Below are 44055 nucleotides of genomic sequence, written 5' to 3' on the forward strand. Positions count from 1 at the left end.
CGCGGTATTCCTGGATCGACTTGGCCTTCGGATCGGTGTCCTTGAGGTTTTCGCCGTCATACACGCGCATCTTGGAGTAGATGTTGGAGTTTTCCGGCTCTTTCAGGCGCGAGAGTACGGTGAACTGGGCAAGCATCTTCAGGGTGTCAGGCGCGCAGTGAGCCTTGGCCAGGGAGCTGTTGAACAAGAGCTTGTCGTAGATCTTCACTTCGTCGCTGACCCGCAGGCAGTACGGCACTTTGACGATGTAGATCCGGTCGATGAAGGCTTCGTTGTTCTTGTTGTTGCGGAAGGTGTGCCATTCCGATTCGTTGGAGTGGGCCAACAGGATCCCGGTAAACGGAATTGCCCCCAGACCTTCGGTACTGTTGTAGTTGCCTTCCTGAGTGGCGGTCAGCAGTGGGTGCAGCACCTTGATCGGTGCCTTGAACATTTCGACGAATTCCATCAGGCCCTGGTTGGCCCGGCACAGTGCGCCCGAGTAGCTGTAGGCGTCGGCGTCGTTCTGCGGGAATTCTTCGAGTTTGCGGATATCGACCTTGCCCACCAGGGCCGAGATGTCCTGGTTGTTTTCATCTCCCGGCTCGGTTTTGGCCACGGCGATCTGGTTGAGGATCGACGGATAGAGCTTCACCACACGGAACTGGCTGATGTCGCCGCCGAATTCGGCCAGGCGTTTGGTAGCCCATGGCGACATGATGGTGTTGAGGTAGCGCCGTGGAATGCCGAAGTCTTCCTCGAGGATCGCGCCATCTTCGGTGGCGTTGAACAGACCCAGAGGCGACTCGAATACCGGCGAGCCCTTGATCGCGTAGAAGGGCACTTTTTCGATCAGTTGTTTCAGCTTTTCGGCCAGGGACGATTTACCGCCACCCACAGGGCCGAGCAGATAAAGAATCTGTTTCTTCTCTTCCAGGCCCTGAGCGGCATGGCGGAAATACGACACGATCTGGTCAATGCATTCCTCCATCCCGTGGAAGTCTTCGAAGGCCGGATAGCGGCGGATCACCTTGTTGGAAAAGATCCGTGACAGCCTCGAGTTGGCCGAGGTGTCGAGTAACTCCGGCTCACCGATGGCCAGTAACAGACGCTCGGCGGCGGAGGCGTAGGCGCTGCGGTCGCTTTTGCACAACTCAAGATACTCTTGCAGCGAGAGTTCTTCCTGGCGTGTGGACTCGAAGCGTTGTTGGAAGTGGCTAAAGATACTCATGACGTCACCTCGCTCGATACGTGGAGCCGACGCCGGATCATTCAGTCGATGCTGGCAGCGACCGAATATGCAGTCGCTGTTTACCCCCCAGAACTCTTTCGAAGCTGACTACCCCGAAAGCTACTCCCGATGACCCGCGCGCCGGTGTACCGGCTCTCCCCTGTTTTGGATGGCCTGCGCTTAAGGATAGTTGGGAATTCGGGAGGTAAAGGCGAGATACGTAATTAGTTGTGGCAGACCGTTCGTCTGCCACCGCGCGAGCCCGCGGGGGCCGGGGCTTGCGCGTTACAAAAATATTATTCGGAAGTGCCTTGCGCCGTTTCTGAAGGATAAGTCGTACGCCACAGCTCAAAACCGCCATCCATGCTGTAGACGTCGGAGAAGCCCTGACTAATGAGGTACGCAGCGGCGCTCTGACTGGAATTGCCGTGGTAGCAGACCACCACCGTCGGTGCGTCGAGGTCGGCGCCCTGGATGAAGGCGTGCAGCGAATGGTTATCCAGATGCTTCGAGCCGGCGATGTGCAGCGCGGCAAAGGTCGCTGGGTCGCGAACATCGACCACTACCGCGCCTTGTTCGCGCAGGGCCTGGGCCTGTTCCGGGGGGATACGTTTGAATTCGCTCATGGCGGGCTCCTGTGGCTCGGCTGAAAGCGCAGTCTAGCGCGGGGCGCTGGCTGACGATGGTTCGGGGATGAGTGTGGCGACTGGCGGCAGGGCAAGGCCATGCTCGTCGCATTTGCAAGACAGGCGTTCACCGCTGTCGACATTCATGAGGGTCAGGGCGCCACCCCAGACACAACCGGTGTCGAGGGCCGAGATGCCCGGCTCATTGCATCGGCCTTCCAGAGCGGCCCAGTGGCCGAAGATGATCTTCAGGCCCTTGGTCTTGCGCTCTTTGTGCTGAAACCAGGGCTTGTAGCCCGGTGGCGCATTGTCGAGGCCTTCCTTGCTTTTGAGGTCAAGCTTGCCCTCGGCGGTACAAAACCGCATGCGGGTGAAATAGTTGGTGATCACCCGCAGGCGTGTCACACCTTTGAGGTCGTTGTCCCATTTCGCCGGATCGTTGCCGTACATGCCATCGAGGTAGGGCGGCAACAGGTTGTCATCGCGCAATGCCGTCTCGACTTCGGCGGCATACTTCAAGGCCTTGCGCAGTGACCACTGGGGCGGAATGCCAGCATGCACCAGGGCGACATCGCGCTGTTCGTCGTAGTGCATGAGCTTTTGCTGACGCAGCCATTCCAGCAGTTCCGCAGAATCGGGCGCTGCGAGAATCTCGAGCAGGGTGTCGGACTTCTTCAAGCGTTCGATGTTTTTCCCGGCAGCCAGCAAGTGCAGGTCGTGGTTGCCAAGCACGCATACCAGCGATTCGCGGATGCTATAGAGGAAGCGCAAGGTGTCCAGCGACTGCGGGCCACGGTTGACCAGATCGCCGACCAGCCACAAACGATCCCGTGTCGGGTCGAAGGCGACTTGCTTGAGCAGACATTGCAATGCCTGAAGGCAGCCTTGCAGATCGCCGACGGCGTACGTTGCCATTAGTGCAGGGCTCCGGGCACCGCCAGACGGAATGGGGCGATGATGGCGTCGAAGTGTTTGCCGTCATCGGCAACCATTTCATAAGTGCCCTGCATGGTACCGACTTTGGAGGTCATGACCGTACCGCTGCTGTAGGTGTGGCTCTCGCCCACCTCGATCAACGGTTGCTGGCCAACAACGCCCGCGCCGCGAACCTCTTCGACATGCCCGTCACCGTCGGTAATCACCCAGTGCCGTGACAACAGTTTGGCCGGTAGCTCGCCATTGTTGTGCACGGTGATGGTGTAGGCGAAGGCAAAGCGGTTTTGCTCGGGTTGCGATTGTTCTGCCAGATAGCGGGTGACGACGCTGACGTCGACCTGGTAACGAGGATCGGACATGCAAGAGGCCTTAAACGAAGCGGAACGCGGGGCGTAGCTGATGGATATCAGTCTAGGCCAAGTATCGGGTAGTAAACCAGACATGAAGGCTGGTGTCCTACCCGATAACGCTCATTGCCTGTCAGTCGGCGGCGGGCGTCTGTAGGACTTGTTCGCTGAGCTTGTCGGCCAGGCGCACGAAGGCTGCCAGATCGAGCTGTTCGGGGCGCAGACTGCCATCAACGCCGGCGGCTTCGATTTCGGCGTTGCTCAGCAGCAGCTTGAGGGTGTTGCGCAGGGTCTTGCGGCGCTGGTTAAAGGCTTCGCGCACGACACGCTCCAACAGCTTGTGATCCTTGGCCGGGTGCGGCAGCACCGCGTGAGGTACCAGGCGCACGATAGCCGAATCGACTTTGGGCGGCGGATTGAACGCGCCCGGGCCAACGTTGAACAGATGCTCAACCCGGCAGTGATACTGAACCATGATCGACAAGCGGCCCCAGTCACCACCACCAGGGCCTGCTGCCAGGCGCTCGACCACTTCTTTTTGCAGCATGAAGTGCATGTCGCGAATCAGGCTGGCGTTATGCAGCAGGTGAAAAATCAGCGGCGTAGAGATGTTGTACGGCAGGTTACCGACCACCCGAAGGCTGTTCGGCGCAGCGTTCAGGCTGTTGAAGTCGAACTTCAGTGCGTCGCCCTGATGCAGATTGAAGTTGCTCTTGCCGGCGAATTGCTGGTTGAGGATCGGGATCAGATCCTTGTCCAGTTCCACCACGTCCAGCTGGGCACCGCTGTTAAGCAGGCCTTCAGTCAGCGCGCCCTGGCCAGGGCCGATTTCCAGTAAGTGGTCTTCAGGCTTGGCACGAATGGCGCGCAGGATGCGGTCGATAACGCCAGCATCGTGCAGAAAGTTCTGGCCGAAGCGCTTGCGCGCCCGGTGTTGGTAATGCTCGGTCATAAACGGGTCTCGGCCATCTGGTAGGCGGTTTCCAGGGCGACTTGCAGGCTGCCGGTATCGATTTTGCCGCTGCCGGCCAGATCCAGGGCGGTGCCGTGGTCGACCGATGTACGGATGATCGGCAAGCCGAGGGTCACGTTGACTGCCGCGCCGAAGCCTTTGTACTTCAGCACGGGCAGGCCCTGGTCGTGGTACATCGCCAGCACTGCATCGCAGTGCTCCAGATACTTGGGGGTAAACAGAGTGTCGGCGGGCAGGGGGCCACGAAGGTCCATTCCTTCGCCGCGCAGGCGCTCTAATGTAGGTTCGATGATGTCGATTTCTTCATGGCCCAGGTGTCCGCCTTCGCCGGCATGGGGGTTGAGCCCACAGACGAGGATGCGTGGCCGGGCAATGCCGAATTTTTCTTGTAGATCGGCGTGCAGGATTCGCGTGACCCGTTCCAGACGCTCCGGCGTGATCGCATCGGCAATCTCGCGAAGAGGCAGGTGAGTGGTGACCAGCGCCACGCGCAATCCGCGAGTGGCTAGCATCATCACCACTTGGGCGGTATGGGTCAGGTCGGCGAGAAATTCTGTGTGCCCGGAAAAGGCGATCCCGGATTCATTGATCACGCCCTTGTGCACAGGGGCCGTGATCATGCCGGCAAAATGCCCATCCAGGCAGCCTTGGCCAGCTCGGGTCAGGGTTTCCAAGACGAAAGCCGCATTGGCCTTGTCCAGTTGTCCGGCGGTGACCTTGGCGTTCAGCGGTGTATCCCAGACATACAGGCTGTTGGCTGGCGCGGGTACATCCGGCCAACTGTCCGGGTTTACCGGCAGCAAATCTACAACCACACCCAGCTGCACGGCCCGCTCAAGGAGCAGGTCGCGGCTGGTAATGGCAATCAGGGGATGTGGCTGGGCTTGCGAGGCGAGCAGCAGGCACAGGTCGGGACCTATGCCTGCCGGTTCGCCGGGTGTCAGCGCGAAACGTTTGGGTTTCACTGCGCTGCCTGGTCTGCACCAGGGAGTTTGATCTCTACGTACGCTTCGTCACGGATCTGACGCAGCCAGGTTTGCAGCTCTTCGTCATATTTGCGGTTACGCAATACGGTCATTGCTTGCTGCTCGCGGGCCTGGGTGGTGCTGTCAGTGGCGCGACGGCCAAGGACTTCCAGAACGTGCCAGCCATATTGGGTCTGGAACGGCTTGGACAGCTGACCTTGCGGGGTCTTGGCCATCACTTCGCGGAACTCGGGAACCAGTGCATTCGGGTCGATCCAGTTCAGGTCGCCACCGTTGAGGGCGGAACCCGGATCTTCCGAGAAGCTTTTCGCCAGTTCGCCGAAATCTTCGCCCGCTTCGATACGGGTGTAGAGCGACTCAGCCAGCGCCTTGGTTTTTGCTTCGTCGCGGATCGGGCTAGGTTTGACCAGGATGTGACGTACGTGCACTTCATCACGTACCTGGGTCTCACCGCCACGCTTGTCGAGGATCTTCAGGATGATGAAGCCGCCCGGTGTGCGCATTGGCTGGGTAATGTCGCCGACAGCCATGGTGCTCAGCATGCGATCGAACGGAGGTGGCAATTGACCGGCTTTACGCCAGCCCATGTCACCACCTTCCAGTGCGGTTTCGCTGGCGGATTTGGCAATTGCCAACTGACCGAAGTCAGCGCCTTGCTTGAGCTGCTGGTAAACCGCATCTGCCTGTTTGGCTGCATTCTGAATCGCGTCGGAGTTGGCGCTTTCCGGCGTAGGAATCAGGATGTTGGCCAGGCGGAATTCTTCGGACAGCTGCATTTTGCCAAGGTCGGAAGCGAGGAAGTTCTTCACTTCCTGTTCGGAAACCTGGATACGCTCGGCCACACGACGCTGACGCACACGGCTGATAACCATCTCGCGGCGAATCTGGTCGCGGGCGTCGTCGTAAGACAGACCGTCGCGAGTCAGAGCGGCGCGAAATTGTTCAATCGACATGTTATTGCGCTGGGCAATAGTGCCGACAGCCTGGTTCAGCTCTTCATCGGTAATGCGGATGCCGGAGCGTTCGCCGATCTGCAGTTGCAGGTTTTCGACGATCAGGCGCTCGAGCACTTGCTGATCCAGCACGCCGGCCGGCGGTACGGCAGAACCGCGCTTGGCGATGGTTTGCTGAACTTCATGAACGCGTTGGTCCAGTTGGCTCTGCATGACCACGTCGTTATCGACAATGGCCACCACTTTATCGATGGACTGCACCGCGGCGTTCGCCGCGGTACCCAGGAACAGCGCGCCCAGCATCAGCGGGCGCAGACAATCAGAAAGCTTGGTCTTCACGTTCACGATAACCTTGGATGCCTTTGTCGAGGAAGCTCTCTACTTTGGCGCCGGTGAGGCCGCCGAGTCCCTTCAGAACAATTTGTAGGAAGATGCCGTGGTCGCCTTTTTCGTTTTCCGGGGCGTTCTGACTGAATTCGTCATAGCTGACCCAGTAACGGTTGATCAGGCGCAGTTTCCAGCAGCAGTTGTCGTACTCGAAACCACCGAAAGCTTCCAGGGTACGGTTACGGTTGTAGTCATACTGCCAGCGGCTGATGGCGTTCCATTGCGGCACGATCGGCCAGATCACCGAGAAATCGTGCTGCTCAATCTTGTAGTAGTCCTTCACGTAGCCAGGAGTGCCCGGAGTACCGTAGTCACCGCCGCCCACCGACCATTTACCGGTGTTCTGGTCGTAACGGACCTGGTCATTACGATAGCGATAGCCGGCGTTGATGACCTTGTTCGGGTTGTCTTCAGGCTGGTAGTGGAACATCGCGCTGCCGGAGCGAGGACTGCGGCTGTCCGGGTCCCAGTTGTAATCGGCCGTGGTGCGCCAATCGCGGTTCCAGCGATATTCGTATTCCAGCGCATAAGGCGAGACATTAGCCTGCGCATCGTCGCGGGTTTTTGCATCGATGCCCGGCAACTGTACTTCACGATCCTTGAAGTACACGGCCTGGCCGACGCTGATGCGTTGACGTTCGAAGCCATTGTCTTCGATCCAGCGGTTGGTTACGCCCAGAGACAATTTGTTCTCGTCGCCGACGCGGTCGGAGCCGGAGAAACGGTTGTCACGGAACAGCGACGCGTAGCTGAAGGTGTATTCGCTGGTGTCGAAGACCGGAATGTCTTCCTGATCCGTTTCAGGAACGTACAGGTAGAACAGGCGCGGTTCGAGGGTCTGGCGATAGTTCTTGCCGAACCATTGGGTGTTGCGATCGAAGTACAGGCCGCTGTCGATGCTTGCAATCGGCACGCCACGGTTCTGGCTGCTGCTGAAGGTACCGTTGAGCTTTTGCTGCTCTGCGGTTTGCGCGTCAATCTGGCTTTTGCCGGTACCGTCCAGATCCAGTTGGTACTGGGTGTACTGGTACTTGAGCGATGGCTTCACGAAGCCATAAGTCCAGTCCAACGGCAGGCTCACACCCGGTTTTAGATTCAAGCGGTCGCCGTTGGCACGTGCCAGTCCCGTAACGTTGTTATCAAGACGCGGTTCGACGGTGCCATCTTCGTTTACGAAGTTACCGTCCTTCAAATCACGGTCGAAGCGTACGATTTCTGTATCGTAGTCGAAGTCCAGGCCGCCAGGATGAGTCGGCAACTGACCAATGAAAGTGATCTGCGGCAAGCGGTCATACGGGGTAATGTTCGAAACGCTCGCGAGCTGAAAAGCCTGTGCATTCACGCGAGCGGCGTAGCTGTCTCCTCGATAGGTGACCGACCCTTGCTGATTCACGTAGTCGCTGGTGCTTTCCACGCCAATCTGGTCAGTCTGCAGATCCTGGAAGTAATACGGATCGCTGATCTTGGTGTAATCGACTTGTGTCAGAACACGCGAGTCGAGACCGCCCTTGTGCTGCCAGTTATACATGTAGCGGTTTTTCTGGTAGTCGGTCTGCTTGCTGCGATCGGTGTCTTCGTCGTTGAGGTACGCGGCGCCGAACTGACCTTCGCTGGACGGGGTCAGGTAACGGAATTCGCCTTCCATCAACAGCCCGTGCTTGCTCATGTAGCGCGGGTACAACGTGGCATCGTAGTTCGGTGCCAGGTTGAAGTAATACGGTGTGACCAGCATGAAGCCGGTATCGCTGCCGGTGCCAATGGTCGGCGGCAGGAAACCGGACTGGCGACGGTCGTCGATCGGGAAATAGATGTACGGCGTGTACAGGACCGGAATGTCTTTGACCCGCAGCGTCACATTGGTCGCGGTACCGAAACCGGTGGCCGGGTTCAAGGTGATGTTGTTGCCCTTGAGCTGCCAGGCATTGCTGTCCGGCTCGCACGTGGTGTACGTACCATCCTTGAGGCGGATGATCGCGTTCTCGGCACGTTTGGCGTACAGCGCATTACCGCGGATACGGGATTTGTGCATCACGTATTCGGCGTTGTCGACCTTGGCTTCACCGGTGTCGAGCTGCACGTCGGCGTGGTCGCCCACGATCAGTGCGCCGTTGTCGCGAACACGGACGTTGCCGCTCAGTTCGCCACGGCTCTCGGCCTGGTAGAGGTTCGCTTCGTCGGCTTCGACCTGCATGCTGCCCTGACGCATGACCACGTCACCCGCCAGGGTTGCGATCTGCTCATCCTGCTTATAGCGAGAGGCTTTGGCGCCGAGAAAGGTCGGAGCGTCACTTTTATTCGTCTTGTCATTCATGCCAGGACGAATCGGTTCGATATAGGAACCAGCGCAGTAAGGTCCGGTTTCGGCCAATTGCGCTGCAGTGAGCTTCTCGCGCGGAACCCAATCGAGGTGACTGTAGTCTTCGCTACGCGACTTCAGGCCGCGGCCTTTGGATTCGGTTACCAGCACAGTCTTGGCGCCGGTGTCTTGACTGGAACCGCTGTCGGCCGGAGTCTCGCCGCTCGTGCTGACCGCCGCACTGCCGTCATGGACGGGGCGAGGTGGTAGCGCAGCTGCTGGAGATTTTGGCGCACAATTCCAGGCACCCGAAGCAGAGACTGAGCAGTCATACTGTTCCGCGGCGACCACGAACGAAGTGGCTAGAGGTTGCAGGGCCAGCAGACTGCCGGTAACCAACAACGGAAATTTTTTACGAAACGCGGGGGATTTCAATGCCATCTTATTAGTCCGGGCTTCCTGCGTGCCATCTGCCCGCGGTGTGGGCCGCACGCCTCTCGATGGTCTGAAAAAGATGCTGGATAATAAAGCATGACCCGCTTGACGGCTAGCGCCGTCGGAGACCCTTGCAATGCCTGACCAAGATGTACGTTTGCAACACCTGAAAGTTTGGCTCGATGAGCAATTGGCTGTCCTCTTTGCAGAACAGGGTTGGGGTGCCGTACCCCCGGCCACGTTGACCGCGGCTAGTAGCGATGCGAGTTTTCGACGTTACTTCCGCTGGGAAGGCGAGGGCAGAAGTTTCGTCGTGATGGACGCGCCACCGCCCCAGGAAAACTGTAAACCCTTCGTGGATATCGCTTTTTTGCTGGCGAAATCCGGAATAAATGTTCCGAAAATTTATGCCGAAGACCTCGAACGTGGTTTTCTTTTGCTCAATGACCTGGGCAACAAGACTTACCTGGACGTGATCGACAGCGAAAATGCCGACGATTTGTTCAAGGATGCCCTGCAAGCGCTGCTGGCTTTTCAGCAGTTGCCGATGGTTGCACCACTGCCAAGTTATGACGTGGCGCTACTGCGCCGCGAGCTGGAATTGTTCCCCGAGTGGTACGTGAAGCGCGAGTTGGGTATCGAGTTCGACTCGGCGCAGCAAATGCTCTGGCAGAACGTGACCGAGCTATTGATCGACAGCGCACTGGCCCAGCCTAAAGTGCTGGTGCACCGCGATTACATGCCGCGCAACCTGATGCTCAGCGAGCCAAATCCCGGCGTGCTGGATTTTCAGGACGCCGTCTATGGTCCCGTGACCTACGACGTGACCTGCCTGTTCAAGGATGCGTTCCTCAGCTGGCCCGAGGAGCGTGTGCGCGGTTGGCTGGAAGCGTACTGGCAGCAAGCGGGCGATCTCGGGATCCCGGTTCAGCCCGACTTCGAAGATTTCCTGCGTGCCAGCGACCTGATGGGTGTGCAGCGGCACCTGAAAGTGATCGGCATCTTTGCCCGAATCTGCCACCGCGACGGCAAGCCGCGCTATCTCGGCGATGTGCCACGCTTCTTCGCTTATATAGACGCCGTGATCGCCCGCCGCCCTGAACTGGCCGAGCTGGATGTGTTGCTGCTGAGTCTGCGTGCTGGAGCGAATGCATGAAGGCAATGATTCTGGCAGCAGGCAAAGGCGAGCGCATGCGCCCGCTGACCTTGACCACGCCGAAACCGCTGGTTCGCGCGGGCGGTATTCCGTTGATCGAGTATCACTTGAAAGCCTTGGCGGTGGCGGGGTTTACCGAGGTGGTGATCAACCATGCCTGGCTCGGCCAGCTGATCGAAAACTACCTGGGTGATGGCTCGCAATACGGCGTACGTATTCAGTACTCGCCGGAAGGTGAGCCACTGGAAACCGGAGGCGGGATTTTCCGCGCGCTGCCGTTGCTGGGTGACGAGGCCTTTATGGTGGTCAACGGTGACATCTGGACCGACTACGACTTCAGCGTGTTGCACCAACCCATCACCGGGCTGGCGCATTTGGTGTTGGCGGACAACCCGGCCCATCACCCGACCGGTGATTTCAGTCTGATCGACGGGCAAGTACGCGACGATCAACCGGACACTGCAACCCTGACCTACAGCGGCATCGCGGTCCTGCACCCGCAGCTGTTCGACGGTTGCTCCGCCGGAGCCTTCAAGCTTGCACCGCTGCTGCGCAAGGCCATGGCCGATGGACAAGTCACCGGCGAGCACTTGAATGGACATTGGGTGGATGTTGGCACTCACGAGCGTCTGGCTGAAGTCGAAACTTTGTTAGAAGCGAGACGCTGACATGTTGTGGCCAGGGACTCTGATTGGAGCCGGAGCGGGCTTTTACATCGCCAGCATTCCGGGGGCCATGCTTGGCGCCTTGTTGGGGCAGGTGCTGGATCGGCACTTGCACATACAGAGCTGGGCGCACTTGCGAGAAAGGCTCGGTGGCCGCTCGGTGCTGCGCAACGATGAACTGCTGTTTGTGTTGTTGGGGCGGCTGGCCAAGTGCGATGGACGGGTGGTGGAAGGCCACATCCAGCAGGCCCGTCAGGAAATGCGTTCGCTGGACATGACCGAGTCGGCCCAACGTCGGGCCATTGCCGCGTTCAATCGCGGCAAGTTGGGAGATGACCGGTTGCGCGGTTACCTGCGTCGCTTGAGTCATCAACCTCATGCCGCCGAAGGCGTCTTGCGCGCCTGTTGGCGGATGATCTGGGCGGATGGCCGCGCCGGTAGCGCTGAGCGAGAGCTGATCAGGCAGTGGGGTAAATGGCTGGGCTGGTCGTCACAACAGGTGCAGGCTCTGGCGGCCGATTACGAGCAGCACAAGTTTGCACAGGCCAGCAGCGCGCTGACCTATCAAGATGCCCTGCGGCTTTTGGGCGTTTCGGCGACCAGTGAGCCGGCGCAGATCAAGCGCGCTTATCGACGCCTGCTGAGTCGCCATCACCCGGACAAGATTGCCGGCAGCGGTGCGACGGCGTTGCAAGTTCGCGAAGCCACTGACAAGACCCGCGAACTGCATAGCGCCTACACATTGATTCGTGAGCGGCGGGATTTTCGCTAGTGACCCGGAAGATTTTGCTTTTGCTTAATTCGCGTTCTGTGGACTCAACCAGCCCCGCACCCGACGGAACAGTTGCTCTTGCTCTGCCTTGGAATTACCCGGCAAAGCCTTGAGCGAAACCTGACTGAATCCCGAAGTCTTCAAGCGTTTGCTGGCTTGCAAGCGTTCCAGCGCCAGGTTGCGATCCAGCGGCTTGTCCATATAGAAGATGTCTGCGGTGGGCAGCTTCAGGGTCGGTGTCAGTTCGACCAGCTCTGGTTTGGCTTTCGCCGGCATCTGAGCGGCGACCATCACAAACTTCTCCACTTGCGAGGGCTGCTTCTCGCTCAGGTAGCGCGCGGCCCAGTAGGCGCCAGTGCCATGCCCCAGCACGACAATGCTGCGAGCGCTTTGCTGTTCGGCGTAGGCAATGGCGGCGTCGATGCGGGCGAAGATTCGTTCGGCATCGGCTTTGGCCTGTTCCTCGGTGGTTTCGGCGATCGCCTTGTCCGCCACCTCCGCTTCACCGCCCGCCGCTTGTTCGATGGGCGCTGCAGTGGTCGAGTCTTTGCTGCCGGTGTCCGGGGGTTTTGGTGTCGGTGCCACTTCTACGATACGCGGCGCAATGGCATCGCTTTGCAGGTCCGGCAAGGTGATACTCAGGCTGCTCCATTCGGCGTCCGGCAATTTACGTCGCAATGGACCGATTGCTTGCGGCCAGTCAACGGTTTCGCCAGCGCCCGGGATGATAATCACCGCGCCTTTGGGGTCGGCGGTATTGGCCGGTTTCCACAAGGCCAGAAACGTGTCGCTGCCCGCTTGCAGTTGCTGCTGTTCCTGAGCAGGGATTTGTCGCTCAAGTGCAGACGCTTCTTCCTGACTACGCTCAAGCAGCGGCTGGCGCTCGACCGGTTTTTCTTCGGCGGGTGTTTCCGTTGCGGCAGGTACCGGGTCGGCGGCCTCGACAGAAAAGGCGCAAGGCAGGATCAGCGACAGGCACAATGCTGGCAGTGCCAGGCGGTAAACAGGGGGCATCGGATATTCCAGGCCAGAAGTTATTCCGGCAGCCTAATGGGTTGGTCAGTATTTGTCAGTGTGTGAGACTTCGATGATGCGTTTTTGCTGCCTGTGGGTTATCGGCTGTTTGTGGTTTCCCTTGATGGGCTGGGCGGCTCCCGCGCCACCGGTGCACGTCGCGCAATTGTCTGCGGGCCAGCAGCAATGGCTGGCGCAACATGGCGAATTGCGCGTGGGGCTGGTGTTGCAAGTGCCCTACGCCCAATACGATCGCCGCCTGCAGCGTTTGTCCGGGGTCAATGTCGAGCTGATGAAGTGGCTGGCCAAGGCGCTCAAAGTCGAGCTGAGCTGGCGCAACTTTCCCGACCTGGCGCAACTGGAATCTGCGGCGCGCGAGGGTGAAATCGACATCGCTCCGGGGCTGACCCAAACACCCGGTGGCCTGCGGCTCTGGCAGTTTTCCGACCCATATATGCGGGTGCCGCAACTGGTGGTCAGCGACCAGAAAAGTACCGGCGTGGTAGAGCTGGAAAAACTCGACAGCCAGACCCGCGTCGCCGTGCGCATGCCTGGCGCCACCGCCGATTACCTGCGCAGCAATTACCCGCACCTGAACCTTCAAGGCGTACCGATCGAGCGCCAGGCACTGCAACTGTTATTGAGTCAGCAGGCCAGTTACGCCGTGGTTGACGAAGCGCAGCTGGGACGTCTGTCCGCCGAGCCGGAGTTCGCCGGGCTGGTGGTGGTGGGCGACATCGGCCTGCCGCAACTGTTGCGGGTGGCCACGCGCCGGGACTGGCCGGAACTGGCCGGCATCGTCGAAAGTGCGTTGCGGGCGATCCCGGCCAAGGACCTGGAGCAACTGCACAACCAATGGCTGCAACCCAAATACCCGCGCCTGACCGAGTCCCCGGGGTTCTGGCAAAACCTCTGCCTGCTGTTGGCGGTGTTGACGCTGAGCAGCATGGCCATCGTGTTCTGGCAGCGTCGACAGCAGCACAGTCTTGAGCATCGTTTGCTGGCCGCGCGCGAGGACATTGCCCTGCGTGCCGCCAGCGAAGAAGCGTTGCGACTCACCCAGTTTTCCATCGATCAGAGCACCGTCGGCATCCTTTGGGTCAACTGGGACAGCCATGTGCGCTACGCCAATCGCGCGGCCGAAACCATGCTGGGTTATCCGGCGGGCGGAATCATTGATCGGCCGCTGATCGACTTCGAGCCCGGCTTGCACATGGACCGCTGGCTGAACCTGTGGAAACGCGCCCGGGCCAGTGAGGATGGCCCGCAAAGTTTCGAAACCAACTGCATACGGGCGGATGGCAGCAATCTGCCGGCGGATGTTTCACTGAGCTTTTTGCGGTTTCGCGACGGCGAATACCTGGTGGTCTACCTCAACGACGTCACCGAGCGCCGTCGTGCATTGGCCGCGTTGCAGGAAAGCGAAGCGCGCCTGCAAGGGATCGCCGCCAACGTTCCCGGACTGGTCTTTCGTCTGGAGCGGGCGCCGGTGACGGGGCAGATCGATTTTGCCTACATCAGTGAAGGCAGCGAGAGCCTGGTCGGTTACTCACCGGCGACTCTGGCCCATCGCGACAAAGGCCTGCGCAGCCTGGTGCATCCGGACGATAAAGCCAGTTATCACCAAACCCAGGACCATGCGCTGGATACCGACAGTGACTGGTCGTGGCAGGGACGGATTCTCACCCGATCCGGGGAACAGCGCTGGGCCGAGATCAAGGCCATCACCCGCCGACTCGAAGACGGCGCCTATGTCTGGGACGGGATCGTCTGGGACATCAGCGAGAGCAAACGCATCGAATTGGAACTGGCCAGCTCTCGCGAACAGCTGCGTGAATTGTCCGCGCACCTGGAAAGCGTGCGGGAAGAGGAAAAGGCCCGCATCGCCCGGGAAGTTCACGACGAACTGGGTCAGATGCTCACCGTGCTCAAGCTGGAAACCTCCATGTGCGAACTGGCCTACGCGCAGCTCGACCCCGGTCTGAACGAACGCTTGAACAGCATGAAGCGACTGATAGCGCAGCTGTTCCAATTGGTACGCGACGTGGCCACGGCGCTGCGGCCGCCGATTCTCGACGCCGGGATCGCCTCGGCCATCGAGTGGCAGGCTCGCCGATTCGAGGCGCGCACGCAGATTCCGTGTCTGGTGCAGGTGCCGGAGAACCTGCCGGTACTCAGTGATGCCAAGGCGATTGGCCTGTTCCGGATCCTTCAGGAAGCGCTGACCAATGTCATGCGCCATGCCCAGGCGCATACTGTCGAACTGACGTTGGCGCTGGAAGGCGACGAGTTGTGTCTGACCGTCAGCGATGATGGCGTAGGATTTGTCCCTGCCACCGGAAGGGCAACATCCTTCGGGGTGGTCGGCATGCGCGAGCGAGTGTTGATCATGGGCGGACAGTTGTCGCTTGAGAGTGAACCGGGTGAAGGCACGACCCTGAGCGTGCGAGTACCGCTGGATGAGGAGAAGTAAGTGATCCGTGTACTGGTAGCCGAAGACCACACCATCGTCCGCGAAGGCATCAAGCAATTGATCGGCCTGGCCAAGGATTTGCTGGTGGTAGGGGAGGCGAGCAATGGCGAGCAGTTGCTCGAGACCTTGCGTCATGTTCCCTGCGAAGTGGTCTTGCTGGACATCTCCATGCCTGGGGTTAACGGGCTGGAGGCGATTCCGCGGATTCGTGCGCTGAACAATCCGCCGGCGATTCTGGTGTTGTCGATGCACGACGAAGCGCAAATGGCCGCCCGTGCGTTGAAGGTCGGCGCTGCGGGTTATGCGACCAAGGACAGCGATCCGGCGCTGCTGCTGACGGCGATCCGCAAGGTCGCGGCGGGCGGGCGCTACATCGACCCGGACCTGGCCGACCGCATGGTCTTCGAAGTCGGCCTGACCGATTCGCGGCCGTTGCACTCGTTGCTGTCCGAGCGCGAATTCTCGGTGTTCGAACGCCTGGCCCAGGGCGCCAACGTCAACGACATCGCCCAGCAACTGGCCTTGAGCAGTAAAACCATCAGCACCCACAAGGCGCGGCTGATGCAGAAACTCAACATCACCTCCCTGGCGGAACTGGTGAAGTACGCCATGGAGCACAAACTCCTGTAGGAGCACAGCTTGCTGGCGATGGCATCCTTGAAATCGCCATCGCCGGCAAGCCGTGCTCCTACAGGGATTTGTGCCGGCCATATCCATTTGCGACACGCCTGCAAACCCGCTTTTGCCCGTTCCTGCGGCTTGCCGCTTCAAGATTGCCGCTGCCCCTATCTATCCCCGCCATCCTTGTAGGGCAATCCCTACCCCCAACCTTCCATCCTGCTGAGGCCATTCTCTCCTGCGCCCCGATTTGCGTGGTCGGCAGCGTCCACTAGGCTTAGTCCACAGCAGTCATCAACAACAAAGGTGTGGGTATGAGCCAGGTCGATTCAAGCGCAGGGGCCAGCGATATTCTGGTCAGCTTTCGTGGAGTACAAAAAAGCTACGACGGCGAGAACCTGATCGTCAAAGACCTCAACCTGGAGATTCGCAAAGGCGAATTCCTCACCTTGCTCGGGCCCTCCGGCTCCGGCAAGACCACCAGCCTGATGATGCTCGCCGGTTTCGAAACACCGACCGCAGGCGAAATCCTGCTGGCCGGGCGTTCCATCAACAACGTGCCGCCGCACAAACGCGACATCGGCATGGTGTTCCAGAACTACGCATTGTTCCCGCACATGACAGTCGCCGAGAACCTGGCGTTCCCGTTGACCGTGCGCGGCTTGAACAAGAGCGATGTCAGCGACAAGGTCAAAAAAGTCCTGAGCATGGTTCAGCTCGACACCTTCGCCCAGCGTTACCCGGCACAACTGTCCGGCGGTCAGCAGCAGCGTGTGGCCCTGGCCCGCGCCTTGGTGTTCGAGCCGCAACTGGTGCTGATGGACGAACCTCTCGGTGCACTGGACAAGCAACTGCGTGAACACATGCAGATGGAAATCAAACACCTGCACCAGCGCCTCGGCGTGACCGTGGTCTACGTGACCCACGACCAGGGCGAAGCCCTGACCATGTCCGACCGCGTGGCCGTGTTCCACCAGGGCGAGATCCAGCAGATCGCGCCGCCGCGCACCCTCTACGAAGAGCCGAAAAACACCTTCGTCGCCAACTTCATCGGCGAGAACAACCGCCTCAACGGCCGCTTGCACAGCCACACCGGCGACCGCTGCGTGGTTGAGTTGGGGCGCGGTGAAAAGGTTGAAGCCCTGGCGGTCAACGTCGGCAAGACCGGCGAACCCGTCACGCTGTCGATTCGCCCCGAGCGTATTAGCCTCAACGGCGCAAGCGATCAATGCGTCAACCGCTTCTCAGGGAGGGTGGAGGAATTCATCTACCTGGGCGACCACGTCCGGGTTCGCCTGGAAGTCTGCGGCAAGACCGATTTTTTTGTGAAACAACCGATTGCCGAGCTCGATCCCGCGCTGGCCGTCGGCGACGTGGTACCGCTTGGCTGGCAGGTCGAACACGTTCGCGCGCTCGACCCACTTCTAGAGGCGCATTGATCGCCCCCTGCTTCAACAACACCAACCCTGCACGTGGAGAGAACAATAAATGTTGAGATCCCTGAAATTCACCGCTTTGGTCATGGGCATGATCGGTGCGGCACACGCAATGGCGGCGGGCCCGGACCTGACCGTGGTGTCCTTTGGCGGGGCGAACAAGGCGGCGCAGGTCAAAGCCTTCTACGCACCGTGGGAAGCGGCAGGTAACGGCAAGATCGTGGCGGGCGAGTACAACGGCGAGATGGCCAAGGTCAAAGCCATGGTCGACACCAAAAGTGTGTCCTGGGACCTGGTAGAAGTTGAATCGCCAGAACTGTCCCGTGGTTGCGACGAAGACATGTTCGAGCAGCTTGATCCGAAGTTGTTCGGCAAGTCCGAAGACTACGTCAAAGGTGCCATCCAGCCATGCGGCGTGGGCTTCTTCGTGTGGTCGACCGTGTTGGCCTACAACGCCGACAAACTGGCTTCCGCACCGACCAGTTGGGTGGATTTCTGGGACACCAAGAAATTCCCGGGCAAACGTGGCCTGCGTAAAGGCGCCAAGTACACCCTGGAATTCGCTCTGATGGCCGACGGCGTTGCGCCGAAAGACGTCTACAAAGTACTGGCCGGCAAGGATGGTCAGGACCGCGCGTTCAAGAAGCTCGATGAGCTGAAACCAAGCATCCAGTGGTGGGAAGCCGGCGCGCAACCGCCGCAGTACCTCGCTTCCGGCGACGTGGTCATGAGCTCGGCCTACAACGGCCGGATCGCTGCCGTGCAGAAAGAAAGCAACCTGAAAGTCGTGTGGAACGGCGGCATCTACGACTTCGACGCATGGGCCATTCCAAAAGGTCTGGATAAAGCACGTGCTGAAGCGGCGAAGAAATTCATCGCGTTCTCGGTGGCGCCGCAGCAGCAGAAGACCTACTCGGAAAACATCGCCTACGGCCCGGCCAACATTCAAGCCGTACCGTTGCTGGCCAAGGATGTCCTGAAAGACATGCCGACCACCCCGGAAAACATCGCCAACCAGGTGCAGATCGACGTCAGCTTCTGGGCTGACAACGGTGAGCAACTGGAACAGCGCTTCAATTCCTGGGCTGCGAAGTAAGCAAGTCACACGGGACGAGGGTTCACCGGATGATCGTTCCCACGCTCTGCGTGGGAATGCCGCCCGGGACGCTCCGCGTCCCTGTGACGCAGAGCGTCACTGGATGCGTTCCCACGCAGAGCGTGGGAACGATCAGCACCCAAAGTTCGAGGCGGCGTTTGCCACCTCTGTAACGATCAAAGATTTCCGGAGTACGCCATGGCCACCGCCATTCCCCTGAACGCGGGCACTGACCCCACCTTGAAGCAGCGGCTCAAGCACGCCGAGCGGATCAACCGCTGGAAAGCACAAGCCTTGATCGCGCCGTTGGTGCTGTTTCTGTTGCTGGTGTTCCTGGTGCCCATCGTGGCGCTGCTCTACAAAAGCGTCGGTAACCCGGAAGTGGTCGGCGGCATGCCGCGCACTGTGGCGGCTATCGCCAGTTGGGATGGCCGAGGCTTGCCCGCTGAACCGGTTTACAAGGCGGCCAGCGAAGACCTCGCTGAAGCCCGCAAGAATCAGACTCTGGGCGACCTGTCCAAGCGCTTGAACATGGAGTTGGCCGGCTACCGCAGCCTGCTGACCAAAACTGCACGTGCCTTACCGTTCGCCACCGAACCGGCCTCTTATAAAGAAGCGCTGGAAGGTCTCGACGAGCGCTGGGGCGACCCGGCCTATTGGCAAGCCGTGCGCCGCAACACCAGCAACATCACACCTTATTACTTGCTGGCGGCGGTCGATCACCGTATCGACGACCTCGGCGAAATCGCCCCGGCCACGCCCGATCAGGCGATCTACCTCGACATCTTTGCCCGGACGTTCTGGATGGGGCTGATCATCACCGTGATCTGCCTGCTGCTGGCGTATCCGTTGGCCTACCTGTTGGCGAACTTGCCGTCACGTCAAAGCAACCTGCTGATGATTCTGGTGCTGCTGCCGTTCTGGACCTCGATCCTGGTGCGGGTCGCCGCGTGGATCGTGTTGCTGCAATCGGGTGGCTTGATCAACAGCGGCCTCATGGCGATGGGCATCATCGATAAACCGCTGGAGCTGGTGTTCAACCGCACCGGGGTTTACATCTCCATGGTGCACATCCTGCTGCCGTTCATGATTCTGCCGATCTACAGCGTGATGAAAGGCATTTCGCCGACCTACATGCGTGCGGCGATTTCCCTCGGCTGCCACCCGTTCGCCAGTTTCTGGCGGGTGTACTTCCCGCAGACCTATGCCGGTGTCGGCGCCGGTTGCCTGTTGGTGTTCATCCTCGCCATCGGCTACTACATCACCCCGGCGTTGCTGGGCAGCCCGAACGATCAGATGGTCAGTTACTTCGTCGCCTTCTACACCAACACCAGCATCAACTGGGGCATGGCGACCGCACTCGGTGGGCTGCTGCTGTTGGCGACCGTGGTGCTTTATCTGATTTACAGCTGGCTGGTGGGCGCCAGTCGCCTGCGCCTGAGCTAAGGGGAGAACGAAATGCTGAGTCCTTATATGTCGCCCATTGAGCGGGTGTGGTTCTACAGTTTGCGGATTCTCTGCGGCTTGATTTTGTTGTTCCTGATCCTGCCGGTGCTGGTGATCATTCCGCTGTCGTTCAACTCGGGCAGTTTCCTGGTCTATCCGCTGCAAGGCTTCTCGCTGCACTGGTATCAGGACTTCTTCGCCTCGGCGGAATGGATGCGAGCACTGAAGAACAGCATCATCGTTGCCCCGGCGGCGACTGTGCTGGCGATGATCTTCGGTACGCTGGCGGCAATCGGCCTGACGCGGGGCGACTTCCCCGGCAAGGCGCTGGTGATGGCGCTGGTGATTTCGCCGATGGTGGTGCCGGTGGTGATCATCGGTGTGGCGAGCTATCTGTTCTTCGCGCCACTGGGTTTGGGTAACAGCTTCTTCTCGCTGATCGTGGTGCATGCGGTGTTGGGTGTGCCGTTTGTGATCATCACGGTATCGGCGACGTTGCAGGGGTTTAACCAAAACCTGGTGCGTGCTGCTGCGAGCCTGGGTGCTTCGCCGCTGACGGCGTTCCGTCGGGTGACCCTGCCGCTGATTGCGCCTGGCGTGATTTCCGGTGCGCTGTTTGCCTTCGCGACTTCGTTCGATGAAGTGGTGGTGACGCTGTTCCTCGCCGGTCCCGAACAAGCGACATTGCCACGGCAGATGTTCAGCGGCATCCGCGAAAACCTCAGCCCGACGATTGCTGCCGCAGCGACCCTGCTGATCGCATTCTCGGTGATCCTGCTGCTGACCCTGGAATGGCTGCGTGGCCGAAGCGAAAAACTGCGCACCGCCCAGGTCTAACTCACCCGCAATGATCGTTCCCACGCTCTGCGTGGGAATGCAGCCCGGGACGCTCCGCGTCCCATCGAGAGCCGAACGCGGAGCGTCCGTTGAGGCATTCCCACGCGGAGCGTGGGAACGATCATGCTGCGGGTATGGTCATTCATGGCCTGAATAGCAGACAAACCCCAATCCCCAGCTACTCTTGTGCCCAGCTCCCCTATATATAAGAGGCTGCGCACATGAGTCTTTCCTCTTTCAAAATCGCTCACAAACTGATCACCGGCGCAGGTGCCATTGAGCAGCTGGCGGCTGAACTGACACGCCTGGACATCGACAACCCGCTGATCGTCACCGATGCCGCACTGGTCACGTCCGGCACGGTCGAGCTGGCGCTGGCGCAGTTGGGCGACCGAACCTACGAAATTTTCGACCGTGTGTTGCCAGACCCGGAAATCGCCATCGTCGAAGACTGCATGCGGGTCTACCGCGAGGGCGGTCACGACGGACTGATCGGCCTGGGCGGCGGCAGTGCCATCGACATCGCTAAAAGTGTCGCGGCCTACGCCGGCTATCACGGGGCGCTGGAGGATCTGTTCGGCATCGATCAGGTGCCGCGCAAAGGCCCGCCGCTGATCGCCATTCCGACCACCGCCGGCACCGGCTCGGAAGTCACCAACGTGGCGATCCTCTCCGACAAGGTCGCGCAGCTGAAAAAAGGCATCGTCAGCGACTATCTATTACCGGACGTGGCGCTGGTCAGCCCGCAAATGACCCTGACCTGTCCGCGCAGTGTCACTGCCGCCAGTGGCGTCGATGCACTGGTGCACGCCATCGAATCCTATCTGTCGTTGAACGCCTCACCGATTACCGACGCGCTGGCCATCGGCGCCATCAAGCTCATCGCCAAGGCGCTGCCGAAGGCTTACGCCAATCCGTCCAATCTCCAGGCCCGCGAAGACATGGCCACCGCCAGCCTGATGGCCGGTATGGCGTTTGGTAATGCCGGGGTCGGCGCGGTGCACGCGCTGGCGTATCCGCTGGGCGGCCGTTACAACATTGCCCATGGCGTCAGCAACGCCTTGCTGCTGCCGTATGTCATGACCTGGAACAAAATGGCCTGCGTGGAGCGCATGCAAGATATCGCCGAGGCCATGGGGGTGAAGACCGCTCATCTGAGCGCCAACGATGCGGCGGACAAGGCCGTAGAGGCGATGACCGAGTTGTGCGCTGCGGTGGAAATCCCGCCGGGCTTGCACAGCTTCGGCGTTCCAGAAGATGCCATCCCGGCCATGGCGGTGGAGGCGGCGGGGATTGAGCGCCTGATGCGTAACAATCCGCGCAAATTGAGCGCCGTCGATATCGAGAAGATCTACCGAGCGGCGTACTGATCATCGCGGCCACGGTGCGCGGGTCAAAGCATGAGGTATACAATGCGCGCCATCGTGATTCTGCTCAAAAAAGGTGCGTCATGCAGCCCTTCGTAATTGCTCCGTCGATTCTCTCCGCCGACTTCGCCCGCCTGGGTGAAGAAGTGGACAACGTCCTGGCCGCTGGCGCCGACTTCGTGCACTTCGATGTCATGGACAACCACTACGTGCCGAACCTGACCATCGGCCCGATGGTGTGTGCCGCACTGCGCAAGTACGGCGTGACTGCGCCGATCGACGCGCACCTGATGGTCAGCCCGGTGGACCGCATCATCGGTGACTTCATCGAAGCCGGCGCGACCTACATCACGTTCCACCCGGAAGCCACGCAGCACGTCGACCGTTCCCTGCAACTGATCCGCGAAGGTGGCTGCAAGTCGGGCCTGGTGTTCAACCCGGCGACCCCGCTGGACGTGCTCAAGTACGTGATGGACAAGGTCGACATGATCCTGCTGATGAGCGTCAACCCAGGCTTCGGTGGGCAGAAGTTCATCCCCGGCACCCTCGACAAGCTGCGGGAAGCGCGGGCGCTGATCGATGCCTCCGGGCGTGACATCCGCCTGGAAATCGACGGCGGCGTGAACGTGAACAACATTCGTGAAATCGCCGCTGCTGGCGCTGACACCTTCGTCGCCGGCTCGGCGATCTTCAATGCACCGAACTACCAAGAGGTGATTGAAAAGATGCGTTCCGAACTGGCGCTGGCCCGCCCATGAGTGGCTTTGAGCAGCTGTTCCCGGGGTCTCTGCCGCGGCTGGTGATGTTCGATCTGGATGGCACGCTGGTCGATTCGGTCCCTGACCTCGCAGCGGCTGTGGATAACATGCTGCTCAAACTCGGGCGTCAACCTGCCGGCATCGAATCGGTGCGTGAGTGGGTGGGCAACGGCGTGCACACGCTGGTACGCCGGGCCTTGGCCAATCACATCGACGGCGAGGGTGTCGATGAGGTCGAGGCCGAGCATGCCCTGGAGCTGTTCAACGGCTTTTACGAGGACGGTCACGAGCTGACGGTGGTTTACCCCGGCGTGCGCGACACCCTGAAATGGCTGCACAAGCAGGGCGTCGAGATGGCGCTGATCACCAACAAGCCGGAGCGCTTCGTCGCGCCGCTGCTGGATCAGATGAAAATCGGTCGTTATTTCCGTTTGATCATCGGCGGCGACACCCTGCCACAGAAAAAGCCAGACCCGGCAGCGCTGTTTTTCGTGATGAAAATGACCAATATCCCGGCGTCGCAATCCTTGTTCGTCGGCGATTCGCGCAGCGATGTGCTGGCGGCGAAAGCGGCGGGGGTCAAATGCGTGGCGCTCAGTTACGGTTATAACCACGGCCGGCCGATTGCCGAAGAGTCGCCGGCGCTGGTGATCGACGATCTGCGCAAGTTAATTCGCGGTTGCCTGGATCCGGCCGCTGAGATAACGTTGCCCGACGCTGTTCAACCCCCTTCTGGAAACGCCATCGTGGTGGTCACTCGCAAACTCTGGATGAAAGTCATCAAGGCCCTGGCCCGCTGGCGTTGGCGCGCCTGACTTGTTCCTGGCCGGCATACCGGCGCGTTTGCATACCTGACTGTTAGACCCTCAAGCCACGAGGCTACCCCATGATCCGCGAAGAATTCCTGCGTTTGGCCGCTGCCGGCTATAACCGCATCCCGCTTGCCTGCGAAACCCTGGCTGACTTCGACACGCCGCTGTCGATCTACCTGAAACTGGCCGACGAGCCCAACTCCTACCTGCTGGAATCGGTGCAGGGCGGGGAGAAGTGGGGGCGTTACTCGATCATCGGCCTGCCGTGCCGCACCGTGCTGCGGGTTCACGACCATCACGTCAGCGTGACCCACGACGGCATCGAGATCGAAAGCCACGAAGCTGAAGATCCACTGGCCTTCGTCGAAGAATTTAAAGCCCGCTACAACGTGCCGACCATACCTGGCCTGCCGCGCTTCAATGGCGGCCTGGTGGGTTACTTCGGTTATGACTGCGTGCGCTATGTGGAGAAGCGTCTGGGCAAATGCCCGAACCCGGACCCGTTGGGCGTGCCGGACATTCTGCTGATGGTTTCTGACGCGGTAGTGGTATTCGACAACCTCGCCGGCAAGATGCACGCGATTGTCCTGGCTGATCCCTCGCAGGACGATGCATTCGAGCAAGGTCAGGCGCGTCTGGAAGAGCTGCTGGAAAAACTCCGTCAGCCGATTACCCCGCGCCGTGGCCTGGATTTCAGCAAGCAACAGTCTGCTGATCCGGTGTTCCGTTCGAGCTTCACCCAGGACGATTACGAAAAAGCCGTCGACACCATCAAGGAATACATCCTGGCCGGTGACTGCATGCAGGTTGTGCCGTCCCAGCGCATGTCGATCGACTTCAAGGCTGCGCCAATCGATCTGTACCGGGCGCTGCGTTGCTTCAACCCGACGCCTTATATGTACTTCTTCAACTTCGGCGACTTCCACGTCGTCGGCAGTTCGCCGGAAGTGCTGGTGCGGGTCGAAGACAACCTGATCACCGTGCGCCCGATCGCCGGCACCCGTCCGCGTGGCGCCAACGAAGAGGCCGACCTGGCACTGGAAAAAGACCTGCTGTCCGACCACAAGGAAATTGCCGAGCACTTGATGCTGATCGACCTGGGTCGAAACGACACCGGTCGGGTTTCGGAAATCGGTTCGGTGAAACTCACCGAAAAAATGGTCATCGAGCGTTATTCCAACGTGATGCACATCGTTTCCAACGTCACCGGCCAACTGAAGGCCGGGCTGACGGCGATGGACGCACTGCGGGCGATTCTGCCGGCGGGCACCTTGTCTGGTGCGCCGAAGATTCGCGCGATGGAAATCATCGACGAATTGGAACCGGTCAAGCGTGGTGTCTACGGCGGCGCCGTCGGCTACTTCGCCTGGAACGGCAACATGGACACCGCGATCGCGATCCGCACCGCGGTGATCAAGAACGGCGAACTGCACGTGCAGGCCGGTGGCGGTATCGTTGCCGACTCGGTGCCGGCGCTGGAATGGGAAGAAACCCTGAATAAGCGCCGCGCGATGTTCCGTGCAGTGGCCCTTGCCGAACAAACCCCGGACCTGTAGGAGCCGAGCTTGCTCGCGATAGCGGTGGGTCAGACAACATCAATGTTGGCTGTGCTGGCCTCTTCGCGAGCAAGCCCGCTCCCACAAAGACCTCCGCACCATAAAAAAACGCGGCACCTGTGAGGGCGCCGCGTTTTTTGTGTCTGCTGTTTGCCGGATCAGAAGTCCAGCGCAACCCCAACGGTAAGCCCTTGCTGGGTAAAGTCATCATCCTTGCGGAACGTGTATCCGCCACGCAGCGCCAGATCGGCCGTCAACTTGTGGCTGACCCCCAGGCTCACGCGATTCAAGTGGCTTTGCGGTGTATAACCGTCCAGTTTGAAGTCCAGGGACGGCAGGCTGTTGAGCGCGATGTTTACTTTCTGAGTGTCATCCTCGTATTCATGCTCATACGCGTATTCGCCGAATACTTGAGTCTGTGCGGTGATCTGATACTTACCCTGCAGACCGGCGCCCAGACGTTTTGAATCGCGAGTCTGATCATCAAAGGTCAGCGCTGTGGAACGAGTGCTGTTTTCCGAGTAGCCGTCGACTTCCACTTTTGCATAATCGGCGCTGATGAACGGCGACAAGTGCCACTCGCTACCTGGTTGCGCAATGTCGTAACCAAGGCGAGTGCTGAAGGCCCAGAGATCGCCATCGGTATCGCCTTTCTCCGCTCCTTCGCTGGCACCCAGGTCGAATTTGCGTTTGAGGTTGTCGTAATCCAGCTTGCCGCCGGTCAACGCGGCATCGGCCCACCAGCGATTCTGCTGGAACTGGGCGAAGGCGGTGGCCAGGTAGCTGTTGAGTTTGTAGTCCGAATCGTTATTGCCTGCTTCCAGGTTCTGACGATAGAAGCCCGCCGCCACACCGACGCGCCAGGCGTCATTGAGACGATAGCTGCCGCCGATGTTCAGGTTGTAACCGTCGCCGTCGGCGCTGGCTCCGCTGCTTTGGCTATCGACATCCAGATGCTGTCCGCCACCGGCGACAATGGCGCGCCATTGGCCGACCGCCTGCCAGTTCTCCCAGTCAGATTGCCATTGGCTGCGCAGTTCATCCTGGTGCGCACGCAAAGTGGCGTGGGCCATTTCTGGCAGCAATGTCAGCTCCCACGGCGCAGCCAGTAGGGAGTAGGCGTAGTCGGAAATCAGTTTTTGCCCGGCTTCGGTCGGATGAACCCCATCGTTATAAATCAGCTTGCTGGGGTCCGGGGTGACACTGTTGATGCCATACGTAGGGTTTTCGGTGCAGCTGTTACCGCTGAAGCAAGTCGCCGTCAGGCTCTGGCCGGTAGCAAAACCGAATCGAGCCGGATCGGCGAAGGTTTCCTGCAACAGCAGCGGAATGTTCAACGGGATGATTTCGGCATCGATCCCCGCCAGTCGAGTGACCAGTTGCCGGTTGAAGGCAGAGCTCAGTAGTGAGGTGGGTGTCTGCTGGGGCGTGCCATTGATGGCGGGCGTCAAACCCAGGTCGGGCAGGAGCCAGACCATAATGTACCGGGCGCCGGCGGTTTGCAGAACCTGGACGCTGTTGGCCAGTCGATCCGCAGCGGCATTCGCCTGAGCGCCACTTTGTACACGTCCCTGAAGAAAATCGTTACCACCCCCGGAGATGTAATACAGCGCATTCGGATCGGCGCTGAAGTTGTTTGTCGGCAGATAGCCCGGGCGTGTGCGTTCGCCCGTGGCGGATGCGGTGGTGATCGAGGTGAGGATCTGGTCGGTGCGGTATCCGCCAACGGCCCAGTTATTACCGTCCGGCAGACCCTGGTTCGCCCGCTCCGCTGAGGTTGAAGCAGCCGTCTGGTCCGGTGAAAACCCGAGCCTTCCACCCAGTAATTGCGTCGAGTTGGCGGAATAGACTTCGCCGCTGCCGTCCTGGTAAACCGGGCCGGTCCGGTTGGTGAAGCGCACGGTCGAGCCGGGAGGGCCGCCCGTGTCGGTAAACTGCCCGGCATCGTTGAGGCTATCGCCGAAGACGATGAAATTCGAATAAGGGTTGGGCGCCGCGATCGCCTGGGTGCAGGCCATGGCGAGCAAGCAGCCGGCAAGCGGTACAGCCAACGTCTGTCTGATCATGAGCAAGTCCTTTTGTTATTGTTGTAGTGGGCAGAACGATAGTGCCAAAAACTATAGGGCCTGTTGCCGTTCGGCGCGAACCCGTCAATTGTTTCAAGAGCTTCGATCGCCCCATATTGCACGCTCTGCCCAGCTAAGTTACTGTGCCGAGACGTATAAATGAGACCTTCCCCGTGTTGATCGTCAGCAAACTTCTGGATCAAGTCATCAAGGCACACGCCCGTTGGCGTTGGCGCGCCTGAATCCTTCTGCCGGCCCGGCCGGATCTTTACCGCTTTGCCTTCTTTACCCGCAAGACAAACCGCTTTGCAGCGCGACTCCAGCGACTGACAAAGTGCAGGACGCTGCGGGTAAATCATTCGAAGGCTGTATTCAAAGTCAGTAAATTCAAGAGGTTCTTAAGCCATGTTGCTGATGATCGATAACTACGACTCTTTTACTTACAACGTTGTGCAATACCTCGGTGAGCTCGGCTCCCAGGTCAAAGTCGTGCGCAACGATGAGCTCACCATTGCCGAAATCGAAGCCCTCAACCCAGAGCGGATCGTCGTTTCGCCCGGCCCTTGCACGCCGAACGAAGCCGGCGTGTCGATTGATGTGATCAAACATTTTGGCGGTAAATTGCCGATTCTGGGCGTCTGCCTCGGGCATCAGTCCATCGGTCAGGCCTTTGGCGGCGATGTGGTGCGCGCCCGTCAGGTCATGCACGGCAAAACCAGCCCGGTGTTCCACGAGGATAAAGGCGTATTTGAAGGCCTGAACCATCCGCTGACGGTCACCCGCTATCATTCACTGATCGTCAAACGCGAAACCCTGCCCGATTGCCTGGAACTGACCGCCTGGACTCAGCTTGAAGACGGCTCAGTCGACGAGATCATGGGGCTGCGCCACAAGACACTGAACATCGAGGGCGTGCAGTTTCACCCTGAGTCGATCCTCACCGAACAAGGCCACGAGCTGTTCGCTAATTTCCTCAAACAAACTGGCGGCACGCGCTAAGGACTTTTCATGAATATCAAGACAGCCCTGAGCCGTATCGTCGAACAGCTCGACCTCAGCACCGATGAGATGCGCGATGTCATGCGCGAAATCATGACCGGTCAATGCACGGATGCGCAGATCGGCGCGTTCATGATGGCCATGCGCATGAAGAGTGAAAGCATCGACGAGATCGTCGGCGCCGTGTCGGTCATGCGTGAGCTGGCAGACAAGGTCGAACTCAAGACCCTCGACGGCGTCGTCGATGTGGTGGGTACCGGCGGCGACGGTGCGAACATCTTCAACGTCTCGACGGCTTCCTCGTTCGTGGTCGCGGCGGCCGGTTGCACCGTCGCCAAGCACGGCAACCGTGCGGTCTCGGGCAAAAGCGGCAGCGCCGATTTGCTGGAAGCGGCGGGTATCTACCTGAATCTGACGCCAGTACAGGTAGCACGCTGCATCGACAACGTCGGCATCGGTTTCATGTTCGCTCAAACCCATCACAGCGCCATGAAGCACGCCGCCGGCCCGCGCCGGGAGCTGGGCTTGCGCACGTTGTTCAACATGCTCGGCCCGCTTACGAATCCGGCCGGCGTGAAGCATCAGGTGGTGGGCGTATTCAATCAGGCGTTGTGCCGGCCGTTGGCCGAGGTCTTGCAGCGTATGGGCAGCAAGCACGTGCTGGTGGTGCACTCGAAGGATGGCCTGGACGAATTCAGTCTGGCAGCACCAACCTTCGTGGCGGAATTGAAGGATGACCAGATCACCGAGTATTGGGTCGAGCCAGAAGACCTGGGCATGAAAAGCCAGAGCCTGCACGGTCTGGCAGTGGATAGCCCGGCGGCCTCGCTGGAGTTGATTCGCGATGCCCTGGGTAAGCGCAAGACCGAGAACGGTCAGAAAGCCGCGGAAATGATTGTGCTCAATGCCGGTGCCGCGCTGTACGCCGCCGACCATGCCAGCAGTTTGAAAGAAGGCGTTGCCCTGGCGCACGATGCGCTGCACACAGGCCTCGCTCGGGAAAAACTGGAGGAGTTGGGTGCATTTACCGCGGTATTCAAAGTGGAGAATGAGGGATGAGTGTACCGACGGTTCTGGAAAACATTCTGGCCCGTAAAGTCCAGGAAGTCGCCGAGCGTAGCGCTCGCGTAAGCCTGGCGGAGCTGGAAAGTCTGGCCAAGGCGGCCGATGCACCCCGTGGTTTTGCCAAGGCATTGTTGGCTCAGGCCAAGCTCAAGCAGCCAGCGGTCATTGCAGAAATCAAGAAAGCTTCACCGAGCAAAGGCGTTATCCGCGAGAATTTCATTCCCGCCGACATCGCCAAGAGTTACGAGAAGGGCGGCGCGACCTGCCTGTCAGTGCTTACCGATATCGATTATTTCCAGGGCGCCGATGCGTATCTGCAACAGGCGCGGGCGGCGTGCAATCTGCCGGTGATCCGCAAGGACTTCATGATCGATCCGTACCAGATCATTGAAGCCCGAGCGTTGGGCGCGGACTGCGTGCTGTTGATCGTCTCCGCACTCGATGACGTGAAAATGGCCGAGCTGGCGGCCGTGGCCAAAAGTGTCGGCCTCGATGTGCTGGTGGAAGTTCACGATGGCGACGAGCTGGAGCGGGCCTTGAAAACCCTCGACACTCCGTTGGTCGGCGTGAACAACCGCAACCTGCACACCTTCGAAGTCAATCTGGAAACCACCCTCGATCTGTTGCCGCGTATCCCGCGTGATCGCTTGGTGATCACCGAAAGTGGCATTCTCAACCGGGCCGATGTCGAGCTGATGGAAATCAGCGATGTGTACGCGTTCCTGGTTGGCGAAGCGTTCATGCGCGCCGAAAGCCCGGGCACCGAACTACAGCGTCTGTTCTTTCCTGAGCGTGGTATCGCGGTGAGCGGTTCTACACTCGACTGAACATGACTTAATGAAGAAGCCGGCGATGCCGGCTTTTTTATACCCCAAACAAAGGATGTCTACTGCCATGACCCAGCCCATCGCCTTGACCGTCGAAGCCGGCCTGCTCGCCGAGCAGGATCTGTTGGCCCATGTGTGCACCGGCGATTCGGAGTTTGGCCTGCTGTACTGGCAGCCCAGTGATAAGGCGTTGGTCATGCCGCGACGGTTGAATCGTCTGCCTGGGTTCGAGGCTGCGTGTGAAGTGTCGGCGGCGGCAGGTTGGCCGGTGTTGTTGCGTGAAACCGGCGGTGAACCGGTGCCGCAATCGGCCTCAACGATCAACATCGCGCTGGTCTACGCACCACCGCGTAGCGAGAGTGACCAGAACCGCATCGAAACCGGTTATCGCCGGCTGTGCGATCCGATTTGTCAGCTACTCGATGAACTGGGCGGCGTTTCATCTTTGGGCGAAATAGAGGGTGCGTTCTGTGATGGGCGTTTCAACGTCAACCTTGATGGACGCAAGATGGTCGGCACGGCTCAACGCTGGCGCCAGAGCAAGGGCGGTACGCGTCCGGTAGGGTTGGTGCACGGTGCTTTGTTGCTCGATAACGAGCGTGAGTCGATGGTTGCGGCGGTTAACCGGTTCAATGAAGCCTGTGGCCTGGAGCAGCGAGTTCGCGCCGAGAGCCACATTGCTCTTCATGAAGAATATGCAGCACCTGATGCGTTGGGGCGACTCGACACGTTGTACCGCCAGTTGCTGGCAGACATGTTCAGGGTTTAACGCGTACCGAAGACCACCATGGTCTTGCCTTTGACGTCCACCAGGTTGCGTTCTTCCAGATCCTTGAGTACGCGACCGACCATCTCACGTGAACAACCGACAATCCGCCCAATCTCCTGACGGGTCACCTTGATCTGCATGCCATCCGGGTGAGTCATCGCATCCGGCTGCTTGCACAGTTCCAGCAGGCAGCGTGCGACGCGGCCGGTAACGTCGAAGAATGCCAGGTCACCCACTTTGCGGGTGGTGTTGCGCAGGCGCTGTGCGATTTGTCCGCTGAGCACGTAAAGAATGTCTGGATCCTGTTGGGACAGTTCGCGGAATTTCGCGTAACTGATCTCCGCAACTTCGCATTCGATCTTGGCACGCACCCAGGCGCTGCGTTCCTGTTCCAGGCCAGCCTGTTCGAACAGGCCCAACTCACCGAAAAAGTCTCCGGAGTTCAGGTAGGCAATGATCATTTCGCGGCCGTCGTCATCCTCGATCAGGATGGTGACCGAACCCTTGATGATGAAGAACAGGGTTTCCGAGCGGTCGCCGGCACAAATGATGTTGCTTTTGGCCGCATAGCGACGGCGCTGGCAGTGCATCAACAGTTTGTCGAGGTTCTTGATTTTGGGTGTTGGGGTAATAGCAACCATGGTTGTATCCCGAAAAGACTTCACGGTGTGTTTGGTTTTCTTATGAGTCGCTGAGGTTGCTACAAAGCTGGCTATGCGCCAGTGAATTGGCGCCAGCTTAACAGACACTTCCTGCAATATTCGAGAATTTACCTACAGCGCAGCGGCTTGCGTCGTAGGAAGGCGAGACGCCGTCAATCAAGGCCCCTGTGCTAAGCTGGCGACCCTTTTTTATACAGTGGAGTCTTGGCGATGAAGGCACGCATCCAATGGGCTGGCGAAGCCATGTTCCTCGGCGAATCCGGCAGCGGTCATGTCGTGGTCATGGACGGTCCGCCCGATGCCGGCGGTCGCAACCTGGGTGTCCGGCCGATGGAAATGCTCCTGCTGGGTGTTGGCGGTTGCAGCAATTTCGACGTGGTCAGCATCCTCAAGAAGTCCCGTCAGGCCGTTGAAAGCTGCGAAGCCTTCCTCGAAGCCGAGCGCGCCACCGAAGATCCGAAGGTTTTCACCAAGATCCACATGCACTTTGTGGTCAAGGGCCGAGGCTTGAAAGAAGCCCAGGTCAAACGCGCCATCGAGCTGTCTGCCGAGAAGTATTGCTCGGCGTCGATCATGCTGGGTGCGGCGGGCGTAGAGATCACACACGACTACGAGATCATCGAGCTCGGTTGAATCGACATTCAACTATCATAAAGGCAGTGCAGACTGTGGCGATCCCAAGCTGACGTCTGCACAATGCGCCACTTTTTTCAGGGTAGTGGCCTGTCCGCCGACAGGCCGCGCACCCGAACAGACAACCAGAGTCGCCATTGCGAAGAGGTGTTAACCGTCCTACGCAGGTGTGTCGTTCGCATCTGACGGGCATGCTTGATCATGCGGCCGGGCCGCAATACATAGAGAGTCTTTAACGGTGAAAAGCAAACTCAAGCTCCACGGGTTCAATAACCTGACAAAGACCTTGAGCTTCAACATCTATGACATCTGCTACGCGGAAACCCCGCAAGACCAACAGGCTTACGTCGAGTACATCAATAAAGAGTACAACGCGAAGCGCCTGACGCAGATCCTCACAGAAGTTGTCGATATCATTGGTGCCAACATCCTGAACATAGCCAGTCAGGACTATGAACCCCAGGGCGCCAGTGTCACGATTCTGATCTCCGAAGAGCCGGTGACCCCAACCGACAGTCAGATCGAAGAGTCCCCGGGCCCGCTGCCTGAAATTATCCTGGCCCACCTCGACAAGAGCCACATCACGGTGCACACCTACCCGGAAATCCATCCGGACGATGGCATCGCGACGTTCCGTGTGGACATTGATGTGTCGACCTGTGGCGTCATTTCACCGCTCAAGGCGCTCAACTTCCTGATTCACCAGTTCGATTCGGACATCGTGACCGTGGATTATCGCGTGCGCGGCTTCACCCGTGACGTGGAAGGCAAGAAGCACTTCATCGACCACGAGATCAACTCTATTCAGAACTACCTTTCCGAAGACACCCGCGACGCGTACCAGATGACCGACGTGAACGTGTACCAGGAAAACCTGTTCCACACCAAAATGCTGCTGAAGAACTTCGAACTCGATAACTACCTGTTCGGCGACGCCACCAGCAACCTGTCTTCTGAGCAGCGTGCTCAGGTGACCGAGCGTGTGAAACACGAAATGCTGGAAATCTTCTACGCGCGCAACATGCCGAACTAAATTGTAGGAGCAAGGCTTGCCCGCGATTGCGTCCTTGAGATCGCCATCGCGGGCAAGCCTTGCTCCTACGAACGCCCCTGAGGTCAGATCCGGTAAGTACTTTTGGTCATGACCTTGGCCATCAGGCTCATGCCGAACTTCACCGGTGCCGGAAAGCGGAAACCCCCAGCCTCCAGCGCGCTTTCGGCGTGGTGTTCTTCATCAATGCGCATCTGCTCGAGGATCGCCCGGGACTTTTCGTCCTCGGCCGGCAGTTGCTCAAGGTGTTCGTTCAGGTGTTTGCAGACCTGATGCTCGGTTGCGGCAACGAAACCCAGGCTGACTTTATCGCTGATCAACCCGGCCACCGCACCAATCCCGAACGACATGCCGTAGAACAGCGGATTGAGAATGCTGGTGTGGCTGCCCAACTGTTTTATGCGTTGTTCGCACCAGACCAGGTGGTCGATTTCTTCTTCGGCGGCATGCTCCATGGCGGCGCGCACTTGCGGCAGCTTGGCGGTCAGGGCCTGACCCTGATACAGCGCCTGGGCACACACTTCGCCGGTATGGTTGATGCGCATCAGACCGGCGACGTGCCGGGTGTCTTCGTCGCTCATTTGCGCATCCGGCTGCACGATAGCGGGCGAAGGACGGTACGGCTGACCACTGAAGGGCAACAAGGTACGCATCGCGGCATCGGCTTGCAGCAGAAGGCGGTCAATCGGCGAGTAGTGACGTTGGGTTGTCATGCTGACCTCCGGGAAGAATCTCGGCGGCCAGTTTAACCCAATCGGCCGGGGAAGGTTTGCGCTGGGTCATTGCGACGCAGGCTTCTTCTGTAGGAGCACAGCTTGCTGGCGATGGCGATTTCAATGACGCCATCGCCAGCAAGCTGTGCTCCTACAACGGAGGGTAATGAATCAGCCCGGCGGCCAATGCATCTGGCGCTGACCCAGCACGTGCATATGAATGTGATAGACGGTCTGCCCACCCAGTGGATTGCAATTCATGACCACGCGGAAGCCCTCTTCGCAGCCCAGTTCCAGGGCCAGACGCTGGGCGGTGAACAGAATATGCCCAGCCAATGCCTTGTCGTCCTCGGTCAGGTCGTTAAGCGTGCGCACCGCTTTTTTCGGGATCACCAGAAAATGTACCGGTGCCTGTGGGGCGATGTCGTGGAAGGCCAGTACCTGGTCGTCCTCGTAAATGATCTTCGCCGGGATTTCCCGGTTGATGATCTTGGTGAACAGAGTATCCACAGCTGTTTTCTCCGTTGTTTGGGCTGGCCTGAGTGTAACCATGGGTTATGCCCGAGCCCAGCCTTTTACCTTGAGGGTGCGATCAGCGCGGGCAGTAAGCCTTGTTGACCATGCCGGCGATTGTCCGGGTCAGCCAGCGGGAGCCGAGTCGCGGCAGGAAGGCGCGCCAGCGGTTGCGTCGACCCGGAATAATGATGGCGCGATTTTTCTCCAGAGCCCGCACGGTGTAGAGCGCGACTTCCTCGGGGCTCATCAGCATTTTGCTGTCGATCAGTTTGCCAGCGTCCAATTGCGCGGTGCGGAAAAACGCCGTTCGGGTAGGGCCGGGGCAGAGCACCGACACTTTGACCGCGCATTTTTTCAGTTCGACGCGCAACCCTTCGGAAAAGTGCAGCACATAAGCCTTGCTGGCATAATAAGTACTCATCCACGGGCCGGGATGGAACGCCGCCACCGAGGCGACATTCAAAATCTGACCGCCGCCCTGCAGCGCCATACTGTTGCCGATCGCGTGACACAGGCGAGTGAGTGCGAGGATGTTCAGTTCGATCAGGTCCTGCTCGGTCATCCAGTCCTGAGCCAGGAAAGGACCGCAGGTGCCGACGCCGGCGCAGTTGACCAGCAAATCGATCTGTCGGTCACCTTCCTCCAGCTCCAGCAGAAAACCGGACAGCCGTAGCGGCTCGCCGAGGTCGCAGGCTCGGAACAACACTTCCACGCCAAAGCGTTGAGTCAGTTCAATCGCAATACTTTCCAGCTGATCACGCTGACGGGCCACCAGAATCAGGCTGCGGCCGCGCCGGGCCAGCGCTTCGGCCATCGCCAGGCCGATGCCGCTGGAAGCGCCAGTGATCAGAGCGTAACGGGTCATGCATTTCTCCATCGCAACAGCTCCGCGCCGGCGACGCAGGTGTCACGGACGGGGAGCGCTGTTCATTCTTTCGCAGAGTCTACAGGGGGCTGGGCTGCTTCGGCTGCTTCGTCGGCCGAATTTGGCGCTGGCTCTGCTTCCACGGCGGTTTGATCTTCGATCTCTTCGGTGGTCACGGAGTCACTTTCATAGCTGCTCTGGGTGGCGCTTTCGTATTCGCTCTGGAGGGTAGTAAGGCCGCCGCTCAGTCCGCCGATGAACAGGATCGCGATAAACACCAGCCACAGTGAAGACAAGACCTTGACCGCGGTGCTATTGGGCGGTGGTGGCGCACCGTATTGATTGGCGGTGTTATTACCTGGCGCAATCATCATCACGAACGGAAAGATGCTGCCCACGAACGGCACGAGGGTCAGCAGCCAGAGCCAGCCAGACCAGCCGATATCGTGCAGACGCTGGACACTGAACTGAATGCTGACGAACGCGAGCGCCACGACGAGAATAAAGGCCAGCAAGCCACCGAGAATCAGGCCGGCGGTCGAGTCCGTAGTGATGAGGGCCAAGCCGAAAACAGCAAGCACAGCGCCAACACCAAGGGTCACCAGCGTCAGCGACATCGTCCAGGCCAGGTAACGCAAGCGGCCAATGCGGCCGTCGAAGCTGAACGGCTTGAGTGTGGAAAACTCAGGCAAAACTTCGCCAACGGTAGCCCGGGGTGGTGCGTAAGGGGATTCGGGATCTGCCGCGACGCCAGGGGAGTGTTCATGAACGTTGGACAGGTTCAGCTCGATCGAGGGTTCGGATTCAATCCGGGCATCGATACCGGTTTTTGTCAGCGCCTGGAGATAAGTTTGCGCATCGACCTGCGACAGGTCGCGTTTGAGTGCAACCGGCCTGCCACTGAACAACCGCTCGATGGCCGTCACATCGCTTTTGAACAGCTCGGCGAGATTGAGCTTGGCGGTGGTGACGTCAACACCTGGTAGCAGAGCGCCGTCGAACACGATCTTGAAACGGTTTTCGCTCATTGCGAGGCATCCTTGTCGCGAATGTTTCAGGGAGTCTTGCTGATGGAGTGTAAGGCCAGTCGGAATGGACTGACCAAGTTTTACAGTCAGCGTGGCCAGCGTTTGGGCAGCGCTGCCGCCAGCTCCAGTGCTTTTCGGTACTCGGTATCGAGGCGAGCGACCAATTGATCGACACTCGGCAGGTCGTCGATCTCGCCGACACCCTGGCCAGCGGACCAGACGGTTTTCCAAGCTTTGGCTTCATCGCTTACGGGTTTGAGTTTGGAGCCGAAGTTCACCTCACCCTTGCCTTGCAGCGCTTTCATGTCGAAACCTGCAGCCTCAAGGCTCTGACGCATAAAGCTCGCCGGTACTCCCGACACCGCTGGAGTATGGACGATGTCCGCCGCTCTGGAAGTCAGCAGCATCTCTTTATAGGCGTCAGACGCATGACTTTCTGTGGTGCCGATAAATCGCGTACCAAAGTAGGCCAGATCCGCACCGAGCAATTGTGCCGCGAGAATCTCGTGGCCGTGGTTCAGGCAGCCGGCCAGCAGCAGGGTCTTGTCGAAGAATTGGCGGATCTCGGCAATCAGCGAGAACGGGCTCCAGGTTCCGGCGTGTCCACCGGCGCCTGCTGCCACCGCGATCAAACCGTCGACCCCGGCCTCGGCAGCTTTCTCTGCATGGCGACGAGTCGTCACGTCATGGAACACCAGACCGCCATAGCTGTGCACTGCATCGACCAGTTCTTTCACGGCGCCGAGGCTGGTGATCACGATCGGCACTTTGTGCTCGATGCAGATATCCAGGTCCGCTTGCAGCCGCGGGTTGCTGTTGTGGACGATCAGGTTCACCGCATAAGGCGCCGGATTATCCAGTATCGCCAACCCTGCTTCGATCTCTTCCAGCCAGGCCTTGAAGCCACTGCTCTCGCGCTGATTCAGTGCGGGAAAGCTGCCCACCACGCCATTACGGCAGCAGGCGAGCACCAGTTGTGGGTTGGAGATCAGGAACATTGGCGCTGCCACCACCGGCAGACGCAAGCGTTGTTCGAGCAGAGCGGGCAGCGACATTGGAAGTACCCCGGTGATTTGTGCTTATTGGAGTTAGAACGGCCGAACGATGACCAGAATTACAATAGCCAGCAATATCAGAACCGGCACTTCATTGAACCAGCGATAAAAGACATGGCTGCGGGTGTTCTCGCCACGGGCAAAACGTTTCACCTGGGCGCCGCACATGTGGTGGTAGCCGATCAGGATCACCACCAGGGTCAACTTGGCGTGAATCCACGCACCCTGACTGAATATGCTTGGGTTCAGGCCGATCAGTGCGATGCCGAAAATCAAGGTGGCGATCATCGCCGGCCCCATGATGCCGCGGTACAGCTTGCGCTCCATGATGCTGAAGCGTTCCTTGCTGACGGTGTCTTCGCTTTGGGCGTGATAGACGAACAGGCGCGGCAGGTAGAACAGGCCGGCAAACCAGCAGACCATGCTGACGATGTGAAGCGCTTTGAGCCACAGATAAAGCATTTTTTAGTTATTCCCAGGTTCACGGTAGCCCGAATAGTAGAGGCTTGAGGCTCCGCACGTCACCTTGCCGGTTGTCGCAGGACGATACGGGCCCTATTATCGACGGCTTTCCAGTGGGTTCGTTGAGGGCAGGTTTATGGTCAAGGTCGGTATCGTCGGCGGCACGGGTTACACCGGTGTCGAACTGCTGCGTCTGTTGGCGCAACATCCGCAAGCTGAAGTGGCAGTCATCACTTCCCGATCCGAGGCCGGTCTGGCCGTGGCTGATATGTATCCGAACTTGCGCGGTCATTACGATGGCCTGGCGTTCAGCGTTCCGGACATCAAGACGCTGGGCGCTTGCGACGTTGTGTTCTTCGCCACGCCTCACGGTGTTGCCCATGCGTTGGCTGGCGAACTGTTGGCGGCCGGGACCAAAGTCATCGACCTGTCGGCGGACTTCCGTCTGCAAGACGCTGATGAGTGGGCCAAGTGGTACGGTCAGCCGCACGGCGCGCCGGAACTGCTGGAAGAGGCGGTCTATGGCTTGCCGGAAGTCAATCGCGAGCAAATCAAGCAGGCCCGTTTGATCGCCGTGCCGGGTTGCTACCCGACTGCTACGCAATTGGGTTTCCTGCCATTGCTGGAAGCAGGTCTGGCCGATACCACTCGCTTGATTGCTGACTGCAAATCCGGTGTCAGTGGTGCCGGTCGTGGCGCGTCTGTAGGTTCGCTGTACTCCGAGACGTCGGAAAGCATGAAGGCTTACGCCGTCAAAGGTCACCGTCACTTGCCGGAAATCCGCCAGGGCCTGCGTCGCGCTGCGGGCAAGGACGTCGGTCTGACGTTTGTTCCGCACCTGACGCCAATGATTCGAGGTATCCACTCGACGCTCTACGCGACGGTCGTGGATCGCTCCGTGGATCTGCAGGCGCTGTTTGAAAAGCGTTATGCCAACGAACCGTTCGTCGATGTCATGCCTGCCGGCAGCCATCCGGAAACCCGCAGTGTGCGCGGTGCCAACGTTTGCCGTATTGCCGTGCATCGTCCACAGGATGGTGATCTGGTGGTGGTGTTGTCGGTAATCGACAACCTGGTCAAAGGTGCGTCGGGGCAGGCGGTGCAGAACCTGAACATCCTGTTTGGTCTGGATGAGCGCTTGGGTCTGTCTCATGCAGGCATGCTGCCGTAAGGCTTTATCCTGCTCAGCAAAAAGGCCCGTCTGACGGGCCTTTTTGCATTCCGGGCTTACGATTGGGTTGATTGATATACCGTAACAATAGTTGACCGATTTTCTAGGAGAAGCGGATAATGCGCGTCATCACGCATTATGGCGGCGTAACGCCGGGAGATAGTTAGCATGAGCGTCGAATCCTTCACCCCCACGGCTTTGCAATTCACCCACGGTGCCGCGCACAAGGTGAAGAGCCTGGTCGATGAAGAGGGGAATGATCGCTTGAAGCTGCGCGTATTCGTTACGGGCGGCGGTTGTTCAGGTTTTCAGTACGGCTTCACCTTCGATGAGGAAGTGGCCGATGACGACACCATTGTCGAGCGCGAAGGGGTGAGTCTGGTCGTTGATCCGATGAGCTTCCAGTACCTGGCAGGTGCCGAGGTGGATTATCAGGAAGGTCTGGAAGGTTCGCGCTTCGTGATCAAGAATCCGAACGCCAGCACCACGTGTGGCTGCGGCTCTTCGTTCTCGATCTGATCGCAAGTCACCGCATCACCAAGCGCCGCATGGCCTCAGGGCTCTGCGGCGTTTTGCTGTCTGGGATCTGGTATGGATGGTCAGGCAGGGTAGATGGCGCCGAGTACGCGCAGGCCGCTTGCGCCGGTGACGCTCGGGCGATTGGCAGCGATGCCTTCAAGGCAGCAATGGGCCAGCCAGGCGAAGGCCATGGCTTCGACCCAGTCCGGGTCTACACCGTAAACCGCGGTGCTGCTGACCTTGGTGTTTGGCAGCAAGCTGGCCAAGCGGTCCATCAGCGTGGCGTTGTGGGCGCCGCCGCCGCAGACCAACAGTTCCTGGGTATCTGATTGAGCGCTTTGCAGTGACTCGACGATGGTCAGGGCGGTCAGTTCGAGCAGGGTGGCCTGCACGTCTTCGGCGGCGAAGGTCGACAGTTTCGATAGATGTTGTGTCAGCCATGGCAGGTTGAACACTTCGCGGCCGGTGCTCTTTGGGCCTTTGGTCACGAAAAATGGATCGCTCAGCAGTTCATTCAGCAGAATCGGTTCGACCTTGCCGCTGGCAGCCCATTGGCCATCGCGATCAAAGTTGTCTCCGCGTTGCTGGTGAATCCACGCATCCAGCAGAACATTGCCCGGGCCACAGTCGAAACCGGCTACCGGTTTGCCGGGTTCAATCAGGCTGAGGTTGCTGAATCCGCCAACGTTCAATACCGCGCGATTGCCTGCGCGCTCTTCAAACAACGCTTCGTGAAAGGCCGGGACCAGTGGGGCGCCTTGTCCGCCAGCCGCAACATCGCGGCTGCGGAAGTCGCTGACCACGGTGATGCCGGTCAGCTCGGTCAGAAGGGCGGGGTTGCCAATCTGCACGGTGAAGCCGCGCGCCGGCTCGTGGCGAATGGTCTGGCCGTGGCTGCCAATCGCGCGAATGTCTTCGGGTTTCAGTTTTTGTTGGTCGAGGAGGGTATGAATGCCCTTTGCTGCCAGGTTCACCCAGTTTTGCTGGGCGATGGCGGAGCGGGCAATCTCGTCCGGGCCGCTGGCGCACAAGCCAAGCAGCTCGGCGCGCAGGGATTCAGGCATTAGGGTGTAGTGCGTGGCGATCAGGTTGATCGTCGGAGTCAGCTCGATCAACGCAATGTCCAGGCCATCGAGGCTGGTCCCGGACATCACACCTATATAGAGCGTCATGGCTTAGCGCTTGCTCGAAGCCAGCTGCGTGGATTTCTCTTGATCCATGCGCGCCATCAGCGGTTGGCTCTGCGCGAGGAAACGTGCGCGTTCAGCTTTGGAGATCGGATCGGCCATCGCCACCTTTTGGCCTAGTGGGTCGACGTGCACGCCATTGACCTGGAACTCGTAATGTAAATGCGGTCCGGTGGAAAGTCCGGTGGTGCCGATGTAGCCGATCACCTGGCCTTGTTTGACGCTACTGCCAGTCTGCACGCCTTTGGCAAAGCCCTGCATGTGGCCGTACAGCGTACGGTAGGTGTTGCCGTGCTGGATGATCACGGTATTGCCGTAGCCGCCACGGCGACCGGCCAACAACACTTTGCCGTCACCGGCTGCCTTGATTGGGGTGCCGCGAGGCGCTGCATAGTCGACGCCTTTGTGAGCGCGGATCTTGTTCAGGATCGGATGCTTGCGGCCCATCGAGAATTTTGAGCTGATGCGGGCGAAGTCCACCGGGGTACGGATAAACGCCTTGCGCATGCTGTTGCCGTCAGCAGTGTAGTAGCTGCTGTTGCCTTGTTTATTGGTGTAACGCACGGCGGTGTAGGTCTTGCCGCGGTTAGTGAAGCGAGCGGAGAGGATCGGGCCGTTGCCGACAGCCTTGCCGTTGACGACCTTCTGTTCGTAGATGACATCGAACTGGTCACCCTGGCGAATATCCTGGGCGAAGTCGACGTCATAGCCAAACACGCTGGCCATGTCCATGGTCAGGCTGTGGGACAAACCGGCGCGTGCAGCGGACTGCGACAGCGAGCTGTTGATCACGCCATGAACGTAGGCAGAGCGCACGGTCGGCTTGGCGGTAATGCGGTTGAATGCATAACCCTTGTCATTCTTGGTCAAGGTGATGCTTTCGACGTCGCTGATCTTGCTGTGCAGATTGGTCAACTGGCCATCGGGGCTCAGTTCGAATTCGAGTTTCTGGCCATGTTTGAGTTGGCTGAACTGCTTGGCCTGCTTGTCACTGGCCAGCACTTCATGCACCGAAGTTGCTGGAAGGCCGACTTTTTCAAACAAGGTGGAGAGGGTGTCGCCTTTAGAGACGATCACTTCCCTGTGGTTTGGAGACTTTTTTTCTTCGATCACAGGCGCCGGCGATGGCGCGGCCTGAGCGGTTTCCTGGGGTTCTTCGGCGCTGTTTTCGATCTGCGCAAAAGGGGAAGCTGCTGGCTCATTTGTGGCTTGGACCGCTTCGGCAGCGTCTTGATCTTGTGTCAGTTGTTCAGCTGGGCTTTCCAGTTCAAGACTCAGGGTCGTCTTTTTGGCTTCAACATCACTGGAAGGGAATACCAGAAGCGCCAGGCTCAGAAGGGCGGCGATGCCACTTGCTGCGAGCAGGTGGGTCTTCGGGTAAAGCGGTGGCGCTTTAGACGATTCTTTGGTCATAGGTAATTTTTGACTTTGAAAAAGATGAATTGGAAAAGATGAATGACATGATGAAGATGAAATAACTGTATAAAATATAACCAAATCATCTCTGAAGCAAGTCCGCGAACGCTGTGTCCGTGGATTGGCGTCCGTGCGCCGGGCAAAACTTGTATTTGACGCGCGATCTTGTATGGTTGGTTCCCTTTGAATTCGAGCCTTGCGGGTCTGTTATGAAGTCGGTTGAAGAGCAGCTAGCGCTGATTAAACGTGGTGCGGAAGAACTGTTGGTCGAGTCCGAGCTGATCGAAAAGCTCAAGCGTGGCCAGCCGCTACGTATCAAGGCAGGCTTCGATCCGACCGCGCCGGATTTGCACCTGGGGCATACCGTGCTTATTAATAAGCTGCGCCAGTTCCAGGAGCTGGGGCATCAGGTGATCTTCCTTATAGGTGACTTCACCGGGATGATCGGCGATCCGAGCGGTAAGAGTGCGACGCGTCCTCCTCTTACCCGCGAGCAGGTTCTCGAGAATGCCGAGACCTACAAGACCCAGGTTTTCAAGATTCTTGATCCGGCGAAAACCGAAGTTGCGTTCAACTCCACCTGGATGGATCAGATGGGGCCGGCCGACTTCATTCGCCTGACTTCGCAGTACACCGTAGCTCGCATGCTCGAGCGCGACGACTTCTACAAGCGCTACACCACCAATCAGCCAATCGCCATTCATGAGTTTCTCTACCCGCTGGTTCAGGGTTACGACTCGGTAGCCTTGCGCGCGGATGTCGAACTGGGTGGTACTGATCAGAAGTTCAACCTGTTAATGGGGCGTGAACTGCAGCGTGGATATGGTCAGGAGGCTCAGTGCATTCTGACCATGCCGCTGCTCGAAGGTCTGGATGGCGTGAAGAAGATGTCCAAGTCCTTGGGCAACTACGTGGGTATCCAGGAAGCTCCAGGTGTCATGTACGGCAAACTGGTTTCCATTCCGGATGCGCTGATGTGGCGCTACTTCGAATTGCTCAGCTTCCGCTCCATGGATGAGATCAATGCATTCCGTGCCGATGTCGAGGCGGGTGCCAATCCGCGTGATATCAAGATCAAGCTGGCCGAAGAGATTGTTGCGCGTTTCCATGGTGAAGAGGCTGCGGCCAATGCTCACCGTGCGGCGGGTAACCGGATGAAGGAAGGCGAGCTGCCGGACGATCTGCCGGAGATCGAATTGACTGCTACTGAAGATATGCCGATCGCTGCTGTCCTTAATAAGGCAGGCCTGGTCAAGAACTCGGCTGTCGCGCGGGACCTTCTAGGTTCTGGTGGTGTGCGTATAGACGGTGAGGTTGTCGATCGCACCTTTATATACGTACTGGGCGCGACCCATGTTTGCCAGGCCGGGAAGAAGGCATTTGCGCGTATTACGCTCAAATCCGAATAAAGCTCAAATTAGGTGTTGACGGCAGATTCTGGAAGTCTATAATTCGCCCCACTTCCGGCGCAGTCGAAACGGAAAACTCCTTGGTAAACAATGAGTTACGCAGTTTTCGACAGCGAGTTGCTTCAGGTCATCGAAGCCCAGAAGGAGTCGGTCAGGCAGGGTGGTTTAGCTTGATGGACGATTCGATCTTCTCGGTCGAAAGCGGAACAAAAGAGGTGTTGACAGCAGCGACTAACGCTGTAGAATTCGCCTCCCGCTAACGAGAGATCGCAAGCGCAAGTGGTTGAAGTAGCAAAGGAAACTTTGAAAACTTCGGAAAATAACCGCTTGACAGCAACAGAGGCTGCTGTAGAATGCGCGCCTCGGTTGAGACGAAAGATCTTAACCAACCGCTCTTTAACAACTGAATCAAGCAATTCGTGTGGGTGCTTGTGGAGTCAGACTGATAGTCAACAAGATTATCAGCATCACAAGTTACTCCGCGAGA

The 44055-nt window shown here is 59.0% G+C and carries 42 protein-coding genes (1 of these 42 cut by a window edge); 22 read left to right on the top strand and 20 right to left on the bottom strand.

What is annotated here, in order from left to right:
• The 8 genes from CKW16_RS03510 to CKW16_RS03545 form a co-directional block, all read right to left on the bottom strand.
• A protein-coding gene (locus CKW16_RS03510; protein WP_033056218.1) for a PrkA family serine protein kinase crosses the window boundary here: on the bottom strand, positions 1–1210 show its 5' portion. The gene continues 713 nt to the left of window position 1, outside the view; only the first 1210 of its 1923 coding nucleotides appear in the window; the start codon lies at positions 1208–1210; its stop codon lies off the left edge, out of view.
• A gap of 296 nt (positions 1211–1506) precedes the next feature.
• Positions 1507–1836: a thiosulfate sulfurtransferase GlpE gene (gene glpE, locus CKW16_RS03515; protein ID WP_095127216.1), complete on the bottom strand. Its 330-nt coding sequence runs from the start codon at positions 1834–1836 to the stop codon at positions 1507–1509.
• 33 nt (positions 1837–1869) lie between these two features.
• Positions 1870–2751: a symmetrical bis(5'-nucleosyl)-tetraphosphatase gene (locus tag CKW16_RS03520; RefSeq protein WP_095127217.1), complete on the bottom strand. Its 882-nt coding sequence runs from the start codon at positions 2749–2751 to the stop codon at positions 1870–1872.
• Positions 2751–3131 carry a Co2+/Mg2+ efflux protein ApaG gene (apaG, locus tag CKW16_RS03525; protein WP_008147202.1) on the bottom strand — a complete coding sequence of 127 codons (381 nt, stop codon included), beginning with the start codon at positions 3129–3131 and terminating at the stop codon, positions 2751–2753. Before apaG ends, CKW16_RS03520 begins: the two co-directional genes overlap by 1 nt.
• A 121-nt stretch (positions 3132–3252) precedes the next feature.
• The gene (gene rsmA, locus CKW16_RS03530) at positions 3253–4071 is read right to left on the bottom strand and encodes a 16S rRNA (adenine(1518)-N(6)/adenine(1519)-N(6))-dimethyltransferase RsmA (RefSeq protein ID WP_056741305.1); all 819 of its coding nucleotides are present in this window, start codon (positions 4069–4071) and stop codon (positions 3253–3255) included.
• Positions 4068–5057 carry a 4-hydroxythreonine-4-phosphate dehydrogenase PdxA gene (gene pdxA / locus CKW16_RS03535; RefSeq protein ID WP_095127218.1) on the bottom strand — a complete coding sequence of 330 codons (990 nt, stop codon included), beginning with the start codon at positions 5055–5057 and terminating at the stop codon, positions 4068–4070. The genes rsmA and pdxA overlap by 4 nt, the downstream gene beginning before the upstream one ends.
• Entirely contained in the window at positions 5054–6370 is a 1317-nt protein-coding gene (gene surA / locus CKW16_RS03540; protein ID WP_141232701.1) for a peptidylprolyl isomerase SurA, read from the bottom strand. Before surA ends, pdxA begins: the two co-directional genes overlap by 4 nt.
• Positions 6351–9155 (bottom strand): LPS-assembly protein LptD, encoded by a 2805-nt coding sequence (locus CKW16_RS03545; protein ID WP_095127219.1) that lies wholly within the window; start codon positions 9153–9155, stop codon positions 6351–6353. The genes surA and CKW16_RS03545 overlap by 20 nt, the downstream gene beginning before the upstream one ends.
• Before the next feature lie 130 nt (positions 9156–9285).
• Between CKW16_RS03545 and CKW16_RS03550 the strand changes: the two genes are divergently transcribed.
• Genes CKW16_RS03550 through CKW16_RS03560 form a run of 3 tightly spaced genes read left to right on the top strand, consistent with a single transcriptional unit; the run spans position 9286 to position 11742 of the window.
• Positions 9286–10305, top strand: a complete 1020-nt coding sequence (locus CKW16_RS03550) for an aminoglycoside phosphotransferase family protein (RefSeq protein ID WP_095127220.1) — start codon at positions 9286–9288, stop codon at positions 10303–10305.
• A complete protein-coding gene (gene murU / locus CKW16_RS03555) occupies positions 10302–10973 on the top strand; it encodes an N-acetylmuramate alpha-1-phosphate uridylyltransferase MurU (protein ID WP_095127221.1) in 672 nt (223 codons plus the stop codon). The genes CKW16_RS03550 and murU overlap by 4 nt, the downstream gene beginning before the upstream one ends.
• Before the next feature lies 1 nt (position 10974).
• On the top strand, positions 10975–11742 hold the full coding sequence (locus tag CKW16_RS03560; protein ID WP_095127222.1) for a TerB family tellurite resistance protein: 768 nt from the start codon (positions 10975–10977) through the stop codon (positions 11740–11742).
• Between the two features lie 24 nt (positions 11743–11766).
• Here CKW16_RS03560 and CKW16_RS03565 read toward each other — a convergent pair whose 3' ends face one another.
• Positions 11767–12756 carry an alpha/beta hydrolase family protein gene (locus CKW16_RS03565; RefSeq protein ID WP_095127223.1) on the bottom strand — a complete coding sequence of 330 codons (990 nt, stop codon included), beginning with the start codon at positions 12754–12756 and terminating at the stop codon, positions 11767–11769.
• 73 nt (positions 12757–12829) lie between these two features.
• Here CKW16_RS03565 and CKW16_RS03570 point away from each other — a divergent pair, with 73 nt between their 5' ends.
• From CKW16_RS03570 to trpE, 10 genes are all read left to right on the top strand, one after another.
• The gene (locus tag CKW16_RS03570; RefSeq protein ID WP_095127224.1) at positions 12830–15229 is read left to right on the top strand and encodes a PAS domain S-box protein; all 2400 of its coding nucleotides are present in this window, start codon (positions 12830–12832) and stop codon (positions 15227–15229) included.
• The gene (locus CKW16_RS03575) at positions 15230–15859 is read left to right on the top strand and encodes a response regulator transcription factor (protein WP_003210977.1); all 630 of its coding nucleotides are present in this window, start codon (positions 15230–15232) and stop codon (positions 15857–15859) included. It abuts the gene before it with no gap.
• Between the two features lie 302 nt (positions 15860–16161).
• Positions 16162–17286 carry an ABC transporter ATP-binding protein gene (locus tag CKW16_RS03580; RefSeq protein ID WP_095127225.1) on the top strand — a complete coding sequence of 375 codons (1125 nt, stop codon included), beginning with the start codon at positions 16162–16164 and terminating at the stop codon, positions 17284–17286.
• A 49-nt stretch (positions 17287–17335) separates the two neighbouring features.
• Positions 17336–18379, top strand: coding sequence for an ABC transporter substrate-binding protein (locus tag CKW16_RS03585; protein ID WP_095127226.1), 1044 nt, complete (start codon positions 17336–17338; stop codon positions 18377–18379).
• Positions 18380–18577: 198 nt separating this feature from the next.
• Positions 18578–19825, top strand: a complete 1248-nt coding sequence (locus tag CKW16_RS03590; protein WP_095127227.1) for an ABC transporter permease — start codon at positions 18578–18580, stop codon at positions 19823–19825.
• A 12-nt stretch (positions 19826–19837) separates the two neighbouring features.
• The gene (locus tag CKW16_RS03595) at positions 19838–20662 is read left to right on the top strand and encodes an ABC transporter permease (protein WP_045059981.1); all 825 of its coding nucleotides are present in this window, start codon (positions 19838–19840) and stop codon (positions 20660–20662) included.
• Positions 20663–20883: 221 nt separating this feature from the next.
• The gene (locus tag CKW16_RS03600; RefSeq protein WP_095127228.1) at positions 20884–22032 is read left to right on the top strand and encodes an iron-containing alcohol dehydrogenase; all 1149 of its coding nucleotides are present in this window, start codon (positions 20884–20886) and stop codon (positions 22030–22032) included.
• Positions 22033–22112: 80 nt separating this feature from the next.
• Positions 22113–22787 (top strand): ribulose-phosphate 3-epimerase, encoded by a 675-nt coding sequence (gene rpe / locus CKW16_RS03605; protein ID WP_095127229.1) that lies wholly within the window; start codon positions 22113–22115, stop codon positions 22785–22787.
• Positions 22784–23602, top strand: coding sequence for a phosphoglycolate phosphatase (locus tag CKW16_RS03610; RefSeq protein WP_095127230.1), 819 nt, complete (start codon positions 22784–22786; stop codon positions 23600–23602). The genes rpe and CKW16_RS03610 overlap by 4 nt, the downstream gene beginning before the upstream one ends.
• A 71-nt stretch (positions 23603–23673) precedes the next feature.
• A complete protein-coding gene (trpE, locus tag CKW16_RS03615; RefSeq protein WP_095127231.1) occupies positions 23674–25155 on the top strand; it encodes an anthranilate synthase component I in 1482 nt (493 codons plus the stop codon).
• A 158-nt stretch (positions 25156–25313) separates the two neighbouring features.
• Here the strand turns inward: trpE and estP are convergent, their stop codons facing one another.
• Positions 25314–27221 (bottom strand): esterase EstP, encoded by a 1908-nt coding sequence (estP, locus tag CKW16_RS03620; RefSeq protein ID WP_095127232.1) that lies wholly within the window; start codon positions 27219–27221, stop codon positions 25314–25316.
• The gene (locus CKW16_RS32235; RefSeq protein WP_176471503.1) at positions 27218–27580 is read right to left on the bottom strand and encodes a hypothetical protein; all 363 of its coding nucleotides are present in this window, start codon (positions 27578–27580) and stop codon (positions 27218–27220) included. Before CKW16_RS32235 ends, estP begins: the two co-directional genes overlap by 4 nt.
• 46 nt (positions 27581–27626) lie before the next feature.
• Between CKW16_RS32235 and CKW16_RS03625 the strand changes: the two genes are divergently transcribed.
• The 4 genes from CKW16_RS03625 (at position 27627) to CKW16_RS03640 (ending at position 30881) form a co-directional block, all read left to right on the top strand.
• Positions 27627–28220: an aminodeoxychorismate/anthranilate synthase component II gene (locus CKW16_RS03625; protein WP_033056198.1), complete on the top strand. Its 594-nt coding sequence runs from the start codon at positions 27627–27629 to the stop codon at positions 28218–28220.
• A gap of 9 nt (positions 28221–28229) precedes the next feature.
• Positions 28230–29279, top strand: a complete 1050-nt coding sequence (gene trpD, locus CKW16_RS03630) for an anthranilate phosphoribosyltransferase (RefSeq protein WP_095127233.1) — start codon at positions 28230–28232, stop codon at positions 29277–29279.
• On the top strand, positions 29276–30112 hold the full coding sequence (trpC, locus tag CKW16_RS03635; protein WP_095127234.1) for an indole-3-glycerol phosphate synthase TrpC: 837 nt from the start codon (positions 29276–29278) through the stop codon (positions 30110–30112). Before trpD ends, trpC begins: the two co-directional genes overlap by 4 nt.
• Before the next feature lie 67 nt (positions 30113–30179).
• A complete protein-coding gene (locus CKW16_RS03640; RefSeq protein ID WP_095127235.1) occupies positions 30180–30881 on the top strand; it encodes a lipoate--protein ligase family protein in 702 nt (233 codons plus the stop codon).
• Here CKW16_RS03640 and crp read toward each other — a convergent pair.
• Positions 30878–31522 carry a cAMP-activated global transcriptional regulator CRP gene (gene crp, locus CKW16_RS03645; RefSeq protein ID WP_046045393.1) on the bottom strand — a complete coding sequence of 215 codons (645 nt, stop codon included), beginning with the start codon at positions 31520–31522 and terminating at the stop codon, positions 30878–30880. The two genes, CKW16_RS03640 and crp, sit on opposite strands and share 4 nt — an antisense overlap.
• Positions 31523–31753: 231 nt before the next feature.
• Here crp and CKW16_RS03650 point away from each other — a divergent pair, with 231 nt between their 5' ends.
• Entirely contained in the window at positions 31754–32176 is a 423-nt protein-coding gene (locus CKW16_RS03650; RefSeq protein ID WP_008061600.1) for an OsmC family protein, read from the top strand.
• 238 nt (positions 32177–32414) lie between these two features.
• Positions 32415–33209 carry an adenosylmethionine decarboxylase gene (gene speD / locus CKW16_RS03655; RefSeq protein WP_095127236.1) on the top strand — a complete coding sequence of 265 codons (795 nt, stop codon included), beginning with the start codon at positions 32415–32417 and terminating at the stop codon, positions 33207–33209.
• A gap of 83 nt (positions 33210–33292) precedes the next feature.
• On the opposite strand, the gene coq7 is transcribed toward speD, so the two are convergent.
• The 6 genes from coq7 to hemJ all read right to left on the bottom strand — a co-directional run bounded on the left by coq7 (position 33293) and on the right by hemJ (position 37866).
• On the bottom strand, positions 33293–33940 hold the full coding sequence (coq7, locus tag CKW16_RS03660; protein ID WP_008147238.1) for a 2-polyprenyl-3-methyl-6-methoxy-1,4-benzoquinone monooxygenase: 648 nt from the start codon (positions 33938–33940) through the stop codon (positions 33293–33295).
• A 171-nt stretch (positions 33941–34111) separates the two neighbouring features.
• On the bottom strand, positions 34112–34450 hold the full coding sequence (locus CKW16_RS03665; RefSeq protein ID WP_008147240.1) for a histidine triad nucleotide-binding protein: 339 nt from the start codon (positions 34448–34450) through the stop codon (positions 34112–34114).
• Between the two features lie 82 nt (positions 34451–34532).
• Positions 34533–35321, bottom strand: a complete 789-nt coding sequence (locus CKW16_RS03670) for an SDR family oxidoreductase (RefSeq protein ID WP_095127237.1) — start codon at positions 35319–35321, stop codon at positions 34533–34535.
• Between the two features lie 62 nt (positions 35322–35383).
• Positions 35384–36349, bottom strand: coding sequence for a DUF805 domain-containing protein (locus tag CKW16_RS03675; protein ID WP_095127238.1), 966 nt, complete (start codon positions 36347–36349; stop codon positions 35384–35386).
• Positions 36350–36435: 86 nt separating this feature from the next.
• A complete protein-coding gene (locus CKW16_RS03680; RefSeq protein WP_095127239.1) occupies positions 36436–37404 on the bottom strand; it encodes a nitronate monooxygenase family protein in 969 nt (322 codons plus the stop codon).
• Positions 37405–37437: 33 nt separating this feature from the next.
• The gene (gene hemJ, locus CKW16_RS03685; protein WP_095127240.1) at positions 37438–37866 is read right to left on the bottom strand and encodes a protoporphyrinogen oxidase HemJ; all 429 of its coding nucleotides are present in this window, start codon (positions 37864–37866) and stop codon (positions 37438–37440) included.
• Positions 37867–38002: 136 nt separating this feature from the next.
• Between hemJ and argC the strand changes: the two genes are divergently transcribed.
• The gene (argC, locus tag CKW16_RS03690) at positions 38003–39037 is read left to right on the top strand and encodes an N-acetyl-gamma-glutamyl-phosphate reductase (RefSeq protein ID WP_046045401.1); all 1035 of its coding nucleotides are present in this window, start codon (positions 38003–38005) and stop codon (positions 39035–39037) included.
• Positions 39038–39205: 168 nt separating this feature from the next.
• The gene (gene erpA / locus CKW16_RS03695) at positions 39206–39556 is read left to right on the top strand and encodes an iron-sulfur cluster insertion protein ErpA (RefSeq protein WP_007947969.1); all 351 of its coding nucleotides are present in this window, start codon (positions 39206–39208) and stop codon (positions 39554–39556) included.
• Between the two features lie 80 nt (positions 39557–39636).
• Here erpA and CKW16_RS03700 read toward each other — a convergent pair whose 3' ends face one another.
• Together CKW16_RS03700 and CKW16_RS03705 are read right to left on the bottom strand one after the other, a co-directional pair.
• The gene (locus CKW16_RS03700) at positions 39637–40728 is read right to left on the bottom strand and encodes an anhydro-N-acetylmuramic acid kinase (protein ID WP_095127241.1); all 1092 of its coding nucleotides are present in this window, start codon (positions 40726–40728) and stop codon (positions 39637–39639) included.
• Between the two features lie 3 nt (positions 40729–40731).
• Positions 40732–42156, bottom strand: a complete 1425-nt coding sequence (locus CKW16_RS03705; protein ID WP_095127242.1) for a peptidoglycan DD-metalloendopeptidase family protein — start codon at positions 42154–42156, stop codon at positions 40732–40734.
• A 212-nt stretch (positions 42157–42368) separates the two neighbouring features.
• On the opposite strand from CKW16_RS03705, the gene tyrS reads away from it, so the two are divergent.
• On the top strand, positions 42369–43568 hold the full coding sequence (tyrS, locus tag CKW16_RS03710; RefSeq protein ID WP_056741332.1) for a tyrosine--tRNA ligase: 1200 nt from the start codon (positions 42369–42371) through the stop codon (positions 43566–43568).
• Positions 43569–44055 lie beyond the last annotated feature (487 nt).

This window comes from Pseudomonas sp. Irchel s3h14 (genome assembly GCF_900187425.1).
In the GTDB taxonomy this organism is placed as follows: Bacteria; Pseudomonadota; Gammaproteobacteria; order Pseudomonadales; family Pseudomonadaceae; genus Aquipseudomonas.

Bases quoted from the DNA above. Each gene is read 5' to 3' on its own strand.
- glpE (WP_095127216.1), bottom strand. From the start codon at position 1,836: ATGAGCGAATTCAAACGTATCCCCCCGGAACAGGCCCAGGCCCTGCGC.
- CKW16_RS03520 (WP_095127217.1), bottom strand. From the start codon at position 2,751: ATGGCAACGTACGCCGTCGGCGATCTGCAAGGCTGCCTTCAGGCATTG.
- apaG (WP_008147202.1), bottom strand. From the start codon at position 3,131: ATGTCCGATCCTCGTTACCAGGTCGACGTCAGCGTCGTCACCCGCTAT.
- rsmA (WP_056741305.1), bottom strand. From the start codon at position 4,071: ATGACCGAGCATTACCAACACCGGGCGCGCAAGCGCTTCGGCCAGAAC.
- CKW16_RS03545 (WP_095127219.1), bottom strand. From the start codon at position 9,155: ATGGCATTGAAATCCCCCGCGTTTCGTAAAAAATTTCCGTTGTTGGTT.
- CKW16_RS03550 (WP_095127220.1), top strand. From the start codon at position 9,286: ATGCCTGACCAAGATGTACGTTTGCAACACCTGAAAGTTTGGCTCGAT.
- murU (WP_095127221.1), top strand. From the start codon at position 10,302: ATGAAGGCAATGATTCTGGCAGCAGGCAAAGGCGAGCGCATGCGCCCG.
- CKW16_RS03560 (WP_095127222.1), top strand. From the start codon at position 10,975: ATGTTGTGGCCAGGGACTCTGATTGGAGCCGGAGCGGGCTTTTACATC.
- CKW16_RS03565 (WP_095127223.1), bottom strand. From the start codon at position 12,756: ATGCCCCCTGTTTACCGCCTGGCACTGCCAGCATTGTGCCTGTCGCTG.
- CKW16_RS03570 (WP_095127224.1), top strand. From the start codon at position 12,830: ATGATGCGTTTTTGCTGCCTGTGGGTTATCGGCTGTTTGTGGTTTCCC.
- CKW16_RS03580 (WP_095127225.1), top strand. From the start codon at position 16,162: ATGAGCCAGGTCGATTCAAGCGCAGGGGCCAGCGATATTCTGGTCAGC.
- CKW16_RS03585 (WP_095127226.1), top strand. From the start codon at position 17,336: ATGTTGAGATCCCTGAAATTCACCGCTTTGGTCATGGGCATGATCGGT.
- CKW16_RS03590 (WP_095127227.1), top strand. From the start codon at position 18,578: ATGGCCACCGCCATTCCCCTGAACGCGGGCACTGACCCCACCTTGAAG.
- CKW16_RS03595 (WP_045059981.1), top strand. From the start codon at position 19,838: ATGCTGAGTCCTTATATGTCGCCCATTGAGCGGGTGTGGTTCTACAGT.
- CKW16_RS03600 (WP_095127228.1), top strand. From the start codon at position 20,884: ATGAGTCTTTCCTCTTTCAAAATCGCTCACAAACTGATCACCGGCGCA.
- rpe (WP_095127229.1), top strand. From the start codon at position 22,113: ATGCAGCCCTTCGTAATTGCTCCGTCGATTCTCTCCGCCGACTTCGCC.
- CKW16_RS03610 (WP_095127230.1), top strand. From the start codon at position 22,784: ATGAGTGGCTTTGAGCAGCTGTTCCCGGGGTCTCTGCCGCGGCTGGTG.
- trpE (WP_095127231.1), top strand. From the start codon at position 23,674: ATGATCCGCGAAGAATTCCTGCGTTTGGCCGCTGCCGGCTATAACCGC.
- estP (WP_095127232.1), bottom strand. From the start codon at position 27,221: ATGATCAGACAGACGTTGGCTGTACCGCTTGCCGGCTGCTTGCTCGCC.
- CKW16_RS32235 (WP_176471503.1), bottom strand. From the start codon at position 27,580: ATGATTTACCCGCAGCGTCCTGCACTTTGTCAGTCGCTGGAGTCGCGC.
- CKW16_RS03625 (WP_033056198.1), top strand. From the start codon at position 27,627: ATGTTGCTGATGATCGATAACTACGACTCTTTTACTTACAACGTTGTG.
- trpD (WP_095127233.1), top strand. From the start codon at position 28,230: ATGAATATCAAGACAGCCCTGAGCCGTATCGTCGAACAGCTCGACCTC.
- trpC (WP_095127234.1), top strand. From the start codon at position 29,276: ATGAGTGTACCGACGGTTCTGGAAAACATTCTGGCCCGTAAAGTCCAG.
- CKW16_RS03640 (WP_095127235.1), top strand. From the start codon at position 30,180: ATGACCCAGCCCATCGCCTTGACCGTCGAAGCCGGCCTGCTCGCCGAG.
- crp (WP_046045393.1), bottom strand. From the start codon at position 31,522: ATGGTTGCTATTACCCCAACACCCAAAATCAAGAACCTCGACAAACTG.
- CKW16_RS03650 (WP_008061600.1), top strand. From the start codon at position 31,754: ATGAAGGCACGCATCCAATGGGCTGGCGAAGCCATGTTCCTCGGCGAA.
- coq7 (WP_008147238.1), bottom strand. From the start codon at position 33,940: ATGACAACCCAACGTCACTACTCGCCGATTGACCGCCTTCTGCTGCAA.
- CKW16_RS03670 (WP_095127237.1), bottom strand. From the start codon at position 35,321: ATGACCCGTTACGCTCTGATCACTGGCGCTTCCAGCGGCATCGGCCTG.
- CKW16_RS03675 (WP_095127238.1), bottom strand. From the start codon at position 36,349: ATGAGCGAAAACCGTTTCAAGATCGTGTTCGACGGCGCTCTGCTACCA.
- CKW16_RS03680 (WP_095127239.1), bottom strand. From the start codon at position 37,404: ATGTCGCTGCCCGCTCTGCTCGAACAACGCTTGCGTCTGCCGGTGGTG.
- hemJ (WP_095127240.1), bottom strand. From the start codon at position 37,866: ATGCTTTATCTGTGGCTCAAAGCGCTTCACATCGTCAGCATGGTCTGC.
- argC (WP_046045401.1), top strand. From the start codon at position 38,003: ATGGTCAAGGTCGGTATCGTCGGCGGCACGGGTTACACCGGTGTCGAA.
- erpA (WP_007947969.1), top strand. From the start codon at position 39,206: ATGAGCGTCGAATCCTTCACCCCCACGGCTTTGCAATTCACCCACGGT.
- CKW16_RS03700 (WP_095127241.1), bottom strand. From the start codon at position 40,728: ATGACGCTCTATATAGGTGTGATGTCCGGGACCAGCCTCGATGGCCTG.
- CKW16_RS03705 (WP_095127242.1), bottom strand. From the start codon at position 42,156: ATGACCAAAGAATCGTCTAAAGCGCCACCGCTTTACCCGAAGACCCAC.
- tyrS (WP_056741332.1), top strand. From the start codon at position 42,369: ATGAAGTCGGTTGAAGAGCAGCTAGCGCTGATTAAACGTGGTGCGGAA.